This is a genomic window from Chitinophaga sp. SYP-B3965, from assembly GCF_009647655.1.
Lineage (GTDB): Bacteria > Bacteroidota > Bacteroidia > Chitinophagales > Chitinophagaceae > Chitinophaga.
On the sequence record NZ_WJFD01000002.1, the window covers coordinates 634,388 to 691,774 of the forward strand.

Genomic DNA, 57,387 nt, shown 5'->3' on the forward strand with positions numbered 1-57,387 from the left:
ATGATCTTTACCTGATCCAATACACGATGTTGCCTGGCTTCTGCTAAGATCTTATCACGATAGGCTTCGTTGATATTACCGGCAATGATCAATTCCATGTTCTGGTCTTTTACAAGACAGGGCAATACATGAAAGTTCTTTTTCGGTAACACGGTGCCCATAGCAAAAAGGAATGGCCTGGAAGGTCTTTCCCGGGGTGCGTCAAAACCAGGAAATTCCTGTACGGTGGCGCCATTATAGATCACATGGAAAGGTTTGTTTTTTGTATTCACATATCGCAGTGTTTCTGCCATGGCAAACTGAGAGATGGCCACTAACTGATCTGCTTCATCCACACTGCGTTGTACGGCCGCGAGGTATTTCTTTTCTTTCTCTTTGGACTTCTGTTCATGTAAGAAATTGAGATCGTGGATCGTTAATATACGAGGGGTACCTTTTTTACCAGGTTTGTAGGGAGAAGACTGGTAAGTAGTATGCCATACGTCTATCTTTTCTTTCTGACGGAAGTAAAATTTATGTAAAGATCTTTGCCAGATATATCCTGCATTTGCGCCGAAATGTTTACCCAGTTTTGGTGGCATGTAATAAACGAACCGTTCATCGGCCTGTGCCTGTTGTAATAGGGCTGCTCCCAGTTCATGGCAAAAAGCGTATAGGCCCGTGTGCGGGTATTTCATTCTTTCGCAATCGAAGAGGATGTTTGGCATTGCGGACAAAGATAACAGCCGTAAAGGATTTTAACCAAAAAATGTATTTTAGCAGTATGACCAACTTTATTCCCATATTTCCATTAGGCATTGTGGTGTACCCGGAAGAACAGCTGAACCTGCACATATTTGAACCCCGCTATAAGCAACTGATCTCGGAATGTATAGCGGAGAAAAAACCCTTTGGTATTCCGGCGGTGATAGATAAGAAAGTGAGTGAATTTGGGACCCTGGTGGAAGTGATCAATGTGGAGAAGAAATATGATAATGGCGAATTAGATATTCAGACCCGGGGGATCCGTGTTTTCCGGATACTGGAAGTGGTCAGGGAATTACCGAATAAGTTATATGCCGGGGCTATTGTGAATTACCCTGATAATGAGGAACGTAGTAATGTATTGCTGCGCAAGCAGGTATTGCTGGCGGTAAGGGAATTACATCAGCTCTTACAGGTAAATAAATCTTTTGCCCGTTCAGACGAAACCCTGCGGGCTTATGACCTGGCACATCATGCGGGACTTTCTTTGCAGGAGGAATATGAAGTGCTGCATCTTTTCAAGGAACTGCAACGGCTGGAATACCTCAAACGTCATCTTCTGAAGGTGATCCCGCTGATGACGGAGATGGAAAGACTGAAGGACCGGGTGAAACTGAACGGCCACTTCCGGGATTTATCCGTAGATAATTTCTAACTTGGCGCCATGAACGGATGTGTTTTTTGTCTGGACCTGGGTAATTCCCGCCTGAAATGTGGTGTGATGCTAAATGGGGAATTACAGCAGGAACTGTTTTTTTCTGAATCCAACCTTGTGCAGGATGTTCGTGATGCACTGGATCAATATCATCCCCAAGCGGCCATACTTTCTTCCGTGGTAGATCATCCGGAGGAGCTGGAAACGCTGCTTTCGGAACAAACTTCCTTCCTTAAACTGGATCATTCCACCCCATTGCCCATCAAACTGGTCTATGAAAAGCCGGAAACGCTGGGAGTGGACAGGATTGCGCTGGCCTGTGGTGCATGGGCCATTTTCCCCGGCAAACACAACCTTATTATTGGTGCAGGGTCCGCCATTACCTATAATTTCCTGAACAGGTCCGGGGAGTTCCTGGGTGGTGGAATAAGCCCTGGAATAGACATGCGGTTCCGCGCCCTGCATACGTTTACGGACAAATTGCCCCTTATCAAAGCCAGTACGCAATATGCTTTTGTGGGTTTTAATACCCGGCAAAGTATTTTAAGTGGTGTTCAGGAGGGTGCATTGGCGGAAATGGCCGGTATGATTGCATCTTACGGGACAAGGTACCGGAACTTTAACGTGCTTTTAACAGGGGGTAATTTGGATTTTTTTGCTTCCCGCCTTAAAAAGAAGATATTTGCAAGCCCGTATTTAATGTATAAAGGTTTAAATTCAATCGTAGAACTCAATGTATTGGACAAAAGCTAGCTTCTTTTGCCTGTTTGGCGTTTGTGTACTTTCCGCAAGGAATGCTGCCGCTCAGGATAATTCACCTTACTCGCGCTTCGGTTTAGGCGAGCTTTCCCGTTCGGAAAATGCCGTCAATCTTGGTATGGGAGGTGTTGCGCAGGCTTATGCCGATGCCCAGTCAGTAAACTTTCTCAATCCGGCCAGTTATGCTCATCTTCAGCTCGTTACGTTCGATATCGGACTGAATGGTGGTGTGCGCCGCCTCGCTAATAAGGATAATAACTCCCGCGCTGGTTTTGGTACGCTGAGTTACCTGCAGCTGGGTTTACCCTTAGGTAAAAAATGGGGCATGAACATCGGTTTGCGTCCTATGAGCCGGGTGAATTACAATATTGCAGAAGGAGAACAGAAGATCTTTTTCCCGGATGCCAACCCGGATACAGTGAACGTGATCCATCAATATGAAGGAAGTGGCGGTGTGTACCAGGTTTATGTTGGTACCGGTATTGGTTTTGGTGGTTTCAGCGTAGGGGTGAACGTGGGTTATCTTTTTGGGAACGTGAATAACAGCACCAAAGAATTATATCCGGTTACTTCTACGATCCTTCCTTCCAGGCACAATCGCCGTACCAGTTATGGCAGCTTCTTTTACAGCCTGGGTCTGCAACAGACCATTGATCTGAGCAAAGATGTGGAATTGTCTATCGGGGCAAGCGGAAGCTTTGAGCAAAAGCTCACGGCCCGCAGGGAAACCATGCGCGAAACCTTGTTCTACGATGCAGCCTCTGATGAATATGATACACAGGATACCGTTGAATATAAACGAGGCGTGAATGGTCAGATCGTTTACCCGCAGCAACTGGGTGGTGGTATCATGATCACAAAGGTTGACAAATTCGCCTTTGGTGTTGACTTTAATACTTCCCAATGGAGCAAGTATCGTAACTACGATGCGCCGGATTCCACACAGAATAGCTGGAAAGTGAATGTAGGTGGTCAGTTTGTTCCTAATGCCCAATCTTTTACCGGCTATTGGAATAAGGTAACTTACCGCCTCGGTGGATTTTATGGCAAGGATTATATCAAACTGGCTAATAAGAGCATGAACCAAATGGGCTTCTCTATTGGTGCAGGTTTCCCGATCAGAAGGATCATGCCGGCCTTTAACCAGTTCTCCATGATCAATGCTGCTTTTGAAGTGGGCACCCGCGGAGATGCGAACGTAGCATTGAAAGAAACATACTATAAACTTACGCTGGGCTTCACATTGAGCGATCGTTGGTTTATTAAGACGAAATACGACTAAGCCACATGAAGCTGCTCCTTTCCATCCTGGCCATTGTACTGGTATTCTGTAGTTGTGAAAACGACATGAATGCAGTGAGGGCATTTGACAAGAGCAAAGTGGGTGTGGAGCAGGCTTATGATATTGAAACCATTATGAGCCAAACGGCCCATGTGAAAGGAGTACTTACTTCCGCTTACATGGAAAGGCACATGGCCACGCCGCCTTACACAGAGTTTCCGCAGGGCCTGAAAGTTGTTTTCTACAGTGATTCGCTTACGATTACGAGTGTGCTTACTGCCAAATACGGCAAACTGATAGACGGGGAAAATGAAATGTATCTCCGGGACAGTGTGGTGTTCCTTGACCTGAAAACGTTGCAGCGCCTGGATTGCAAAGACCTGAGATGGGATCCCAAGAAAGCCCTTTTTGTGACGGATAGGTTTTGCCGGGTGGCCAGACCGGGGGATACTATCTATAGCATTGGGATGAATGCGAACCAGGACTTTTCCGCGGTCAACTTCTTTGATGTGGATGGCGTGGTTTCTCCCCAGGATAGCATGATGAACCTTGAATAATTGGCTAACAGAACTTACTATAACAAAAGAACCCGGTCATTTGACCGGGTTCTTTTGCTTTAACCTATTTTTTAACCTAAAATTTCCTGCCCTAAACTTTCAACAACCATGCCAAAGTATTATTTTTCAGGGCTTCCAAATAGGCTAATGAATATTTATTTTTGATACCTACAAAAACACATCATGGAATATAGAAGACTTGGTAAATCCGGATTACAACTCAGCGTACTGTCCTTTGGCAGCTGGGTAACCTTTCACGGACAGGTAGACGATTCATTGTCTGACCGGCTGATGGGAGTTGCTTATGACAATGGGATCAACTTTTTTGACAATGCAGAGATCTATGCCCTGGGAGAGTCTGAGAAGATGATGGGCAGGGTGTTGCAGAAAAAGAACTGGGACCGTAGTTCTTATACCGTTTCCAGCAAAGCTTATTTTGGCTGGAGAGGGGAAAACAATAAACCGAATCAGACAGGCCTGAGCCGCAAGCACTTAACAGAGGCATGCCATGAAGCGCTGGAGCGTTTACAGCTGAGTTACCTGGATATTTTCTATTGCCACCGTCCGGACAGGAATGTTCCGGTAGAAGAAGTGGTGTGGACGATGAACATCCTGATCCAGCAGGGAAAGATCCTTTATTGGGGTACTTCGGAGTGGGCGGCATCAGAGATCATGGAGGCACACATGATTGCGAAGCAAAATAACCTCATTGGGCCGGTTGTGGAACAACCTGAGTACAATTTGTTCAGAAGGGAGAAAGTAGAGCTGGAATACGCCCGTATTTATGAAACGGTGGGATTAGGCAATACGATCTTCAGTCCACTGGCTTCCGGTATCTTAACCGGCAAGTATAATAATGGTATCCCTGAAGGTTCCCGTTTAGGGTTGCAAGGGTATGAGTGGTTGAAAAACAGGAACTTACTGGATGCTAACCTGGCGAGGGTGGCGAAATTGCAGACGGTATCAGATAAACTGGGTACCAGTCTGGCTACGCTTTCAATAGCCTGGGTGATCAAAAACCCGCATGTGACTTCCGCTATTTTGGGAGCTACCAAAGAGACACAGCTGACGGAGAACCTGAAAGCGCTGGAGATCTATCCGCAATTGACGCCAGAGTTGATGAAGGAGATCGATGCTATTATGGGTACCGCACCTAATGCACCAACTCACTAGGATTTAAAGGGTGAAATCGGTTGGTTAAATCGATGTTAACAGCACTTTTTTTAAGACGTTTACGAGATAAAACCTGTCTTTTACGGAAAGCCGGAACCGGATATGGAACCGCTGCCTATCTTTGTTAAGGTTTTTCATAGGATATGGTTAAAAATATTGAGGGCGGTTTTCTAACTGCCCTATTTTTTTGCCCCTAAGCCCCGGATTTCTCCCCCTAAAGTGTTATTTTCCCTCTATTAAATATTTATTGCATGGAAACAATTACATGGAATGATTTTGAGAAGGTGCATATGCATGTGGGCACAGTACTCACAGCACAGGTTTTTGAAAAAGCGCGTAATCCTGCTTACCAATTGGAGGTGGATTTCGGCCCTGGGATTGGGGTTAAGCGTTCTTCGGCACAAATTACAAAGTTATATCAGCCGGAAGAACTGATTGGCCGGCAGGTGGTGGCGGTGGTTAATTTTCCGGTGAAACAGATCGCTAATTTTTTCTCAGAGTGCCTGGTATTGGGCGTGGTAGGGGATGAGAAGGAAATTGTGCTCCTGCAACCAGATAGACCGGTTAAAAACGGCCATAGGATTGCGTAGGGAAGAATAATTTAATTTAAAAATAATAATAATGTATCTGCAAAAAGCCCTTTTTCTATGCTTCACGAACAATTATGCTACGTTCACGGAAACAGGGTTGCAAGGCATTAAAACCACCCTATCTTTGGTTCAGGTTTTTCATAGGATATGGTTAAAATTATTACAACGGCGGTACTCTTACCGCCGTTATTCATTTCTACAAGTCTCTGATCCCTCTATATAAACTTATCTTGCGGCCTGATTTAGGGCAAATAATCACTTCTTACCGAATCGTTTAAGGGGGTTTTCTAAACGTTTACCAGAAATAATATAGCGTTCGCTAGTTTGCAGATTAGTGTTATCTCTAAATTATGGAAATTCGTAACAGGTTTTTCAATAAAGATATGGTTAAAATTTTTCGGGGCTGTATTCTTGCAGCCCTGTTTTTTTGCCCCTATATCATTGAATAAACGACAAAGGCCACCGATCATTCGGTGGCCTTTGTCGTTTTATAAGCTTTTGATCAGTTCGTTCCTTTGAAAAGGGCAGGTAATGGTTTGCCTAACAGGTTCTCATACACGAAACGGTAAGATTCATTCCGGGAATGGGTGCCTTTTGCTCCTCCCCATCCATGACGTTCACCGGGATAAACCATCATTTCGAAGTGTTTTCCGAGGTCTTCCAGTTTATTTACCAGCTGGATGGTGTTTTGGAGGTGTACGTTATCATCCATGGTGCCATGCACGATCCGCAGCAGCCCTTTGTATTTGGCGGCATGGGTCATCACATTGGTGATCTTGTAACCCTCGGGATTGTCTGCCGGGGTATCCATGAAACGTTCTGTATAATGACTGTCGTACAGTGCCCAGTCGGTTACAGAGAAGTTGGCCATGCCATGGGTGAAGACTTCAGCGCCATAAGTGAGTGCCATGCAGGTCATATAACCACCATAACTTCCTCCCGTGATGCAAACTTTGGAAGCATCTACCCCAGGCTGGCTGATGAGCCATTTGGTGGCATCCATATAATCTTCGGTTTCATATTTACCCAGCTGGCGGTGGATGTAGTTCATCCCAACTTTGCCCAAATGCCCTGCTGCGCGGTTATCTATGGCCACCTGGATGAGTCCTTCTTTTGCATACCATTGTGCTGCGAGCCCTGCTTTCCAGGTATCATATACGGTTCCGGCATCCGGACCACCATAGATACTGATCAGAACGGGGTATTTTTTACCGGGTTCCATGTTCAGCGGCCACATGATGGTTAATGGTAATTCAAGGCCATCACGGGTTTTGTAGGTTTTTAGTTCAGTTTTAGCCAGTTTGTAAGTATCGTAAGCAGCGCCATGTGCATTTCCCAGTTCACGTACCACTTTGCCTTTATCGTTTAATAAAGTCATTTTAGGTGGGGTGGTGAGGTTGCTGTAAGTGGTAATGAAATAGTCTCCGCCATCTGGTGACAGCCTTACATCGTGGGAGAATTCACCAAAAGTGAGGCGTTGTGGTTCTCCTCCGTTGATACCTACTTTATAGAGATCAAAACGGGTGGTGGCTTCTTTGCGGGCAGTGAAGTAAACGGTTTGTTTCTTTTCGTCTACCTGCAAAACGTCTTTTACCCGCCAGTTGCCATTGGTGAGCTGCTTTTTAAAGCTGCCGTCCATATTATGGAGATAGAGATGATCCCAGCCGGATTTATCACTTTTCACAATGAAACCTTTGTTGTTGGCCAGGAAATAGATATCCGTGAACCAGTCCACCCAGGTCTTTTGTTTTTCTTCGTAGACTATTTTCTTACTGCCGTTTTCTGTGTTGATGGCATAAACGATCAGGTCGTTTTGCTCTCTTGGCATCCATTGTGCCCAAAGTGCGCTGCCATCAGGAGACCAGAATGGGGTGCCGAAATACTGATCGTCCTTTGAGTTGAAGTCAGCCCAGGTGATGTTGCCGCCGGTTACAGGAACGATGGCCAGTTTCACTTCCGGATTAGTATCTCCGGCTTTTGGATAACGGGTGTTTTCCAGGAAGCCATGCTGACCTACTTCACTATAGATAGGGAATACGGGTACTTTGGAATCATCAAAACGCATGAAGGCTAGTCTGCGGCTGTCCGGGCTCCACCAGAATGCACGATAACGGGAGGCGCGGCCTAAGATCTCTTCATAATAAACCCAGGATGCCCAACCGTTGTAGATCACATCGGAGCCATCTGTTGTGTATTGGATCTCTTTTTTGGTGGCTACTTCTATGGCAAAGAGATTGTTCTTGCGGGTGAAGGCCACATATTTTTCATCGGGGGAAAGGGTTGGGTTCTTTTCAATGTCATCATTGCTGGTGAGCCTGATCTCTTCTCCGCCGTTGGGTCTTTGTATATAGATATCATTGTTCTTTATGCTCACAGTGTTGCCGGTTGCGGGTGGTTGCACATAAGGAGCCGTTTTGCCGGTTTTGGCATCTACGGAAAGCATTTGCCCTGCGCGGGATTCAATGTAATGCTCTTTGTCTGCCCAGCCACGAACAACGGGCAGGTTTTCTGTAATGCTCACCGGACGGGTAAAGATCTGGTCGAAAGTGAGTTCTTTTTTTTCCTGTGCCAGCGCGGGTTGTGCGGTAACTGCCAGTAAAGAAAGGCCGGTAAGCCATACCGGCAGCGATTTGTACATGCTTCTCATAATTTAAACAGGTTGAGGTACGGGGGATTTCGCCCCGGGGTGACGAAAATAAAGATCAAATATCAAATTGAACAATGAAATGTACCAGCGGTAGGGTTTTCTCTGCTGAAACTGCCGGCTATGGCGGTAAAACCTCCAACTATGCACCCAAAGAAGGCAACTACAAAATGTGGCAAACAAGGCCCCGCAAATCAAAGTACATTCGATTTGGTTTTTCATAGGATATGGTCCGAAAATAAATAGGGCAGTGATTTTATCTACTGCCCTATTTGTTTAATATGATTGATGACGTTTCCAATTACGATGGCTGCTGCCATAAGCCCGATATCCTTTAACAGGTTGGCGGGGGCCATGGGGCTGTTCTTCATCAGGCCGGGTACATGGATGGCGAAGATGAAGATCAGGAGCATGAGGGCCAGCAGGTAACAGGCGAGTTTTGCTTTCTTATTCAGAATGATGGCGATGCAGGCCAGTAACATTCCAACACCGGTGATAAAAACCCAGAAAGCGCCGCCTGGTATTGGTACCATGGGGGCTATGTCTTTTGCGTGGACCATGTGGTTGACGCCGAAATAGGCCCAGATTAGTGCGTAGAGGACAGTAGCCGCGCGGGTACGAATGTGAATTTTCATACTGGAGGTTGTTTTGGTTAGAAACTCGATATACTAATATAAGCATTTGGGTTGGGAGGGCGGCTTTAGTAAAAAAAGAAAATCTACCAGAAGCTTTGCTGCAGGGCTTTCAGTGTGGCGAAGGAGTTTGCCGCGCAGCAAAGGGCGGTGTTTTTTTGTTTTTGGGGTGGAAGGTGTGTTTTTAAATTTGGTTTTGGGCGAAGGTTTTTTGAGTGTGGTGTTTTTTGGAGATGAAGGAGATTTGAGTTTTGAGTGAAGGGAGCTTTTTTATGTAAGATATGGCCACTACGTGGGGAGGCTTTTCGCTGAGATGGAGTGAAGGCTTTCCTGCGGAAGGCCTTTTTTTATTTAAAAAAGACCCCTTTTTCATTGTCGCAATACGCCCGTGAGGGGGAATTGGGTTTTTGGCTGAAATGGGCTATGGTAGCTTCATCCTTGCTTAATCCTTGCTTCGTGTTGCACGCCAGAGCGGGTTTAAGCTACTTTGAAGCTAGGATGAAGCAAGGATTAAGCAATAAAAAAAGGCCGTCTCTTTTTATGGAGACAGCCCTTCTTTGTATGAAGTAGATTTAAAATTAACCGTTATTCTCAGGGCGCATTTGTGGGAAGAAGAGTACATCCTGGATGGAGGGCTGATTGGTCATCAGCATGGTGAGCCGGTCTATTCCGATGCCTATACCGGAAGTTGGTGGCATGCCGTATTCCAGGGCGCGAAGGAAATCGTAGTCGATGTACATCGCTTCGTCGTCTCCTCTTTCCATTAGTTGTACCTGCTCTTCAAAACGCTGGCGCTGATCGATGGGATCATTCAACTCTGAGTATGCGTTTGCGATCTCTTTTCCGTTGCAGATCAGTTCAAAACGCTCTACTACGCCAGCTTTGCTGCGGTGTTTCTTGGTGAGCGGGCTCATTTCTACCGGGTAGTCTATGATGAAAGTGGGTTGCACATAATGATGCTCGCACTTTTCGCCGAAGATCTCATCAATGAGTTTTCCTTTGCCTGAACTGGCTTCTACAGGGATGTGCAGTTGCTTGCAGACATCTCTGAGTTGCGCTTCGTCCATGCCGGTAATATCTATGCCGGTATGTTCTTTAATAGCATCGAACATGGTTACACGGCGGTAGGGAGCTTTGAAATCTATCTCCTTATCTCCTACTGTTACTTTGGAGCTGCCATTCACATTCACGGCTACTTTTTCAAGCAGGGTTTCTGTGGTGCGCATCATCCATTCGTAATCTTTATAGGCGGCGTACATTTCCATCACGGTGAATTCCGGATTGTGGGTACGGTCCATTCCTTCATTACGGAAGTCTTTCGCAAACTCGTATACGCCTTCAAATCCTCCTACGATCAGTCTTTTCAGATACAGCTCGTTTGCTACGCGGAGATATAATGGAATATCGAGTGCGTTATGATGTGTAATAAATGGACGGGCAGTAGCACCACCAGGGATCGCTTGCAGGATAGGTGTTTCCACTTCCAGGTAGCCCATTTCATTGTAAAAGTCGCGCATGGTTTGTACCAGGCGGGTACGTTTAATGAAGGCTTCCTTGATCTGGGGATTGATCACCAGGTCTGCATACCGTTGGCGGTATTTGAATTCAGGATCTGTTACGCTGTCGAAAGATTCTCCTTCTTTCTCTTTTACTACCGGCAGTGGGCGCAGTGCTTTTGCCAGGATAGTAAGTTCTCTTACGTGAACAGAGGTTTCGCCGGTTTTGGTGATAAAGGCATATCCTTTTACGCCAATGAAATCTCCCAGGTCTGTGAGTTTCTTCCAAACCTGATCGTAGAGGGATTTATCTTCACCGGGGCAGATATCGTCCCGCTTTATATATAATTGAATACGGCCTTTGCTATCCTGCAATACGGCAAAATTAGCCTTTCCCATGTCCCGGGTACTCATGATGCGGCCTGCGAGGCATACATCCTGGTATTGCTCTTTTGTTTCTTCTGAATAACCGGCTTTGATATCCACGGAATATGCATTCACGGGATATTCCGGGGCCGGATATGGGTCGATGCCCAGGTTTACAAGTTCGTTCAGCTTTTCGCGACGAATAATCTCCTGTTCTGAAAGCTGTTGTTGTGTAATTACGCTCATTTTCGTGTGTAATACTGGTTTTAACGGGATGTTGACAACACCCCGCTCCGAAACGGAGAGCAAAAATAATTGATTTCAGTGGTTTTGTACGTATAAGCTTATAGTCTCCCCTTCGGTCTTCCATATTTTAACAATTTTCTTTCATATATAACTATGTTGATTGGTGCGGTTATTGCTAACTTTATGTAAAACCACCCGGCATGAAAACGATTATTGTACCGACGGATTTTTCCGAAACAGCTTACAACGCTGCGCGTTATGCGATTGGAGTTGCCCAGCAGCTTGGGGTTTCTAAGATCATCCTCTATCACGCATATGAACTGATCGTTCCTATTCCAGACCTGCCCACAGCGGTTCCCATGGTTAATATGGAAGATCTCAGGGATGCCAGTGTACAGGGGCTTGAAAAGATGAAAAAAGAACTGTCGGCGGAATTGCCGGCTTCCATTTCTCTGCTTATACGGGCTGACAATCATTTACTGGCAGCTAATATCGACCAGGTTTGTAAAGAAGAAGCGGCGGACCTTATTATTATGGGGATCACCGGCGGCAGTCAGCTGGAAGAAATACTGGTGGGGTCCAATACGGTGGATGTAGTGAAGAATTCCAGCTATCCTGTTATTGTAGTACCTACCTCGGCCTCCTTTTCACCAATTAAAAAGATCGTATTTGCCTGTGATCTGCGGAAAGTGGTGAAAACCACCCGCAAAGAACCTTTGCATAAATTACTGGATGCCTTTACGCCGGAACTGCTGGTGTTGAATATCCAGAAGGAAGGCAAAGAAAATATGCATCCGGAAGAGAACCAGGAATTAGATAACATGCTGCATAACTATCATCCGCAATATCATTTTGTAGATCATCCGAATGTTGCAGAAGGGATCACGGAGTTTGCTGATAAACAAGGGGCTGATCTGTTACTCATCATTCCTAAAAAACATGGGCTGTTTGACAGTATCTTTAAACGCAGTCATACTTCCCGTATTGCATTTCACACGCATGTCCCTTTACTATCCATACATGAATAATTTAAAATCTATGCTAAGAAAAACACTCTTATTACTGGCAGGCGTATTAGTCCTGCACACGGGAACACAGGCGCAGTTACTGAAGAAAGCTTCCGGCCTATTGAAATCAGGTACCGCCGCTACAGGTACAGGCTCTGTTACAGAGAATGAAGCGGGAATGGGTATTAAAGAAGCTTTGGAGAAAGGTGTGCAAGCTGGGATTGCTGCACTGAATAAACAAAATGGTTTCTTTGGAAATGACGTGTATAAAGTTTTGCTTCCGCCGGATGCATTGAAAGCGGAGAAAACATTGCGTGGTATTGGTCTTGGTGGTGAAGTGGATAAAGCTATCCTGCAGATCAACCGGGCGGCTGAACAGGCTGTTGGTTTTGCTTCTCCTATCTTTGTGAATGCTATTAAATCCATGACCATCACGGATGCGTTGAACCTGCTGAAAGGTGGTCAGCGTTCTGCTACTGATTTCTTCCAGAATAAGACTACGGAGTCTTTGAAGTCTGCGTTCTCTCCTGTTATTGACAGTGCGCTGAATAATACCAGTGCTACTAAATATTACAGTACGCTTGTAACGAAGTACAATGGGTTACCTACTACTTTCAACAAGATCAATCCTGATCTGAAGGGGTATGTGACGGAGAAGGCTGTGAAGGCTTTGTTTGATCAGATTGCGAAGGAGGAATTGGCGATCCGTCAGAATCCTGCAGCGAGGTCTACGGAGTTGTTGAAGAAGGTTTTTGGAAGTAAGATCTAAGGAATTTTTTTTTATAAAGGACGGGCGTTTCAGTTTTTGCTGGAACGCCCGTTTTTTTTATTTTTATCAGAAAAAAAACAACACTCCTCAGGCCCCAGCCAACAATACTTGCCAGGCTTCATTGACCTTCCCTTCCGCCAGTAATTGCTTCGCATAAGTGTGCAATTCCTTTTCCATTTCATCAGGGCTGATGCTATAATATTGAATGATGTTCTTCAAATGATCATCGTGAAAAGTTGCATCTATTATAGGGTATTCATGCACGTTCCCTAACTGCCCAAGGTTATTTCCTGTAAGGATAACACTGTTCCTGATACCCCAGGGCAAAGCATCCACGCCAATGCCCAATTTCAAATTCGGCTTGACTACTTCAAACACTGCGTTGCCTGAGGCGCGGCAATAATAGTCTGCGCCCATTCTTGCAACGAGGTCTATTAGTTGTGGATCTATTTTTCCGTTGGCATCGAGTACGTCGTCATTGATATGTATCATTACCGGTTCGCAGATGACGAGGTTAGCGGCCCCGCCATGGGTACCGGTTTCGATCACCTGTTTTACAACGCACTCTAATTGTACAGGACTTTCTTTTACACGGAAAGGTCTCACGATGTCTGATGCGAGCGGGGTGAGTCCTGCTTTTTCAAATTCGCTGGTGCCTTTGGGAAATTCACAACTGGATAGTGAGACTTGTTGCACCATGGCATAGTTCACTACGTTGATCACTACTTCTTTTGTAGCATAGATGTTTTCCAGCGTGTGTTTGATGGTGTTATCACGCACACGGCGGGAAGGGGAAAATACCAGCGTAGGGGGATTGGAACCGAATACATTGAAGAAACTAAAGGGGGAAAGATTCGGTTGTCCCTCTTCATCAACAGTACTCGCAAAACAAATTGGCCGCGGAGCTATAGCGCTGGACAAGTGAGCATGCAGCTCACTTGTTTTTATTTCGCCGGGTATTATTTTCATACATTCTTTTTCTGAGAGAGGATAGAGAAGTCGGTATCTTCTGCTACGATCGTATTTATAAGACGGCCTAATCCTTCAATTTCCATTTCCACTACATCGCCGGCCTGGAGCCATTGTTCTTTGTAATTGGGATCATTCAGTTTGCCGGTGCCGTTGAGTTCTAAGAAACAACCGGTGCCAACGGTACCACTGCCGATGATATCTCCCGGGAGGATGTCTGCGCCATAGGCACAACGTTCCACGATCTCTGCGAAGGTCCAGTCCATATCTCCCATATTCCCTTCACTTACCTGTATGCCGTTTACCCAGCATTTCATTTTTAAATTATAAGCATTGCCGGTGTGGCCTTCTTTGGCAGGGATCAGGAAAGGTTCTAATTCATCTGGTGTAACCAGCATGGGGCCTATGACGGTGGAGAAATCTTTGCCTTTGGCAGGGCCGAGGTTCAGTTTCATTTCTTCCATTTGGAGGAGGCGAGCGCTCATGTCGTTCATGATCATGTATCCGCCGATGTATTCATCAGCTTCAGCAGCTGTGATATTACGACCGCGTTTGCAGATCACGATGGCCGCTTCCAGTTCGAAATCCAGGTTGCGAAAATGGTCCGGCATGCAGAGGATATCGCCGGGGCCCTGGATGGCATTATGATTGGTGAAATAGAAGATCGGGTATTGATCGAACTCGGGGATCATATCCACTTTACGGTTACGGCGTGCCGCAGCTACGTGTTGACGGAAAGCATAACCATCTCTGCAGGAGGATGGAAAAGGCACGGGGGCCAGCAATTGCGCGGTTTCGTAAGGAACGCCCCAGCTGGTAGCTCTGGGCATTTTACCTGCTTTCAGTTGTGCATCCAGCTGAATGGCAAGGTCTATCACTTCTTCCCACATCTGCAGGAACATGTGCATGGTGGTGGGCAGATCGGGATGCAGCTCCTGCACATTGTATAACTGACCGTTCACCAGCATAGCCAGCTGGTCTACTTCTTCCCGTAAATAGGTAACGAGTTTCATGCGTTGGTTTTGGTGTTTTAGGGTTCAAATATATAACTTTAAGGTATGCCTCGTTTACTATTCACGGTTATCCTGTTTTTATGCGGCGGCCTTGCAGTTGCTCAATCCCGCACATCCCGCACAGATAAGTTCCTGGAAGAACTCTTGTTAAAGAATGCATCCCCTGCTTTGCAGCATATCCTGCAGTATCCGGATTCTTTCCAGGTGCAGCTGATCTATACACAGATCAACCGGGATGCACAAAACCGCCCCACGTTTAAGCATTACTATTACCATGTGGATGGCAACACCTATTTCAACCCGGCTTCTACGGTTAAAATGCCACTGGCTTTTTTAGCACTGGAAAAGCTGCGCCGGCTGGGGATTGACCGTAATACGCCTATGTTTACGGATAGTGCTTATGGGGGACAATCGGCTGTAGCAAGTGATACTTCTGCTGCGAATGGCTTGCCTTCTATTGCACACTATATAAAGAAAGTGTTCCTGGTGAGTGATAATGATGCTTACAATCGCTTGTATGAATTCATTGGCCAACAGGCCATCAATGAAGGGTTGTGGGCGAAAGGGTATCCCCGCATGCGTATCACAAGAAGGTTTGTGCCGATGACGGAAGAAGAGAACAGGCATACGAATCCTGTGCATTTTATCAGGGACGGGGTGCACATTTATGACCAGCCGGCAGCGGTAAGCACGATACAGTTCGACTTCTCCAAACCTTTACTGGTGGGGAATGCACATTATAATAAGGATGAAGAACTGATTAAAAGCCCGATGGATTTTACCCGGCATAATAATGCTCCGCTGGAAGACCTGCAACAGATCATGCAATCGGTGTTATTCCCAACATCGGTGCCTCCTTCCAAAAGATTTGACCTCTCTGCAGATGACTATCGTTTCCTTTACCAGTACATGGCTACCCTGCCTTTTGAGTCGAAATTCCCCAACTACGATACAACGGAATTCTTTGACAGCTATACGAAGTTCTTCCGCTTCAAAGCCGGTCAGGGCAAGATTCCCCCTTATATCCGGGTGTTCAATAAAACGGGCTGGTCTTATGGTTTTTTAACGGATATCGCTTATTTCGCGGACTTTAAGCATAAGACGGAATTTATGCTCAGCGGGAACATTTATGTAAACAGAGACGGTACACTGAACGATGATAAGTACGAATACAAAGAAATGGGATACCCCTTCTTCAAAGAAGTGGGGGATATTATTTACAATTATGAACTGCAACGCAAACGTGCCTACGCCCCTGATCTTCAATTGTTTGAGGATGCCACGGCGGGTGTCGGGAAGCCAGCAGTGGCCATTACAAGGGGGGATACTACCAAACGGCGTATTGCATTGGTTTTCACAGGACATGAATTTGCAGACGGTGGTAAACACATCGCGGATGTGTTAAAACAACACAATGTGAAGGCGTCTTTCTTCCTGACCGGCACGTTCTATGAGACCCCTGCTTTCAGTCCACTCATTTTCCGGTTAAAGAAGGAGGGGCATTATTTAGGGCCTCATTCAGGGCACCATCTTTTATATTGCGACTGGACCAAACGGGACAGTTTGCTTGTAACCCGCCGCCAGTTTGAGGATGACCTGGCACTGAACTACCGGGCCATGGAGAAATATGGCCTTCCGGCACCCCATTATTTTCTGCCGCCATATGAGTGGTACAATGATTCCATTGTGCAGTGGACGGGTAATTTAGGCCTTCAATTGGTGAATTTTACCCCCGGTACACGTAGTACCGCAGATTATACTTATCCAGAAATGGGGAAAAGTTACCGGGATAGCAAGACCATCCTTCAATCTGTGTTAGATTATGCGGATCAGCGCCCTGCAGGGCTTAACGGGTTTATTTTATTACTCCATACTGGTACAGACCCACGCCGTATAGATAAATTTTATTTTCAATTGACCAAATTGATACGATATTTGCAGGGAAATGAGTACGAGATAGTTACCTTACCCCGGTTACTCTCGGGCCAATAAAAAAATACCAACATTTTGTTCCCTACTCCTGTTACTAATTAGATGCAATGGTTTAATTTAAAAATTGGGAGTCATGAAATTTGACAAGATTAAAAACAAAGGACAGGCAAGATTATTTGAGAGCCAATATCTGGAGATACTCACCAAAACACATCCTCTTTTTATCTGGGGCATGTACTTGCCTGTTATCGGCTACATGTTGTATTATAGCAACAACACATTAGGTTATGGGATCGGAAAAGTAGCATTGATATTTTTAGGCGCTGTGTTTACCTGGTCTTTATTTGAGTATGCCATCCACCGTTATCTCTTTCATTTTATTACGGAGGACCCCAGGTGGAAAAGGATCGTGTATGTATTGCATGGTAATCACCATGAGTACCCCAGGGATAAGCAGCGGTTGTTTATGCCACCGGTGCCGAGCCTTATTATCGCTTCTATTCTGTTTTCTGTTTTTTATATGACGATGGGGCAAACGGCGTTTATGTTCTTCCCGGGGTTTTTGATAGGATACCTGATTTATGGTAGCATGCATTATGCCATTCATGCGTGGCATCCGCCGTTTAAGTTTCTGAAGCCTTTATGGCGTAACCATCATCTGCATCATTATAAGAGTGATGATAAAGGGTTTGGAGTGAGTTCTTCTTTCTGGGACAGGGTGTTTGGGACTTTCTTTGATATGGATGAGAAGGAAGATAAAGAGAAAGCGAAGGCGTTGATGTTTGATAAGTAGATCCATTCATTATATAGAAAAGAGGCTGTTTCTGATTTTCAGGGCGGCCTCTTTTTGTTTGGTGTCCTTTCTAAAATAAAAAACTCACCTTTTCATCCGCCGGACTCTCTGGGGATTGCCGGGTTTATTGTGCTCTAATAGGAATCCCTTCGGGATTTTTTTATTTTAAGGAGGGAGGTCTTTTTGTTTGATGTCTTTTTTAAAATAAAAAAGATCATCACTTCTTCGGGGATTGCTGCCTTTTCTAAGATAAAAAAAACATCTCCCTCTTCGTTTATTAGACTCTTCGGGGCCTTGATGTCTTTTTAGAATAAAAAAACCTCACCTCACCTCTTAGGTTCTAAGGCTCTTTGGGGATTGCCTGGCTTATTAGGCTCTAATAGGAATCCCTTCGGGATTTTTTATTTTACGGGGAGGTCTTCTTTATTTGATGGCTTTAAAAAAAAGCATCTCTTTACCTTTTCTAAATTAAAAAAATCACCACTTCTCCTCTTCGTCCGTGAGGCTCTCTGGGGGCTGTTTGTAGATCTCTCTGCTTTTGATCTTTTCCATCTGGCGGTCTATGATGAGGCGGGCTACTGAGTGATATACATCAGGGTAGCCTTCGGAGGCGAGGATGGCTTTGATCTTATTTTCTGATACATCTACCTGGTAGAGGAGGAGTACGAATTGCTGGAAGTCTCTTTCTACCAGTACTTCCAGTCTTTCTGAAAGTAATTGTTCCAGTTCTTCCATACTAACGGAATCCGGTACACGGATACCGGTGTTTTCACGGATCCATATGCCGGTTTCCTGTAAATAACGGTCTTCCATTATTTTACCTGCTTGATCTTGTATGATGCGTTAGTGATGATCCTTACGGGTACCTTCAGGTCTTTCTTCAATTGCTTCTTGCGGTTGGCCATGTAGATGTATTCTCCTTTCATTTCTGTGTTCTGTACACAGATACTTGGGAGGCCGCTTTCACGGTTGATGAGGTAGTTGCTGGTTTGAGTGCCTTCGATGGCAGCAGTGGCCTGAATCCCTTCTTCCACCATAAAACTTTCCAGTTTATCGGTTTTGATGTTGCCGGTGCCATTGATCTTGGCGGTTTGGCTATCAAAGTGCTGGAGGTTCCAGTAGAGGTCTATACGGCCTTTGAGGCCTGTGCGTAAGGGCACGCTTTCTTCCCATTGAGTACCATTCTTGATACCATGAACCGGATATACTACGAACAATTGTTCCAGCCAGGAGCGGAAAGCGTCTGTGCCGAATTGATCTTTCAGCAGTTTTTTATAGGCGGCCTGTTCATCTTCCTTGAGTTTGGAGAAAGCGGCAGAGGCTTTATCCAGGGCGGCGTCCAGGTCTTCTACTTTATTGATAATGCCAGTGGATTGCATTTCTACGGTGAATGGCTGGTTGAGCATGAGTTTCAGGGCGCCCTGGAGGGGCTCTGCGTCATTGGCTACTTTAGCATCCACAAAAATATTCTGGTTCTTGGCGTTGAAGTTGAACTTGATATCTGTGTAAGTGAAGGTGAGGGTGTACAGCCCGGGGGTAGCATCTTTGACTACAAACTCCATCTTGTTATTGTAATCACGGGTAGTACGCCCCATGACCTCATTTACCGTGATATAGGTTTCGCTGCGGCTTTGTTGCTCAAACGCAAAAGCATCTCCTTTCTTAAATTTGTAATTCAGTTCCACATAATCCTGCGCGGAGAGTGAAAATGCGTAGCATAGCAGTGCTACCAGTCCGGTAAGTTTCTTCATTTCCAGTTAAATTGATCAAACATATTTTTCAATCACCCCTAAGCCGAACAGTGCAAAATCATACTTAACAGGATCTTCCGGGTCCAGCTCTCTAAGCCTTTCCGTTAGCTCGATAGCAGTGCTCCAGGTAGGATCTGCATTTCTGATCAACCCCAGTCGGGTGGCCACTCTGCTCACATGTACATCCATAGGGCATACCAGTTGAGAAGGTGATATATGGTGCCACATCCCAAAATCAACACCGCTTGTATCTTTCCTTACCATCCAGCGTAAATACATATTCAGCCTTTTGCAGGCGGAATTGCGGGAGGGGGTGGAAACATGTTTGCGGGTGCGTTCAGGATGTTCCAGTGCAAAAAAGATCTTATGAAAACCCGTGATGGCTTTTTCAACGTCCGTGTCCTCTTTGTCCAGATGACCGCTGAAAGCGAATTCCAGGGAGGTTACGTTGTTGTAATAATGCTGCAGGAACTCTACAAAATACAGGAGGTCTAATCCATTGAAGGTCCGGTGTTTGAAGTTCATCAGCGCCATACGATCCCGCGCCTGGTGGTTGCGGATGTAATCATAAGGTGAATTATCAAAGAGCTCCATGAGTTCCGTGCACTTATTAATAATAGTGGTACGGTTCCCCCATGCTAGTATGGCGGCAAATAATCCGGCGATCTCTATGTCCTGCAGCTGGCTGTATCGGTGAGGGATACTGATAGGATCCTCTCCTATAAATGCCGGCTGATTGTAATAAGCCGCCTTGGCGTCTAAATAATCTTTCAGTTGTTGGGACTTCATGGCTATGGTTATGGTATATGGACCCTCTCTTACCCAAATGGCGAGAGGCGTAGGTGTAATGTGCTAAAAATAAGTAGTTTATCCCAACTTTTAAAATATCGGCGATAATCAGCCGATGGCTTGTTTCAGATCTTCTATCAGATCCTCCACATCTTCAATGCCTACGCTGAGGCGGATCAGGGAGTCTACCAACCCATTTTTCACTCTTTCTTCTCTTGGAATAGATGCGTGCGTCATGCTGGCAGGATGGCCTATCAGCGATTCCACACCTCCCAGGGATTCCGCCAGGGAGAACAGTTTGGTGCCACTGAGTACTTTCAGGGCAGCATCCATACTGTCGTCTTTCAGGGTGAAGGAGATCATTCCTCCGAAACCACGCATTTGCTTTTTAGCCACTGCATGGTTGGGATGATCTTCAAACCCGCACCAGTACACTTTCCCGACTTTAGGGTGCTGGCGTAAATATTTCGCCACCACTTCCCCATTTTCACAATGCCTTTGCATACGGATATGCAATGTTTTTAGTCCCCGCAGCACCAGGAAGCAATCCTGTGGCCCGGGTACGGCTCCGCAGCTGTTCTGGAAGAAAGCGAGTTGTGCTGCCAGTGTATCGTCTTTCACGATCACGGCCCCATGTACCACATCACTATGGCCGCCCAGGTATTTAGTTGCAGAGTGTACTACAATATCCGCACCAAGGTCTAACGGGTTCTGTAAATAAGGAGAGGCGAAGGTGTTATCTACCGCTAAAAGGATCTTTCTTTCTTTGGCAATGACCGCACAGGCTGCAATATCTATAATATTTAATAAAGGATTGGTAGGTGTTTCAATCCAGATCATCTTCGTTTGGCTGTTCACGATAGGGAGGATGTTCGCAGCGTCCTGCATATCAATGAAATGGAACTTAATTCCATAGCGTGCAAAAACTTTTGTAAAAATGCGGTAGGTACCTCCATACAGGTCGTTGGAAGCAATTACTTCATCCCCCGGGGTTAGTAGCTTCAAAACGGCATCTGTGGCTGCGAGGCCGCTGCCGAAAGAGAGTCCGTGTTTACCATTCTCTATGGCAGCCAATGCGTTCTGTAATGCATTGCGGGTTGGATTTTGTGTACGGGCATATTCGTATCCTTTATGATCACCCGGTGCGGCCTGCACGTAAGTGGAGGTTTGATAGATGGGTGTCATAATGGCCCCGGTGGAGGGATCGGGTTCAACTCCTGCATGTATAAGTTTGGTGCCTAACTTCATGGTTTGCTATATTTTATGAGCGTATCAAAGATAATGAATTTGGAAATGGGGGCATTTTATGTAAATACGTAGTTATACTATAACACTTACGTAGTATTACTACGAGGGCTGTAACCCAAATTCTACGCGGGTTTCGGCCGATACAGCTGATATCTGTTCATTCACGAGGAAATTCGATGCGTTCACCAGAAACGCATATTACCTTATGGTTAATTCCCCTAATTTTACCGTAGGTTTTTCATAGGATATGGTTAAAAATTACTGAAGGCGGTATTCTTACCGCTTTTTTTATTTGTAAAAGCAAAAGGGCAACGATCACTCGTTGCCCTTTTGCTTTTATATAAGTCAGCTTATTTCTTAGCTACCGGTTTCTTTACTGGTACTGATGCGGTTTCCGTCCAGCGGATAGGAACGCTTACCTGTGTTTTATCCCAACCCATTAAAAGGTTAGCGCCATAAGGTGCTTTTTCAAACACCATGCTGAATGCTTCCAGTTCTTCTTCTGCAGGGGCAACAGGTACGTCTGTACGAACAATATCCATACTGGATTCATATTTATAAGAGCCCCAGATGTCTGTTTGCTTATTTAATATAACGGTCCACTTTGTTTCTGTGGGAATGGCGTAAAGGGTGTAACGGCCTTTAGGGATGGATTTACCACCAATGGTAACAGGGCGGTAGAATTCAATCTCTGTGGCTTCGTTTGCTCCGAGGCGCCATACTTTACCATATTCTACCAGGTTGCCGAAAATAGGACGGCCTTTTTTCTGCGGGCGGCTGAATACGGTGCGGGCTACCAGGGTGCCGGGCTCTCCTTTTACTTTACATACATAAGGAAACATAACGGGGTAGTAAGCCATATCCATGGGGCTGGGGTCTACCGGGGGCATTTTTTTCTCCTGCGCAAAGCCTAATTGGCTGACAGCCAGGCATGCCACTACAACAACTGCTTTTAACTTATTCATAAACTGCGGTTCTTTAATAGTTACTGTGATTGATCTGAATCTACCCGCAAACCTACGCGATTTTGGGAAAATCCTCAAAAGCGGGCTTGCTTACAAAGGGGACGTTTGACAGGGAATTGTCCCCTATGGGCTATTGAATTCCAAGGCGTTCCTTCATAAAGACCAGGGCATCGGGGAAAAAGGCCTGGTAACATTCTTCCAGTAGATCATAATTATCCTCAAAAACCCCAAAAGGCACTTCTACCGGGGGCTCAAAATATTTGGCCCTGCGGATGATCCCTGAAAAGCTTTGATAGATCCCGTCCTTATTATGATAATTATATAACCAGTTGTGCTGGCGCATATGCGTAAATACCTGTTGGAAATAAGGGGGCAGCAGGTGATGATGGGCCTGGAGGATCTGGTAAGTGGATTCCGCGAAGTCGCTGAGGCTCACTGTCAGAAAGTGCTGAGGATCATTGGCCAGGTAGTGATCATAGACCACATCCATGAAAACTGCACCGTAGGGACCACAGCTGGGTTGAAAAATGGCTTTGGCCCGGCGGGTGGCTTCATGTTTATCTGTAAACTCGTCCAGTTCCCGGTGGGCACGGATGCCATTTTGGATGGTGGCGGAGAAAGTGAGGAGCTGTTTGCCCTTTACGAAGTCCGCAATCATCTGACCAACAGTTATTGCCGGGTCATGAAAAGATAAATATGCGTGGGCGAGATAATTCATGGGCTGTTGAACGGTATTGAAAACGAATGAATGGCAAGAACCAGATAAACAGGCGCTTGTGGCTCATCGAAGATAGGATAAATTGCCATGGTGTTCACTATTGGGATAAGGTGTCCGCTTTTGAAAAAGTGTTTTTTGGTACTACCGGTTGTCACCAGTATTCCGTTTTAACATACTCTTAACGGCTCTTCGTGCAACATTTGCCTTTTCCGCTCAACAGCAATCTGGGATTGAATTCCAGACGAATGAAAATATGCATTTTGCGTATGCGTTATAACATGCATAACATTGGGTTAATCTAGTGCTGCCACTCTTACCAATCCCCTTGACCGCCTATCCAATGCGTACTACTTTTACATCGTAATCAATTATTACAATCACAATTAATCAAACCCAGATAAAAATTTTTCCGCCATGAAAAAAATTATCGCCATTCTAACCTTAGCCCTGGTAGTAGTTACCAGCGCCACCTTTGCCAGAGATGGCAGAACCATCGACAACAAAAAAGTGATGGAGTCTTTTAACAACCAATTTGCAGGAGCTGCAGATGTATCCTGGTATAGCACAGCTGACAAGTATGTAGCTAAGTTTACCATGAAGGCATCAAAAGTTACCGCGCATTTTGACAGAGAAGGAAACCTTTTGGCTACTTCCCGTTACATTACAGACACTGAATTGCCACTTAAAGTAATCAGCCGCCTGATGAAGAAGTTCCCTGATCAAAAGATCCAGAACATTGTGGAGTATGATGCAGACGGAAGCACTACTTATGTGATCACGCTGGAAAGCGAAACACATTGGACTGTGTTGAAAGCTGAACAATCAGGTAGTCTCACAACACTTAAGAAACTCATCAAAGCATAGCGATAAATCGCAGCCCATCTAGTTTTAGTTTTAGTGTTAATCAGTATGAACCGTTCCGTTTCCCACGGAACGGTTTTTTTATGTGTAGAACCGCAGGCAGAGCAAATCCCGGGTCTTTATCTTACATTTGCGGCTTGAACAAAGCAAAAACAAGATATAGTTATGAATAAAGGACCGATTTCTCAATTTATCCAGCATCATTACCGCCACTTTAATGCGGCAGCTTTGGTAGATGCGGCTAAGGGATACGAAACGCATTTGCTGGAAGGCGGCAAGATGATGGTTACCCTCGCAGGTGCTATGAGTACTGCTGAATTGGGCATTTCTTTCGCAGAAATGATCCGTGCCGGCAAGGTTGATATTATCTCCTGCACAGGCGCTAACCTGGAAGAAGATATCATGAATCTGGTAGCACATTCTCACTACAAACGTGTGCCCAATTATCGTGACCTCAGTCCACAGGATGAATGGGAACTGCTGGAAGGCGGGTTTAACCGTGTTACGGATACCTGCATTCCTGAAGAAGAGGCTTTCCGCCGTATCCAGAAACACATTGTGAAGCTCTGGAAAGATGCTGAAGAGAAAGGCGAACGTTATTTCCCGCATGAATACATGTACAAGCTGTTGCTGAGCGGGGTAATGAAAGAGCATTACGAGATAGATACCAAACACAGCTGGATGATCGCAGCTGCTGAAATGAATATTCCTATTGTTGTTCCGGGTTGGGAAGACAGCACCATGGGTAACATCTTTGCTTCCTATTGCATTAAAGGGGAACTGAAGGCTTCTACCATGAAAAGTGGTATTGAATACATGGTGGAATTGAGCGACTGGTACCGTAAGAATTCTTCCGGTAAGGGTGTTGGTTTCTTCCAGATAGGTGGTGGTATTGCGGGCGATTTCCCAATCTGTGTGGTGCCTATGATGTACCAGGATCTGGAGTGGCATGATGTACCTTTCTGGGGTTATTTCTGCCAGATCTCTGACTCTACTACCTCTTATGGTTCTTATTCAGGAGCGGTGCCTAATGAGAAGATCACCTGGGGTAAACTGGATATCAATACACCTAAATTCATCGTGGAATCAGATGCGACTATCGTGGCGCCGCTGATCTTTGCATATATCCTGGGCTGGTAAGCTTTTACGGGATGATATATCATTGGCCGCTCCGGGTTTTCCGGGGCGGCTTTTTTGTGGGGTGGAGGTGTGCTGTAAAGATGACAAATATGTAATTTGTTTACAAATTTGTCATCTTTATTTCGTATTTTTATTGTAAATACTGGCATGAATGGGGGTAATAGATAAAGCAACCGGAGAGAAGCTCGAAGTGGTAATAGAGCGGCTCAAGCCTAAAGATTTTAAAATTATTAAGAAGGACAAAGAACGGTTCGATAAATTTGATTGGAACCAATATAAGGGCCGGGAGGTATATAAATTGAGACGCAAGGATGACGAGACCATCCTGGGGTTAATGTGTTTAACAGATCATGCGGATGTTGACACGAATGCAATAGAGATAGAATTATTGGAAGTAAGTGACGATAATATCGGGGAATCAAAAAAGATTGATGGGATTGGTGGTTGTCTGATTGCATTTGCTTGCAGAGAATCCTTCAAACGAGGGCATGATGGTTGTGTTTTTCTTGTTCCCAAGACTTATTTGGTTGACCATTATCCCGAAAAATATGGATTTACGCATGTTCCTGTTAAATCCCCGAGCAGGCCTGAGGGTTTTATGGTACTCTATGATGAAACGGCTCAAAATCTTATCCAGAAGTACTTGTAATAAGAATTAAATCGTATAACATGAGATCGCAGAAAGAAATACAAAAAAAATATACCCCTAAAGAGATTGCGGCATCTATCGTTTTCTCTGGAAGTGAGAATCAAGCAGAACGAGATGAAGTGCTCAAAGCCTTTCGTAAGTTCAGGAAGAAGATTACTGAGGAGCAAACTGAAATTGAAAAGCTGATCTCTCAATTGTTACAATTGAAGTATCAGTTGGAAGATTATCTGGCATCCGTGTCTTTTAACAGGGAATATAATTTTGGGTATTTTCTGAAGGAATATATAGAACGTCAGGAAAAGAAAAAGAAAGAATTTGCAGAGGAGATAAATGTAGATCCAACAGAATTAAGCCAGGTAATCAATAAACATAGGAAACCAACGGAGAAACTTATTTACAGGTTAGATATTCATTCAAATAGAAGTTTCCCTGCCTTATTATGGTTCAAGCTACTGGAAAAAGACAGGGCTTATGAATTATCTCAGAATAGCGACATCATTGATAACGAGGAGAAATTTGTAACGAAAAGATTGAAGATCGCTATTTAATCTTATTGTTTTAAGGACTTATGAACGTATATATCATGGAGCTTTGGTAGTATATATCTGACCCTATCTTGAGCCTATGTCAAGCCTTTCCGTATCCTATGTGGAGCATTTGCATCTTATGGCGATATCCTCATCGAACTACCTTCTTTTAGGTACATTCTGCAAGAAAAATGCCCTTTTTTTCTGCCTTGGAAACATTAAATCAACGTTAATTCTTTGAAAAACGGCTGCTATGGACGTTTTAATAATTCTTTATACCATTACATATATAATTATTAATTATTTCTTTATATTTGCATTACCATTAACTTATGCATAACAATTAATACAGTTCTTTCAAATCCGGGCTTAAATTCTTTTGGCCATATCAAAAAACGATGTACATTTGACCCGCGAAGTCAAAAAGTCAAAGGCTTCTTTTGAAATTCAGAAATGGGCGAACAGGATCAGAAAAGGGAAGTGATACTGGAAGCTGCACTGAAGCGATTTAAACGCTTTGGACTGGCTAAGACCACCATGGAAGAAATTGCAAAAGACCTGGAGATTTCCAAAGGTTCTTTATATTATTATTTTCCTGACAAAGATAGGATCTATGTGGGAGTGGTGGAAAGAATTGTTTCACAATGTTTTACAGACGTAAGCAGTTTTTTATTAACAGCTGTTTCGGTGCAGGAGGTGATGGAACGATATCTTTCGGTGAAGGAAAGAATATTACTGGATTACCATTTTCTGTTTGGCATTCATGAGTGGGTGAGCGATAAACCCAGTAGCCTGATGAGGCAGGTGGGGGAATTGGTTCATCAATCGGAGATGCGGTTTTTATCGGCCTGGATCCGAAAGGGGATAGCGGATGGGGAGATAGCAGAAAAACATGATCCGGAAAGAACGGCTGACCTGTTAGTGCATGTGTTGTTTGGTTTGTGGGTTGTTTGGTGCAAGTGGCAGGCCGCAGGATTCGAACTACAAAGTACTGATAATATAAAAGAGTTTATGAGCCGTGAAGGTATGGTGCTGACCATCTTCTTTAACGGTTTAAAGTAACCCATATATCGCTTAAATCTTCTTCCCCCAATTGCTTAACGCATGTATGTAGAAACATGAATTAGCTTTTATCAATTATTGACATATTTTATTAAAAACTAAAAATTGTACGACAGATGAAAAAAATGATCGTTGTGGCTGTATTGGGCCTAATCGGAACTCAGTTTGCGAATGCACAGGTTAAAAAAGGTAACATTCTTTTAGGTGGTACTGTAGGTGTTCACACCGAGTCTGATAAGACAGACGGTGTTGATGGTAAGAGGACTTTTACAAGTTTTGGCATCAGCCCTAAAATTGGCTATGCAGTGAGCGACAAATGGGTAGTGGGTGTTTTTGCCAATACCTCATTTAATAGCAATAAAGATTTAGCTGGTGTGAAGGGTAATACTAATACCATCGCTCCTGGTATCTTTGTACGTAACTACCATAACATCGGTGAATCTAAATTTGCTTTCTTCGGTGAAGCGAATGTTTCTTACGGTTTCGGTTCTTCAGAAACTGCTGATGTTAAAACACAAAAAACAACAGAAATTGATGCAAACATATTGCCAGGTATCGCTTACTTCGTGACTAAACGTTTCAATGTAGAAGGTGTATTTGGTGGTATCAACTTCAACAGCAGAAAAGTTAAACCACAACCAACCGGTGCTGAAACTACTGAGACTGAATTTGGTCTGCAGTTCACGCAGCAATTTAACTTAGGTGTTAACTGGTTGTTCTAATTCAAAGCAACAAATAACTTCTTCAATAGGGGGCTGACCGTAAAGGTTGGCCCCTTTTTTTTGTTTAAAAACGGCCATGCTATTACTAATACTATCTAATGCTGTTGGCTTTTTGGCAAAGTTTTAGCATACTTAGGGTGAATAAAATTGTGTTTTATGAAACAAGCATGGAAAATGAGTGGTGTTGTTGGAGCCATATTAATTGTGGCTGCCAGTTGCGTGGCACCTCGTATGCCGCCGCATCCTCCAAGACCACCAAAGCCTCCGAGGCCTCCGCATGGGCCTGCGGCAATGCAGCAGCAGGATATTACTGATCTGAGTATAGCTTATCCTCAAAAATAGCATCCTGACCATAGCATAGATAAAGTGAAAATGAAAAAGGGCAGTTACACCATCGCGTAACTGCCCTTTTGTATGCCATACGGCATACAAAAGGGGGGCATGTTTAATAAAAAGAAAAGGGCAATTGTACCATAGTACAACTGCCCTTTTGTATTCAAGTCGTGGTATAATTACCTACTCATGGAGATCAGGAACTCTTCGTTGTTCCTGGTGCCTCTCATGTGTTGCAGCATAAAGTTCATTGTTTCTTCCGTATTCATATCTGCCAGGTGATTGCGGAGGATGTAAATGCGTGACAGCATTTCTTTTTCCAGCAACAGATCATCACGGCGGGTAGAAGATGCGGTAACGTCGATGGCCGGGAAGATACGGCGGTTAGCCAATCTGCGGTCCAGCGCCAATTCCATGTTACCAGTACCTTTAAACTCTTCAAAGATCACCTCATCCATTTTGGATCCGGTATCGATCAATGCAGTTGCCAGGATGGTAAGGGAACCACCGTTCTCAATTTTACGGGCAGCACCAAAAAATTGTTTTGGTTTCTGCATAGCGTTTGCTTCCACACCACCACTCAACACTTTACCGGAAGCAGGTGCTACGGTATTGTGCGCACGTGCCAGACGGGTGATAGAATCCAGCAGAATTACAACATCGTGGCCGCATTCTACCAGTCGTTTTGCTTTTTGCAAAGCGATGGCGGATACTTTAACGTGTTTTTCTGCAGGTTCATCGAAAGTAGAAGCGATCACTTCTGCTTTCACGCTCCGTTCCATATCTGTTACCTCTTCCGGGCGCTCATCGATGAGCACTACCATCAGGTAAATATCAGGATGGTTAGTGGCAATTGCGTTGGCTACTTCTTTCAGCAACATGGTTTTACCTACCTTGGGTTGCGCTACGATAAGACCACGCTGGCCTTTACCGATGGGCGTAAACATATCCATGATACGGGTAGAATAGTTGTTGGAAGTAGTGGTCAGCGTCAGCTTTTCGAAAGGGAACAGCGGTGTGAGGTAATCGAAAGGAACGCGGTCGCGCACTTCTTCCGGAGATTTACCATTGATGCTTTCCACTTTCAGCAGTGCGAAATACTTCTCTCCTTCTTTTGGCGGGCGAACTGCTCCACGAACGGTGTCGCCGGTTTTGAGACCAAATAATTTGATCTGTGAAGGAGAAACATAAATATCATCGGGTGAGCTGAGATAGTTGTAATCTGAAGAGCGAAGGAAACCATAACCATCGGGCATCATTTCCAGAACACCTTCACTGATGATGATACCGTCGAATTCAATATTGAATACTTCTTGTTTCTTCGGGTATTTGTGACCGCCGTCTCTTGCTGGTTGTTGTTTTGGCGCGGGCATTGTTGTTTCCTGCACCGTTACAAAATCATCATCATTATCTTCTTCCGGCAGCACGATGTCGTCCTCTTCTACTTCATCGGATAATGCTGGCAATACGATATCGTCATCATCATCAAATGTGAGTGAAGGTATATCCAAATCAAGGTCGAGCTTACGCTTTGGTGGAGTTGTGGGCTGTTCTTCTTGTTTGGAAACTTTCTTGGGGGCGGCTGCTGCTGGTGCTGGTTCTGCGGTTTTGCGTCCTCTTTTTGCTGCGGGTTTTTCTTCTGAGGCTGCTGGTTCTGCGGGAGCTGGGGTTGGTGCGGATTCTTCCTTTTTCGATGACACCACTTTTCGCTTTCGTGATTTCTTTTCGTCTCCGTTTTCCTTATCCTCTGATGCTATCACCGCTTGCTTATCAAGAATTTTATAAATTAATGACTGCTTGTCCAGTTTCTTCGAGTTCGGAATGTCCAGTTTTTCTGCAATATCAAGCAGCTCAGGAACGAGCATGTCGTTCAGTTGTAAGATGTCGTACATCATCTGCGTTTGTCAAATTTTAGAAGTGTCGAAAGGCGGGTACCACTGCATACCAACATACACCAATTAACAAATAATTGTTTTGAGTCAATAATAAAGTCTTGATCATTAAATTGATAGGGATCACTTGAGTTAAGGACTGCTGATGAAGATGGCAAAAACAGAACTTAATCAGACAGATTGTAAGTACAAGATTAAAACAAGTTTTACTATTATCCAAATAAATATTGATGACCGTGTGTTAATGTATATCAATTTTCAAAATACTTGTATCGCTGTACCAATAACTGTTTACTCCGATTATACTGCAAAACTCCGGCCACGTATCGGGGGCATTTTTACCCCAAAACGCCCGGATTTGCCCCTCTTGCGATCAGAATAAAACACTATTTTTGCAACTCATTTTAAAATTTATTATTTATATGAGCCAACGCGAAAAGATCAAGCAGATCCTGCTTAGCGACAAAACAAACTATGAAGTAACGGTTAAAGGATGGGTACGTACCTTCCGTAATAACCAATTTATAGCGTTGAATGATGGCTCTACTAATAATAATCTCCAAATCGTTATCAGCCTGGATACGGATCCTGCTTTACAGAGAAGACTCACTACCGGTGCGGCTATCAGCGTGACGGGTGAAATCGTGGAATCGCTGGGTAAAGGTCAGAAAGTGGAACTGAAAGCCCGTGAACTGGAGATCCTGGGGGATTGTGATGGTGAAAAGTATCCTTTACAATTGAAGAACAAACCTAGTTTGGAGTACTTACGGGAGATTGCACACCTTCGTTTCCGGACGAATACTTTTGGGGCTATTTTCCGTTTGCGCCATTCCCTGGCTTTTGCGGTGCATAAATTCTTTAATGAAAAAGGGTTTGTTTATCTGCATACGCCTATCATCACTGCGTCTGATGCTGAAGGGGCTGGTGAGATGTTCCGGGTGACTACTCTGGATATGAAAAAGCCTCCTCTTACTGTCGATGGTGACATTGATTATAAAGAAGACTTCTTTGGTAAATCTACTAACCTCACGGTATCGGGACAATTAGAAGGTGAACTGGGGGCTATGGCTTTTGGTGATATTTATACTTTCGGACCTACTTTCCGTGCGGAGAATTCTAATACTGCGCGGCATCTTGCGGAGTTCTGGATGATTGAGCCGGAGATGGCTTTCTATGATCTTAAAGATAACATGGACCTCGCGGAAGAGTTCATCAAATACGTGATCCGTTATGCTTTGGATAATAACAGGGAGGACCTTGATTTCCTGGCTACGCGTTTGATTGAAGAAGAGAAATCTAAACCACAGGCGGAGCGTAGTGAAATGGGGCTTGTTGAGAAGCTGGAATTTGTGCTGAATAATGAGTTCATGCGGATCACTTATACGGAGGCTATTGATATTCTGAAGAACAGCAAACCCAATAAGAACAAGAAGTTTAACTACCTCGTGGAAGAATGGGGAACTGATCTGCAGAGTGAACATGAACGTTTCCTTGTTGAGAAACATTTTAAGAAACCTGTTATCCTTACTGATTATCCTGCGGCTATTAAATCTTTCTACATGAAGCAGAATGAGGATGGGAAGACTGTGCGGGCGATGGATATTCTGTTCCCTGGGATTGGTGAGATAGTGGGTGGTTCTCAGCGGGAAGAGAATTATGAGAAGTTGGTGAAACGGATGGAGGAGTTGCATATTCCTGTAGAAGAATTGAGTTGGTATTTGGATACGCGTCGTTTTGGTACTGCACCGCATGCTGGGTTTGGGCTTGGGTTTGAGCGGTTGGTGTTGTTTGTGAGCGGGATGACGAATATCAGGGATGTGATTCCTTTTCCACGTACGCCGAAGAATGCGGAGTTTTAGTTTATTGATTTTATATTTTGAAGAGGCTGTCTTTTTAAGGCGGCCTCTTTTTTTTGTGGGATGGGGCTGAGGGTTTGCCGCGCAGCAAAGGGCGGAGGTTTCTTCTTTTTGGAAGGATGTATTTTTAGATGGACGTTTTTTCTCTGGCGGGGATCGGGTTGTTTAGTTTTGAAAAGAACCCCCAAATAGTTCAATAAAGAACCAACCGTGCAAGGGAGTGACAACGGGGGGAAGAATCTAGCTACATAATTTCTGCATTGGGGAAATAGTTACGTTTTCTTTGGTTATTGTTTTGTTGTCTTTAGTAATATGGTAGTGGGTTTCATTTGTTCATAGTATGGGTTCTTTTGCCTTTATTCAACTTTTCCTTGCCACTCGTTTGTTACGAAAATAAAAACCGAGAATTCTTCCTGTTACGCTTCGTCGGTGGGTGAAAGAGGGGAATTTCGAGCGGCAAAGCAGGAAGAAGCGGCAAAATGTTGGATGAAGTGATTCAATGAAAGGATGATTCTAGTGATTACTGGAAAATTTGTACCTTGAATAAAAAAAATGCTTAATAATCTTGATGCAGAACAGCTTAAGAAAGTGACTTCCAACCCTTTTTATTGTTTGCCACAAATTGATGAAATATTTGTACAGGAGCATGAACCATTGATTACAGAAGATGAGTGGATAGCTGCAAATGTAAATTTGATTAATGAAGTAGGTGCAAAACAATGGCTCATACTTTTACTTGAAAACTTAAAAGGCAATTATGTTTGACTGAACTTATATTTAAGCTTTAGCGCTTCCTTTAAGATTTCCGTTTCTTACCGCTGTAAACATCGATTTTTCGGTTGAAATTATTTTCTGGATGTATCAGCAGAAAGAGGTGAAAATCGAAAATTCGCATTATGCAAAGGTGAATTTTAAAGGAAAGGTAGATAGGGGAGTGTTTTCGCTGACTTCTTTAAGCAGTTGCAGTAATCCCTTTTAGACCACGAACTATATACTCTACACGATTACGTTCATGGTATTCAAGGTTGGCCATGATCCATTCTTCTAGATAGGGGTTTTGTAGTAAACCGGCAAAGCTTTTAGTAAAATAATGCCGCAATTCTTCTTCCGCCTGCTGAATCTCATCCCAGATTGTTGTCCGGTTGTTAAGTACGTGGATAATATCCTCAAAATCGCTACTGGTACGTCCATCATTTTTCCCTCTTCCTTTAAAAGCCTCTAGCTTTGTAGCGATAAAGTAGTCTGGGCGTAAGATCCGAAAGCTATAGTCGCCATCTATTAAAATGTCGATTGAAGTGGCAAACGCTGCTTTGTACCATCTATTCGAGAAGCCTAGGATGGTTTGGTCGGTTGGCATGACATCGACAGTGATGCCTCTTACCTGGTAGCGGCAGATCACCCGAGAAGTTTGATCATTAGTAAACCCCTTGCTGCGGAGTTTTTCTTCTATTTGCGCATACTCGCTATATCCGACCACCTCGACCATGATGTCGATGTCGTCAGTAGGTCTTGTTTCTACGGCTGGTCGGTCTGCATACAGCGATACAGTAGCGCCGCCGACGAATACTACTTCTTTTGCGATTTCTTCTAAAGCATTATAGACCGCTTTAATCCTTGTGATGTTTTGTTGATGGCCCATTAAAGTAAAATGTGTTTTTTTAGTTCTTCAATGGCTAAGCCAACTTCACGGTTACGTCCAACCCTGAGTATATCAATACTAGCTAACAGTTTGTAAAGTATTGGGTCTTGGGCGACGGCTTTTGTGACTCCCGAATGCAAGGGTTGAATAGCAAATCCTCTGATCGGGCCCGCATTATCTGGCCAGACATAATCAATTTCGGATAATATTTGTGACTTGTAAAAAGGATGAGAATGTGCGGTTGGAACTCCTATTACCATACTGCCAGGTATTTGCGGAAAGACATACCGAAGGCCATACTGAATAAACAACAAGAAAGCTTGCCGGGATACCTTTTTTTTGCTTGCATCAAGTAATCCTGCAGCATGGCTTCTACTCAGTGATACAGATACCTCTGATGCAGATATTGAGAGTGAAAAGGCCAAATCCTTGATATGCCAAGGTTGGTCATTTAGACTAATAACCTTCAGTAAGATAATGACATCTTGCGGGCGCATGCCATGATGTTCTTTCATGCTGTAAAGATAAAGAAATCAGCCCATAAAATTCGATTCGCGATTCGCGATTCGAGAATATTTATATATACAATTGGTTTAATTAATTAAATATGAGTTGGAAAAATATAATTTAAAAACACTATTAATGTGGTAAAATGTTCCTCTGTTTAGAAGGCATGCCTCTAAACAGAGAAGCGGTTAAATAATCTAATTAATTGAAAAGTAAGCTTTTTAATTAATTCAGGTGAGGTTGTAGACTATGTGAAGTTCCGAAAGTTTAACATATACAATACGACGATAATCGACCAACTACTGATAGAACTCAAGGAAAAAGACTAGCCGGTCAGCGTACCTCAGATTCAGAACTTTCTGACCTAATCATAGATAAACTTTCATCGCAAATAAATTTTTTTTTCAATCCAAGGGTAAAGTCAAATTCATACGTTGTCACAACGGCAAGGTCAATGAAATGCAGATAATCGATTCTTTATACTAAAATCATCTAAGTATTGATAAACGCACAGAAATAATTCCCTTTATGGAAAGCCCTTCCTCCCGCATCTCTAGTTTGAGCAAAACACAAGTGTGTGTTTTTTACCGAACCTGGGCGGCGGGTTTCGTTCCCGTTGCTGTTTTATCCTATCACCTTTAAATTTATTTTATGGCTGAAATTACTACTGGTAAACGATCTACGAGGGTGGATATGACGCCTATGGTTGATCTCGGGTTTTTGTTGATCACCTTTTTTATGCTGACTACCACCATGTCTAAGCCTAAAGTTTTGAACCTTATTATGCCGGCAGATGGAGAAGGGATCCCTGTGGGAGAAAGTAAGGCGCTTACTTTGCTGATCCAGAACAACAATGTTATTTCCTGGTATGATGGGCAGGGAGATGATCCGGAACATCCGCCTGTGATCCATCATAGTAGCTTTTCTCCGGCTAATGGGATCGGGGATGTGATCCGCGCCAAGCAGAAAAAGGTGGCGGCTGCTTTTGGGGATGCGGATGACCTGGTGATCCTGATCAAAGCCACCAAAGAATCCAGCTACCGCAATATGGTGGATGCTTTGGATGAAATGAAGATCAACAGGGTGGCCCGTTATGCCATGGTAGATATAACCCCGCAGGAAGTTAATATGCTGGGTGAAAAGCATCCCTGATTTCCCTTATCTTTATTGTTCCAAAACAATAAGATATGGCTACTGTTAATTCCATTCCTTCTGTTGATCTGTCTGATTTCACTTCAGGCGATCCTGTACGCAAAGCTGCATTTGTAGAGAAACTGGGAAAAGCATATGAAGAGGTAGGCTTTGTGGCGGTAAAAAACCATGGCATTCCTGATGCACTCATCGCAGACCTGTATAAGTATGTACAGGAGTTCTTTAAACTTCCTTCTGACACGAAACACAGTTATGAGATCCCTCAACTGGCCGGCCAGCGTGGATACACGTCTTTCGGGAAGGAACATGCGAAAGGGTTTGATGCGCCTGATCTGAAAGAGTTCTTTCAGTTTGGACAATCGGTGGAAGATAATGATCCCATTGCTAAGGAGTATCCTGATAATGTGCAGGTGAAAGAAGTGCCGGCTTTTACGCCTACTTTTTTTGAAGCTTACCGTGGGTTTGAGGGTTCGGGTAAAGCGTTGTTACAGGCCATTGCACTGTATCTTGGACTGGATGAACATTACTTTGATAACAAGATCCATAACGGGAATTCTATCCTGCGCGCTATACATTACCCTCCTATCACACAGGAACCTAAATCTGCGATCCGTGCAGAACAACACGAAGACATTAACCTGATCACCTTGCTGGTAGGGGCTTCTGCAGATGGTTTGCAGATCCTCGATAAACAAGGGAACTGGGTACCGGTGACTTCTTTACCAGAACAGATCGTGGTGAATGTGGGAGATATGCTGCAAAGATTAACGAACAATCGTCTTAAATCTACTACGCATCGTGTGGTGAACCCACCACGTGAAATGTGGAATACCTCACGCTTTTCTATCCCCTTCTTCCTGCATCCAAAATCCAATATGGACCTCAGCTGCCTGAGCAGTTGTGTGGATGCTCAGCATCCGCTGGAATATGAACCGATCACTGCCGGGGCGTATCTTGACGAGCGTTTGCGGGAGATTGGTTTGAAGAAGTAAATAAACTCACTGCCTCATGTGATGAAATACCCTGGCCATTAAACAGGCGGGAGAAGTAATCGGACATAGCAGGTGTGAGCTTAAACTTAACATTATAGGGAAAGTTCATGAAGTAGCTGTGCTGCCAGCCTACCATGTCGTGGAAATTAACGTACACGGCATTATCAGCGCGGCGGTTGCGGCTTACTTTTTCTCCTAATTGTTTTTTGAAGGTGAGCAGGTGTGCGCCTTTGAGCTGCAGATCGAACTTATTGTAATGTACATATACCTGTTTGGCGAAATGGATCTGCTCTACCCATTTTGCATGTTGCCGCTGCGGTACACATGCAGCGTTGATCACTAAATTATCTATAAAGGGCATGGCGTTAATACTGCTGATGTCATGATGCTGTACCATTTGTTCGAGGATAATATTTCCCATACTGTGGTAGAAGGTAGTCAGCTTAACGCCGCTTATCCAGGGTTGATCTTCCTGCCGGGCCTTTTGGAATTCCTGCAGCATCAGCAAGTACTGGCCAGCTGATAAACGGGCATTCATGCGGGCTACCCTGAAGTTCTTGGAGGGCTTGTAAGTAGTATTGATACTGGAATAATCGAACATCACCACATTCACATCATACTGCCGGCTCATTAACTGTGCCCTGTACACGTTGCTGGTAAAGATCTTCCCCATGCCTTCCGCATATACTACAATGTCCTTTTTATGAGGTAACAGTTCCATGGCTTCTGTAAGGGAGGGGGCCTGGTAGACCTTCCATTTACCGTCCAGTTTTTCCAGGAAGAAATATTTGAGGGAGGTGGTATCTATGTATTCATCTGCAAACCGGAGGCTGTCCGGATGAATGAACCGGTTGCTGACGAAGACCAGGCAGGAGTCTCCTGTTACCTGTGGCTTCATGGCAGTGCGTTCAAAAACAAACTGCGACCAGTATTCATTCGTATTGTAATTGGCTAACTGCGCCTGGGTGGTTGCGGTAGTAAAGAGCAGCAGGATGGCTGTGAAAAACCGTTTCATAAGCTCAGATTATCTATTATCATTAACGCCTAAACGAAGGGCTTTGTTCTTCGTTTTTCTGGTTCCCTCTTGTACATATGCAAGTTCTGTGCCCCAATAATTGTACAAATGCCCTGTAAATCAATTGAGTTATCGATAACAGCAGAAAATTCCTTTATTTTACTTTATATTCATTAGTCCAATCATTTTCCTATAGTGTTTTTACGCCACATTTCGTTTTTGAAGGCTGTCCTGTTGCACAGCATCACTGCTTTTGGGGGACCACAGGGCCACCTGGCTATGATGATGAAAACCTTTGTGCAGCAGCGGAAGGATGTAACGGAAAAGGAACTGATGGAATATAATGCTTTCTGCCAGCTGCTGCCGGGGGCATCTTCTTCCCAAACGCTTACGCTCATTGGTTATAAAAGAGGGGGTGTGCCATTGGCGGTGCTCACTTTGCTGATCTGGATCACACCGGCCTGTTTGATCATGGGGTCCCTCAGTTTCCTGATCCAGTACATGGATAAGCGGGCGCTGAACGTTGATATCTTTAAATACGTACAACCCATGGCGGTTGGATTTCTGGCGTACGGGGGGCTTAAAGCTTACCAGATCAGTATCCGCAGTACGGCTACGATTGTGATCATGGTGGTGGCTATGCTGGTGAGTTATTTCATTAAATCTCCCTGGACCTTCCCTGCCCTGATCATTTTGGGCGGGATCATTTCCAACTTTAGTAATAAACGGATCCCGGATATACCGGAGAAACCCAAAAAGATCCAGTGGATGAACCTCTGGCTTTTTGCGCTGATCTTCCTGCTGGCGGGGTTCTTTTCAGAACTGGCGCGTACGGAGAACTGGATCACAAGAAGACCTTTCAACGTTTTTGAGAACTTTTACCGTTTCGGCAGCCTGGTGTTTGGTGGTGGGGACATCCTCATTGCGATGATGCTGGAACAATATGTAACACGTGCGAAGTCCCAATTCATGTCTGCAGAGGAATTGCTGACGGGGGCTGGAATTATGCGTGCCATGCCGGGGCCTACTTTTTCTGTGTCTGCTTATGTGGGTGGAATGGTGATGAGGAGCCAGGGGCCGTTTGCGCAATTCCTGGGCGCTACATTAGCACCTATTGCGATCTTTTTGCCGAGTATGCTGCTGGTGCTTTTCTTTTTTCCTATCTGGAATAACCTGAAGAAACATGTGATGATCTACCGTGCGCTGGAAGGGATCAATGCTGTGGTGGTAGGAATTATGTGGGCGGCTACTTTTATACTTTTCTTTGCGGTGAACTTTACCTGGTATAATATCCTGATCATGCTGGGCACGCTGAGCCTGCTTTATCTTACAAGGTTCCCGGCGCCTATCATTGTACTGGTGTGTATATTGATGGGATGGCTTTTTTCTTAGCGGGCCTTCCAGATGGTGATCAATTCTTTCTTGCGGCGGTCTGTTACGTCCAGCACTACTTTGTTCCTTAATACTATTTTACTTTCGTCCGGCTCAATCTTTTGTACATGGGATACCTGTACCATCTGGTGATTGTTGATCTGGTAAAAGCGCATATTGGTGAAGAGCTCTGTGTAATACCGGAAAGAACGGGGGGAGTGAAGTACGCGGCCATCTTCCAGGTAAAAGATAGTTTTCTCGGAGATGCCTTCAAAGTAACTTACCTCATCTACAGACAATGTTACTTCTTTTCCTTCCGTGGAGGGTATCACCATCTGGCGAATTTCACCGGCGGATTTATGGAAGTTGGATAGTAACACTTCGTAACGGGGATGTAACTGCTGGTTTTCGATCCGTTTGATAACGGTGCCTACTGCCTGCAATAAACTTTCTTTATCGATGGGTTTTAAGATGAGTTCTACTTCACTTAAACGGATGGTATGGAGGAAACGTTTTTCAAATGCGGTTACGAAGATGGCTTCGAAGGAAGCGTCGTATGCTCCGGCGAGTACGTCGAACCCTGTGCCGTCGGGCATTTCCAGGTCAAGGAAAACCAGTTGTGGTTTGTAGAGTTTGATCTGTTCTATACCTTCTCGGCAATTGGCGGCTGTGCCCACCGCTTCTATCTGCGGGCAATATTTACCCAGCATCAGAGAAATAATATCCCTGCTATTCCTTTCGTCGTCTATTATTACAGCGCGGATCATATACTACTAAGTTGGCGCGGAGAACTATAATTGAGGAATCAATATCCTGATGATGGTTCCGCTGTCGTTGGCCTGTTTAAGTGATTTATCGATGATCTCTATCTGGATGCCGGTGTTGTACATTTTATTGAGTAACTCGGCCCTGTTGAGACTGATCTCCATACCGGAGGATTGATGATGAGAAGGTAGTGAACGTAAAGCTCTGGAGCGTTCTATTCCTATGCCATTATCTTCTATTACACATTCCAGCATGTCTGATGCTACCTGGTTGAAATGAATGGCGAGTAAACCGGAGGCATGATCTTCATTGGTCATACCGTGTTTCACGGCATTTTCCACATAAGGTTGTAACAGCATGGCGGGTACTTCCAATTCTGCTGTAGCAATTACGGGGTCTACCACTATTTCATAGCTCATCTTATTTTCAAATCGCATCTTCTCGAGACCAAGATAGGTATTTAAATAAGTTATTTCGTCTGCCAGTGTGATAAAATTACGCCGGGAGAAGTCCAGTGTTTTGCGGATCAGGTAAGAGAAATCTGAGAGGTATTTCTGGGCGTGTTCATAATCCCGCTGCATCACAAAAAGCTGGATGGAGTTGAGGCAGTTGAAAATGAAGTGAGGATTGATCTGTGCGCGGATGGCTTTCAGTTCTATCTCTGCCAGTTTCTTGCTGTATTCTACTTCCAGTTGCAGTTTGCGTTGTTCTTCCAGTTCCAGTTTCTTCCTTAATATTTCTGTGGTCTGTTCTTTTACGAGTTCTTCCAGTTGCTCATTCAGTTTGCGTTGCAGCTCTTTATTCTTGTTGAGCTGCTTGATGAGCATTTCCTGTGTTTTCGTTTTTTCCTGGTGCACTAATTTGTTGCGGTAGCTAAGGCCGGCGGCAAAGAAGAGTGCTTGCAATAATACGCCCAGCACCATGATGTTGTAAGGCGATACTAATTCAGGGATGGGTGTAAAACCTACTGGCTGTGTGTTATTGGCATATGCCCAGATCGATAACACCAGCAGGCTGATGGAACCGAAGAGGAAAAAACGGATGAGGGGATGATGACGTGTTCTGCGTGCCAGTGCTACAAAAGAAATGGTAATGGGGATGATGGTGATGAAATACATCCATGTATAAATGGTAGCAGAGGTCTGGTAATCTCCCATCGCAATCAGTGTGATGCAAACAAGGATCAGGACGCCTGTGGCGATGGCACCGTAACGATAGAACTTTTCCATCAGCGGGAAACGTTCCCGCAGGCTGAGGAATATATTGCCGAAGAGCATGTACATGAAATAGAAACAGAACAGCATGGCCGGAATGTCCCAGTAATACTTGAACATAGGGCAGAAATAGAAGAAGGACAGCTGGTAAGGTTTCGATTCCAGGCGTAATGCAAAGAAAACGATGAGGCCGAGTATATAACCTGCAAAGTACAGGGAAGAGCGGTCTGGCAGTTGTGTGTAATTGATCACGGTGATGCAGAGGAAAACCAGGAGCATACCCAGTAAAACCTGGATCACCAATACTTCTCCTTTGTAATGATCTGCTTCCACATGCCGGAAACCTGCATAATGAATGGGGTCATATATCACGGGCATGAAAGCATTTTCCCGGTAAAAGCGATTGATGATATGGAAGTAATATGTTTTGGTTTCGCCGGCGCCTACTTTGAGCGGGAAGGAATAGTGTCCCCATCTGTCTACATTCGCGCGGTCGATCATCATACCGGTATGCATGGCAGATTGAAGGTGGCCTTCGTTATCGGGTGCGAACCATTCTATGTCGTCATGAAAACCGGTGAAGAAGTAAATGAGGGAATCAATTTCGCTGGTATTCCTGACAGTGAGCCTTAGCCAGACGTTATTTACTTTATGCAGTACTTTTTTATAGGGATGAAAGAGGGAAGTATCTTTTTTGAACGCCACGTTCTGCAGGTCTTTTACTTTAAACTTTCCGGCGGGATCATTAAAGACGAAGACATGCGAACGAATATCCTGTCCGTTGACAGGAACGTTAAAATCAATGGCGAGTGTATCTTGTGCGGCCGCGGGCTGATTAAGGTGCAGGGAGCAACAAAACAACAGGAATGTTAATAGGATCCGATTCACAAAACTGTTGGTTAGGGTTTATATAAGGTGTCAATGATCCGGGCCAGTTCACGGTCTTTATCCGTTACAACATCTCCTGCACTGTGAGTAGACAGAAATATGTCTACTTTATTGTAATCATTTATCCAATGTGGATGATGATCTAATTTCTCTGCAACAAGCGCTACTTTGGTCATGAAGGCGAAGGCCTCTTTGAAATCAGGGAACTGAAATGAGCGATTGAGCCGGTTTTCTTTTTCCTGCCACATCATAGTTTTCATTTAAATGGATCATAACAGGGCTTGCGTGTGTTCAGGGTTACGTCCACATGATTAAAAATATCTAAAAGATCAGGTTGATCTTATTTTTTATGTCCTTCATCTCCAGGAGCGTTACCATCTGCACGAGTTCCACTTTTCTGCATTCTTCAATAAGGTTCTTTACGTCAGCTGCCTGGTAATAGTTTCCTTTGATGAGCCAGATATAATCCACGTGTTTCAGTTCCGGCAACAGGAATTCCGCTTTGCAGTGATTATTATAAAAATAATGCGCTGCTGATTTGGTGGGTTCTTCGTACTCCAGCACGGTAAAGTAATAAGAACGTTGTTGTTTGTTGAGTTTGATCTCCAGAGAATTGTTAACACGAAAATCGTACCCGAGCTGCTGATTGATCTGCCAGCAAAGCTGATAGTCCCTTGCGGGAGACATGATTCCGGCTAGCCAGGTGTCCTCAAAAAAGTCCTCCACCAACTGTTCCTGGTCTAGTTTGAGTTTTAATACAGACATTCTTGTAAAGATATTTAAGTTTACCCTGTATCAGGGTTTTTTCTTTTTCCTTTTCGGTTCACCCGCCGGGTCCCAAAAAATCGTCTTAAAGTCCTGTATCTGGTTGTTTACCACCTTTATACCTTCATTTTCGAGTAATTCCTGCATGAGGGTGGGGGTGGCAAAATGGTGTGCACCGGTTAGGAGTCCTTTACTATTCACCACACGATGTGCGGGAATGGGAGGATCGGCTCTGTCTGCTGCATTCATGGCCCAGCCGACCATTCTGGCGGAAAGCCTTATTCCCGCTGATTCTGCTATGGCGCCGTAACTGGTGGCGCGGCCGCGGGGGATCTTACGCACGATGGCGTAAACGTTATCCATGAAATTGGGCGCTTCTTTTGCCTTTTTAGGCTTCGCCGTTTTTTTGACGGCGGGCGGCAAGGAGACGCTCTTTTTTATCGTCGGGGACTTTTTCATAATCAAAAGGGCAATGCAGGCAGCCATTTCCGCAACAGTAACCACGCTCCCGGTGATATTTTTCCGTTAGCACCATGTATCCCTGCTCGTTATAGTAAAAATCAATGTTCTCCTCCAGCTGCTTCATCTTCGTCCTCCAGTTTTACCGCTTTCCAGTCGATGGGGGCTGCGGGCAGTACAAATTTAAGGAACCGGATAATTCTACCATCGGCCAGGTGCATTCCTTCGTAGAAAGTCTGGATACGCAACAGTGGCTGTACTTCTTCCTGTGCATATACATTTGGAATATCTTCCAGCAGGGTGCAGCCGGTGGCTTTGATCACCATTTGCGTAAAATGATATAACTGCGGTGAATCTGTTTTTAAGTTGATGGTACCGCCGGGTTTGAGGATCTTCTGGAAATGGCCCAGGAACCTTGGATGCGTTAAGCGGTGGCGGGCCCGGGATTTACGGAGGAAGGGGTCCGGGAAAGTGATCCAGATCTCTTCTACTTCTCCGGGGAGGAAGTAACTCTCTATTTTATCTATTTGCGTGCGGAGGAAGGCTACATTGGTCAATTTCTCTTCCAGCGCGGTTTTGGCGCCTCGCCAGATGCGGTTCCCTTTGAGATCTACCCCTATGAAATTCCTTTCGGGGAATAAACGGGCCAGGCCCAGTGTGTAATCTCCTTTGCCACAAGCCAGTTCTAAAGTAAGGGGCTGGCTGTTCCCGTAATGCTGGCTCCATTTGCCGGGCATTCCTTCCGGATAGATGAGTACGTTCGGAAAAGTTTCTATCTCTGCGAATCGTTGAAGTTTCTTTTGTCCCATAGAAGGGGCAAAATTCGCTCATTTTTTCGCGTGATTCTAAAAAAAAGGCCTTTTTTTAAAGTTTTTGCATAAAAAAAGCTCATAAGTGCTTAACTTATGAGCTTTTAATGGCTGTAGGGGTAGGAGTTGAACCTACACGAGGCGGTTAGCCATAGCACAAATAAGATTAGTGGTCAACCCATTACGCTACGTTTATCCCGTTATCCCCACCCTCGAGACGAGAGGGCATGTCTGCCAGTTCCATCACCCCACAAAGTTGGATCCTTTTTTAAGCGCTTTCAGCTTATAAGGAACGGAGGTTTGTTACTAATTATGATGCAAATCTAAAGAGAAGGGGTATTTTTTGCAAATATTTTAAATAAAATTTTGGAAATTTCGAGATTTTTTAAATATTTGCATGTAAGTTAAAAACATTCAAAAACAATTTGTCAAAATGAGCCACAATTTGAATATTGACAAACTGGATCTCCAGATCATCAGCGAGATGATGTCCAATGCTGAAATCTCCTACGCGGACCTGGGGAAGAAACTCTTCGTTTCAGGGGGTACTATCCACGTTAGGATGAAGAAATTACAAGAGCTGGGTATAGTTAAAGGTACAAGATTACATGTAGATCTAAAAATGATCGGGTATGATGTGATCGCTTTCATCGGGATCTTCCTGGAAAAGAGTTCGCTTTATGACACGGTTGCCAAGGAACTCCGGAAGATGCCGGAAATTGTTCGCCTCAATTACACTACCGGCAGTTACAGCATGTTTGCTGAGATCATTTGTAAAGACATTACCCAGCTTCGCCGTGTATTGCATGACGAACTCCAAAAGATCAAAGGGATTGAACGCACCGAAACATTTATCTCATTAGAAGAGAGTTTTACACGGACCATCAATGTGGTGGAGTAAACAATTTACGGTTTTCGCATAAGATAAGCGTGATGGCGGTATGCCGCCATCACGCTTGTTTTTTATTTGAACCCCAGTCTCTTTTCCATCTCAGTGCTCAACACGGGCAACTTCCTTCTTTCAATTAAAAAGCTGGTGAGCCGCGCGATATCTGCAAAGATGTAATGTTTATCCAGCGCACCTTTCAGGTAATCTCTGCCAGTGCTGCCACCCGTACCAATCCGCGAACCGATCATGCGGTGTACCATACTCATGTGCCGGTATCTCCAGGTGCTGAGTTGTTCATCTATTTCCAGCAAATTGTTCAGCAGCTGAAACGGTAACTGCAGGATGGGATATCCTCTGTATAACATGATGAACAAGGCAGCCCTGCAGGCTTTCGGGGAAAGCTGGCGGATGGCTTCCGGCGTATCTTTTGTGAAGACGGTGTTAAAATAATCGCGGTTGCTTTGTTCTGCGGCTGCGAGACTGTTGATATAGATGTGCTGATAATCTTCCCAGAAAATGTGTTCTGTTGGATCGGTGATATCGCTTACAGGCTTGTAGTTGGTCCAGTTGCTTTCTTCTTCAAAGAAGGGCATTCTTTCCAGCCATTGGTTCAGCAGATCTATAATGGACTGTTGATTTTCTGCCTGTTTGATCAGGTCTATCTGTGCCTGTTTTAATTGCGAGATGTAATATTCCTGGCCAAAGCGATGCTGGTATTTCAGGCCCAGCCTGGCTTCCAGGGCTTTGAACTGCCAGCTTTGAAAACCGGAAGCAGGGCGCAGCATGTCCCGGAAATCCAGGAAGTCCATGGGCGTCATCGTTTCCATGATATCGATCTGATGTACGAGCAGTTTGAGGATGGTGACCATCCTTGAAGTTCTGTGTACGACAGTTTGCAGTTCCGGTGAGTTATCGTTCACTGGTTTTTGCATGATAGCAGCTACAGAATCTACTTCAAAAAGCAACTGTTTAAACCATAGTTCGTAAGCCTGATGGATGATGATGAACAACATCTCATCGTGCGCGTGGAGCTGGTTCTTATCGCTTTCCAGTTCCTGGGCATTCAATATTTTTTCTAATTGCAAATAATCGCCGTAATGCACATCCGTTGTTGACATGTGAAAATAAGTTGGGTGAAAAATAAGTTGGTTTGCGTCTGTAAAAAACGGTGCGGATCAGGTTGGACTTTTGATGATATTCTTCCAGATATTCATTGAGCAGGGTATTTTATAAGCTGGGAATTCTACCGCCATCTACGGGTAAATTAATGCCTGTGATATAAGCAGCTGCGGGAGAAGCGAGGAAAGCAACGGCTGCACCAAATTCTGCAGGATCACCAAATCGCTGCATGGGGATCTCCGATTTCCATTCCTGGGAAATGGTTTCCACGGGTACTCCTCTGGAATCTGCGGTTGCTTTAAAAAGACTTTTCAACCGGTCTGTGGTCATGGCGCCGGGTAACACATTGTTGACAGTGATACCGGAAGGGGCCAGTTCGTTTGCGAGGGATTTGGCCCAATTGGCTACCGCCGCGCGGATGGTATTGGAAACACCCAGGTTTTTGATGGGTGCTTTAACTGAAGTAGAGATGATCTGGATAATGCGTCCGTAACCGCTGGCTTTCATTCCGGGCACTACAGCCTGGGCCAGGATCTGGTTGCAGACCACATGCATTTCGAAGGCTTTCATAAAAGCGCCACCTTCTGCTGCCAGGATGGGTCCTCCGGAAGGGCCGCCACTGTTGTTGACGAGGATATTGACGATCTGGGCATCTGTGATGGCCTGGATGGTAGCCTGTACGTTTTCCGGTTTGGTGAAGTCCACCACATAATAGTTGTGTTGCTGGCCCTGGCTTACATCCAATGAAGCCACGGCTGCTTCCAGAGAAGTTTCATTCCTTGCCAGGAGGATGCAGGAAGCCCCAAGTAAAGCTAATTCCTTTGCTGACGCAAGTCCCAGACCCTGGGACCCACCACTGACCACTGCAATTTTTCCGGCTAATGAAAGTTTCATGGGATAAAGGTAAGGAATCACCTGCTGACAGGGAGAAGGGGGAAAGGTTTTGTAAATATTTTTCATTAGGTTTGCAAGAAGCTTGAAGCACACGCGGGCCATTCGCACTAAGGCATTGACATGTATTCTTCGCGTATAAATGGCTGGTAATCAAACACTTTACTGATTTTTATTCAAACTACAGCAATGGAATATAATACCGCACGTAACCATCTGATCATGCGCGAGTATGGAAGGAATATCCAGCGGATGATCGAATATATCCTTACGATCCCGGATCGTGATGTTCGCCAGCAGCAAGTGTCTGCTGTGATAGAACTGATGGGAACGCTGCAACCCCACTTACGTAACGTGGAAGATTTCAGGCATAAGCTCTGGGATCACCTTTTCCTCGTTTCCGACTTTAAGCTGGATGTTGACTCCCCCTATCCGATCCCAACAAGGGAAACCCTGCACCGTAAACCGGACAGACTGCCTTATCCTAAAAAGTATCCCCGTAACCGCCACTTCGGCAAAAACCTGGAGCTGGTGATGGATAAAGCGTTGAAAGAAACAGATCCTGAACTGAAAGAAGGATTTACGCAGGTGATCGGCAATTACATGAAACTCGCTTATAGCAACTGGCATAAAGAGAGTGTACATGATGATGCTATCAAAACAGAACTCAACAATATCTCCGGCGGCGCTTTGCAATATCATCCCGGTGGCGCACAAAGTGGCAGTGGAAGCAATCTTGCAGGTGGTGGCGCCAATTACAACACGCAGGCAGGAGAATATCGTGCAAGCGGACCGAGCAACAGCGGTAAACGCAAACAGTTCCAGCAGAATAAATTCAAGCGGAATGATGGTGGCGGTTCTTCTGGTGGTGGTGGAGGAAAAAGCAATAAGCATAACAACAAATACAACAAAAACAGGAACAAGTGAGTAGCGTGTTCGAAGTACGAGGCGGCAACCGCCTGAAAGGAGATATTATACCGCAGGGAGCAAAGAACGAGGCATTACAGATCATTAGCGCGGTGTTGTTAACAGCCGAAAAAGTAACCATCAATAACATTCCGGACATCCTGGATGTAAATTTACTGATAGAACTTTTAGGAGATATTGGTGTGAAGGTAAATCGCATTACCCGCGCCAGCTGCGAATTCCAGGCAGATGATATTGATTTTGATTTCCTGGAAAGTGCAGAATTCAAAAAGAAATCCGGCCGCTTGCGCGGTTCCGTGATGATGGCCGGCCCGCTGCTGGCAAGATTTGGCAAAGCTTACATTCCCAAACCGGGAGGTGATAAGATCGGCCGCCGCCGCCTGGACACTCACGTGATAGGTTTCGAAAAACTGGGCGCCAATTTCCATTACGATACGGACGACAATTACTTCCGCCTGGAAACTTCCGGTGGATTGAAAGGTACTTATATGCTGCTGGATGAGCCGTCTGTTACAGGAACGGCCAACATTGTGATGGCAGCGGTATTAGCACATGGCACTACTACTATTTACAATGCGGCATGTGAACCTTACTTACAGCAACTTTGCAAAATGCTGAACAGCATGGGTGCAAAGATCAGCGGTGTTGGTTCTAATATGCTGGTGATAGAAGGTGTGACCATTTTGAAAGGATGCACGCATGCGATGCTGCCGGATATGATCGAGATCGGCTCTTTCATTGGACTGGCTGCGATGACGCAAAGTGAGATCACGATCAAAAATGCAGGTGTGCAGCATTTGGGTATCATCCCTGAAAAGTTCCGCTCACTGGGCATCCAGATGGAGATCAAAGGAGATGATATTTACATTCCCCAACAAGACAGCTACGAAATTCAAACTTTTATAGACGGTTCTATTTTAACGATCTCTGATCATCCATGGCCTGGTTTTACGCCGGACCTGCTGAGCATTGTGCTGGTTGTGGCCACACAGGCAAAGGGCAGTGTGATGATCCACCAGAAGATGTTTGAGAGCCGTTTGTTCTTTGTAGACAAACTCATTGACATGGGTGCGCAGATCATTCTCTGTGATCCGCATCGTGCAGCAGTGATCGGTTTGGGCAGGCAGCATAAATTGAGGGGCATCACGATGAGTAGTCCTGATATCCGTGCTGGTGTTGCATTGCTGATTGCCGCGCTGAGTGCAGAAGGAAAAAGTACCATCCATAATATTGATCAGATAGATCGCGGATACCAGTACATTGATGAACGTCTGCGCAATTTGGGAGCAGATATCAAGCGCGTGTAAATAATGGGATCACACAAAATTATCATAGTTACAGCACCGTCAGGAGCTGGTAAAACAACTATTGTGAAAAAGCTACTCAGCGAAATGCCTGAGCTGGCTTTTTCTATTTCTGCTGCTACCCGCGTTCCGCGTGGTGATGAAACCCATGGAAAGGATTATTACTTTTTAACGCAGGAAGATTTTCATCAGCGAATTGCCGATCATGCTTTTGCGGAGTACGAAATGGTGTACGCCGGTAAGTATTACGGTACGCTGAAAAGTGAGCTGGAAAGGATCTGGGGCAATGGAAAATATCCGCTGGTGGATATTGATGTAAAGGGGGCGCTTTCTATCCAGGAAAAATACCAGGGCACGGCCCTTACCATATTCATTCAACCTCCTTCCCTGGATGCACTGCGCGTTCGTCTCAGTGAAAGAGGAACGGAAACTCAGGCGTCTTTAGAAGAACGGCTGGGGAAAGCCCGGTACGAATTGTCCTTTGCGCATGAATTTGACCATATTGTGGTAAATGAGCAGCTGGATAAGGCCTACAGTGAGGTAAAGACCCTGGTAGAGAACTTTTTAGCCGATTAGCCCGTTATATTCAAATGGTGTTGCGCGGCTCACCGAATTTCATATCTTTGATAAGATGGATATTTATACGATTGCTTTACTGGTTTTAGTGATCCTTGTAGCCGGGTTTTTTGCCGGTATGGAAACTGCTTTTGCCAATGTAAACAGGCTGAGTATAGAACTCAAAAGAAAACAGGGCCGTTCTACCGGGAAGATCCTTTCCGGGTTTAATGAGCATCCTGCCCGGATTCTGGCTTCCAGCCTCATTGGGCTCACTATTGCTATTGTTATTTATAGCATGCTGGTGGCCGGTTGGCTGGATTCTTTGTGGGCAATGACTTTGACTCAAATGCAAATGGCCAGTTTTGTGCCCTTTATGCTGTTTACGGAGATTGTGGTGGCTACACTGCTGGTGCTCTTTTTCGGCTTTTTCATTCCCCGCAGTATTTTCCGCTCCAGGCCGGAAGCTTTACTGGGCTTTTTCGCCCATCCTATTTCTGTATTTTCCAAACCGCTGTATATCATCGGGAACATGCTGGAGTCCATTTCAGAATGGATACTGAAATACCTTTTCAATGTGCGCATTACGGAAGGTAAGAGCTCTTTTGCCCGGGTAGATGTGGAATATTTCCTTCGCCAGAGCCAGCAACATGCCGGTGGCGATAACCAGGAGTTGAATACGGAACTTTTTGAAAACGCGCTGGGACTTGTGCACATTAAGATCCGTGGTTGCCTGATCCCCCGGAAAGAGATAGAAGCGTTGGACATTACCAGTACCATTGAGCAAGCCAGGCGCAAGTTTATGGATACGAAACTTTCCAAAGTGATCATCTACGAAAATAATATTGACAATATTCTCGGATATGTGCACCAGTTGGATATGTTTAAAAGTCCATCAGACATCCGCTCAGTGATCCATCCGATCCTGGCGGTGCCTGAAACGATGAGTGCAATTGACCTGCTAGGCAAGTTTAACAAGGAACGGCGGAGTATTGCCTGGGTGGTAGATGAATTTGGCGGAACTGCAGGTATTGTTACGATAGAAGATGTGCTGGAAGAGATCTTTGGGGACATCAAGGATGAACATGATGTGGAAGAATTTGTAGAGAAACAGATTGCTGAAAAGGAATACATTTTCTCCGGAAGGCTGGAACTGGACTACTTGAATGAGCAGTATGGCTTTGAGTTTCCGGAGGATGAAAGTGAAACGTTATCTGGTTACATCATCTCTCACTACGAAACTATTCCAAGGCTGAAAGAGCGCATCATCATTGATGATTATGAGTTTGACATTCTGAATGTGACGGATACGCGGATTGAAATGGTGAAGATGAAAATACTGAACTAGGTTATTCCGGCGCGAAAATTGCTGTATTATTGATACGTGAGCTGCTGTATCCCCCAAAGGGGTGAAAAAGCAGCCAGGAACGTGAAAAAACGGGTTTCTTCCTTTAACGGCTGGTAAACAACTCTTTAAAAATGGACCCCGGTAAGAATTACTTTTTGCGTTAATATATCGGTGCTAAATCGTTTTTTATATGAGGTAGTACTAATTTGACACGAATTGAATTCTTTTACTACCTGATACGTAACACAATAATTTGATTTTTGTTAAAAGGTTGTAAAAAACTTTGTTGTAACATTGATAATACGATATTTCTTTCTATTTTTGTTTTAGAAATTTAAAAGCTCTGTATCGGTTATAACTTATATCTAATAGCTTGCCATTATGGATGAAGTTATTACTTAAGCAGTAGCGAAAAAAGACATTCTCGAATTCAACTTTTTTGGGGTTAACAAACAATGGATGAAAGGCCGGCTCTTGATTCTTCTCGGGCTGGCTCTTTTTTTTCTCCGAACCTTCTCCTTCTTTCCTTCCCTCATTATTTTCTTTTACCTTACAGCGTTTTTACTAAGTACTATTCACTTGGCACATGTTATATTTGTGCTCCTGATTCATAATAGTGTATGTTAAAGAAGTTATTCTCGAGTAATGAGGACAAGGCAGAGATGTCGTTTTTTGATCACCTGGAAGAATTGCGCTGGCACCTTGTACGTTCTGCATTCGCCATCGTGTTCGTTAGTATCCTGGGATTTGTTTTTACAGACTGGATCCTCACACATGTGATCTTTGGTCCTACACAACCTGATTTTCCCACTTACAGCTGGATGTGCAAGTTGAGTCATGCTTTAGGCATGGGAGATAAGCTGTGTCTTATACCGCCGGAAATAAAATTCCAGAACACCAAGATGGCCGGGCAGATCACCCTTCAATTCAAACTGGCATTTATGCTGGGGCTGATAGGTGCCTTCCCTTACATCGTTTATGAGTTCTGGCGTTTCATACGTCCTGCGCTGAAAGACCAGGAAGCAAAAGGTTCCAAGGGTATTATCTTCTGGATCACGCTGCAGTTCCTCTTAGGAGTTCTCTTCAGTTATTTCCTGATCGCTCCTTTCATGATCAACTTCCTGGCCAGCTATACTGTTTCTTCTGTGATCAAGAATGACTTCTTCATTGATGATTACTTTGGACTGATGAGCCAGATCATATTAGGGATGGGTTGTTTATTTGAAATGCCTATCCTGGTATTCTTCCTCACTAAACTTGGATTGCTCACACCTGATTTCATGCGTACTTACCGTCGTCATGCGATTGTGGTGATCCTCATCCTGGCAGCTATTATTACGCCGCCGGATGTATTAGACCAATTGCTGGTTTTCATACCTTTGTATCTGCTGTATGAGATCAGTATTTTGATTTCAGCGAGAGCATACAAAGCGAAAGAGAAGAAAGAAAAAGAAGAGTGGTCTTAATTCATTTATCATAAACTGATTGTTATGGAACCAAATTTCAATCTTGCATTACCGGTGGCCATTGGCGGAGATCATGCAGGCTATGCATATAAGGAAGAGGTGATCTCCTATCTGGAAGGGAAAGGTGTGCAGGTAAAAGATTTCGGCACCAGTTCTCCTGATTCCGTGGATTATCCTGATTTTGCCCATCCGGTTGCGAGTGCGGTGGAAAGTGGTGCGTTTGCTTATGGTATCCTCATCTGCGGCAGTGCCAACGGTGTGGCCATTACTGCGAACAAACATCAGGGCATCCGTGCAGCTATTTGCTGGGGAGATGAACTGGCGCGCCTGGCCCGCAGTCATAATAACGCAAATATCCTCTGCATTCCCGCAAAGTTTGTAGATAAAGCTACCGCAGAAGAAATGGTGGACATTTTCGCAGAGACTGCTTTTGAAGGCGGCCGTCACGAAAACAGGGTGAACAAGATCGCCTGCGCGTAAAACATAAATTTTTTAGGTATAAAGGGTAATAGTCACCACTATTACCCTTTTTTTTAGATGAGTGGTAAGGGCCAGACCAACCGCAAACCTTAATTTTAAGGGGCAAACCCCTTTTTTCGAAATTAAATATCAACCGATGAAGAAGTTTACATTCATAGCCTGCTTAGTTGCTTCCGGAACAGTAGCCTGCGCACAAATGGCCAAACCTCCTGTGAAGCCTGTTGCTGCTACTCCTTTTGCAAAAGGGATCACAGCAGCTGATCTTAAAAAACACCTCTATATTGTTGCAGGCAATGATATGGAAGGCCGCGAAACGGGTAAACCGGGTCAGCATAAAGCTGCGAAATATATCAGCGAACAATTCAAACGTGTTGGATTACAGCCAGCCGGTATTGATGGTTCATGGGAACAGCCTTTCAGTCTTTTCACGGATACGCTTATTACAGGGAAGATCGTAACCAATGGCAGAACGCTTGAATTCGGGCAGGATTTTTATAATGGGCTGCGGGAAAATAAGAACCAGACGCTGGGTGCAACAGGTGTTGTATTTGCAGGTTATGGTATCAGCAATGAAAAGATGAATAGTTATGATGGTCTTGATGTGACGGATAAGATCGTGCTGCTGGCAGAAGGTGAACCCATGGATGCAGAAGGCAAACCGCTGTTCCCCAAAACAGCTTCCACGCTGAAAGATAAACTCCGCGCAGCTGGCGGGAAAGGTGCAAAAGCGGTATTCCTTGTTTCTTCCAATGTTTCACAGATCAGCCGCGCAGGTTCCCGGCTCCGTAAAACAGGTCTTTATTTCAATGATGAAATAACGACGATGGAATACATCCCCAACTCCTACTATATCTCTCCTGATATGGCCACTACCATCCTCAGCACACCTTTTAAGGAGCTGCAGGAAAGTTTAAAGAAACCAACGCCCACTAAGGCCAGTGGCCAGATCACGGAACTGGTATATGAGAAAGGATTACTGGAAACAAAATCCAGCAATGTACTGGGTATGCTGCCTGGTACGGATAAAAAAGATGAGTACCTGTTCATCACGGCACACTATGACCACATTGGTGTGATCAATGGAAAGATCCATAATGGCGCAGATGATGATGGTTCCGGAACAGTGTCTGTAATTGCCATGGCAGAAGCTTTTATGAAGGCTAAAAAAGCCGGTAAAGGGCCACGCCGCACGATTGTGTTCATGACGGTAGCAGGGGAAGAAAAAGGATTGCTGGGCTCCCGTTATTATACGGAACATCCTATTTATCCTTTGGGAAATACGGTGGCTGATCTGAACATTGATATGATCGGCCGGATAGATCCGGAGCATGCAAAGGATACCAATTACGTGTACATTATCGGAGATGATAAGCTAAGTTCAGACCTCCGCCCTATCAATGAAGCGGCCAATATGCAAACAGGACTTAAACTGGATTACAAATACAATGATCCAAATGATCCGAACCGTTTCTATTACCGTTCAGACCATTACATGTTTGCACAGAAAAAGATCCCGATCATTTTCTACTTCAATGGTGTGCATCCGGATTATCATGGCGCAGGAGATACACCAGATAAGATACATTACCCCATGCTGGCCAAACGGGCACAGCTGGTATTCTATACTGCCTGGGAAGTAGCGAATCGTGCTGACAGGATCAAGGTAGACAGGAACGAAAAATAATCTTAGGGCGCCGCTGATGAAGCGGCGCCTTTTTTTATGCTGTTTATGGAAAACAGCCGTAAATTGAATCCTTTGCAGGAAATCAATATATATGCTTAAAAAAATCCTCTCCCTATGCATTATGGTAACCACCACGTTAGTTACCACGGCACAAACCACAGGCCGCGAACAGGCCCAGGCCAAAAAAGACAAGGCCATCCAATTGATGGACGAGGGGAAGATAGAACCCTCCATCGCTTTACTGGAAGAGGCCATTAAGCTGGATCCGGATGACCTCACGTATCCTTACGAGATCGGGTATGCAAAGTACCTCGCCAAAGACTATGCGGCTACTATTGAGATCATGAAGAAACTGGTTAAAAAGAAATATGCATTTCCCGGGGTGTATCAGCTGTTGGGGAATTGTTATGATATGACGGGTGATGCAGATAAGGCCATTGATACTTATGAAAAGGGATTGAAGGAATTCCCGGATGCCGGTAATCTTTACCTGGAAATGGGGGTGATGCAGATGGCGAAAAAGGATTATGCCAAAGCGATCGGGTATTTTGAAGGCGGGGTGAAGGCTGCGCCTAAACATTCTTCCAATTATTACTGGCTGGGCAAACTGTTCTGCAATTCCGATACCCAGGTTTGGGGCATGCTGTACGGGGAAATATTCATGAACATAGAGCGGGGCAGCAAACGCACGGCGGAAATGAGCAAACTGCTGTACCTCACTTATAAAAACAGCATCCAGTTCAAGGATACGGTGAAAACAGTGGCCTTCAATAAGCTGAACATTGTGGTGACCGACCTCAAGGACCTGAAAGGCGCTGCCGAATTAATGAAATCCTATGGCACCTTTGTGTATGAATTCCTGATCCTGGAAGCCATCACACCGGAAAATCATATAGACCTGGCTTCGCTGAGCCGGATCCGGGAAAGTTTTTTACAGGGATATTACCAGAAAGGCCATGCGGAGAAATATCCGAACCTGTTGTTTGAGTATCAGCAAAAGGTGAAACAGAACGGCTACCTGGAAGCGTATAATTATTGGCTGTTAAGCCAGGGGAATGCAGAGGAGTTTGAGATCTGGAAAGGGGCCAATAAAACCAAATGGGAGGATTTTATCCGCTGGTTCCAGCAAAATCCGCTGGAAATAACCCCGGAAAATAAGTTCTACCGGGCACAGTATTTATAAGTTTCGCGATCCGCCCCTCAAATCGTATTTTTACGGCCGGCAAATTAATTTTTGATTTTGATGAAGGCAAACTATTTAGACGATTTGAATGTACCCCAGCGGGAAGCGGTAACCACCATTAAAGGACCTTTAATGATCATCGCGGGCGCAGGTTCAGGCAAAACAAAAGTACTGACAACGAGGATCGCACACCTGATGAACAATGGGGTGGATTCTTTTAATATATTGGCGCTCACCTTTACAAACAAGGCGGCGAAGGAAATGAAGGAACGCGTGGAAAGGATCCTGGGCGGCAGTGAAGCCCGTAATCTTTACATCGGTACTTTCCACTCTGTTTTCGCCCGCCTGTTGCGCAGCGATGCGCCTAAACTGGGATACCCCAGTGACTTTACCATTTACGATTCTGATGATGCAAAGAGCGTGGTGAAAACCATCGTGAATGAACTGAACCTGGACGACAAACATTATAAACCGAATATGGTGTACAACCGGATCTCTGCTGCCAAGAACAGTTTGATGAGCCCGGAAGAATACCAGCATGATTATGCGGTACAGCAGGAAGATCAACGTTCCAGTCGTCCTATGATCGGCAAGATCTATGAGATGTATGCCAAGCGTTGTTTCAAGAACGGCGCGATGGACTTTGATGATCTATTGTATAAAATGTACGTGTTGCTGAAGGGCTTCCCGGAAGTACTCGCCAAATACCAGCACAAGTTCAAATACATCATGATCGATGAGTACCAGGATACGAACCCGGCGCAGTATGAGATCGTGAAGTTACTGGGTGCAGTGCATGAGAATATTTGCGTAGTAGGTGATGATGCGCAAAGTATCTATTCCTTCCGTGGTGCTACCATTCAGAATATCCTGCAATTTGAAAAGGATTATGATGATGTGAAAGTGGTGAAACTGGAACAGAATTACCGCAGTACAAAATCTATCCTCAACGTAGCGAACGAAGTTATCTCCAGGAATAAAGGACAGATCGAAAAGAACCTCTGGACGGATAACCTGGAAGGAGAAAAGATCAAACTGATCCGCACGAATACAGATAATGATGAAGGGAAAGTTGTAGCAGATACTATCTCTGAACAGAAACTCCGCAATCATTACGACAACAAAGATTTCTGCATCCTTTACCGTACTAATGCACAGAGCCGTTCCTTCGAGGAAAACCTCCGTCGCAGTGCCATCCCTTACAGGATCTATGGTGGGCTCTCTTTCTATCAAAGAAAAGAGATCAAGGATTTCATCGCTTACCTGCGGGTGATCATGAACAGCAGAGATGAAGAAGCGATCAAACGGATCATCAATTACCCGGTGCGTGGCATTGGTAAAACTACCATAGAGAAAGTAACGGTTATTGCGAATGATCAGAACATCACTTTCTGGGATGTGCTGGAACGTGCGAGGGAATTTGGTTTCAAAGCAGGTACGCTGGAAGCGATAGAAGGGTTTGTGACGATGATCCAGAGCTTCCGTGTGGCACTGGAAAAACATAATGCTTACGAAGTAGCGGTACAGGTTGGTAAATCCACCAGTATCGTAAAAGAACTCTTCAACGATAAAACAACAGAAGGACTTGCCCGTTACGAGAACGTGCAGGAGTTATTGAACTCTATCAAGGAATTCACGGAAACGCCTACAGAAGATGGTGAATTGCTGGACGATAAAACACTGGGCATTTACCTGCAGCAGATCACGCTCTTAACGGATGCAGATAATGGCAAGGATGAAGACAGTAACGTGGTGAAACTGATGACGATCCACGCGGCGAAAGGACTGGAATTCCCGGTGGTATTCACGGTGGGATTGGAGGAAA

57 protein-coding genes (2 of these 57 only partly in view) are annotated in these 57,387 nt (G+C 44.7%); 32 read left to right on the forward strand and 25 right to left on the reverse strand.

Annotated elements, in window-relative coordinates; translation table 11 throughout:
- Positions 1-707, reverse strand: partial view of a glycosyltransferase family 1 protein gene (locus GFS24_RS16770; RefSeq protein WP_153661231.1) — the 5' portion only. Its footprint begins 340 nt before the window's first position; 707 of the gene's 1,047 nt are visible here — the first part of the coding sequence; the start codon lies at positions 705-707; its stop codon lies off the left edge, out of view.
- Between the two features lie 56 nt (positions 708-763).
- Here GFS24_RS16770 and GFS24_RS16775 point away from each other — a divergent pair, with 56 nt between their 5' ends.
- The 6 genes from GFS24_RS16775 to GFS24_RS16800 all read left to right on the forward strand — a co-directional run bounded on the left by GFS24_RS16775 (position 764) and on the right by GFS24_RS16800 (position 5,760).
- Entirely contained in the window at positions 764-1,399 is a 636-nt protein-coding gene (locus GFS24_RS16775; RefSeq protein WP_153661233.1) for an LON peptidase substrate-binding domain-containing protein, read from the forward strand.
- A 9-nt stretch (positions 1,400-1,408) separates the two neighbouring features.
- Positions 1,409-2,152, forward strand: coding sequence for a type III pantothenate kinase (locus GFS24_RS16780; protein ID WP_153661234.1), 744 nt, complete (start codon positions 1,409-1,411; stop codon positions 2,150-2,152).
- Entirely contained in the window at positions 2,133-3,440 is a 1,308-nt protein-coding gene (locus GFS24_RS16785) for a hypothetical protein (RefSeq protein ID WP_153661236.1), read from the forward strand. Before GFS24_RS16780 ends, GFS24_RS16785 begins: the two co-directional genes overlap by 20 nt.
- 5 nt (positions 3,441-3,445) lie before the next feature.
- Positions 3,446-3,997: an LPS export ABC transporter periplasmic protein LptC gene (gene lptC / locus GFS24_RS16790; protein ID WP_153661238.1), complete on the forward strand. Its 552-nt coding sequence runs from the start codon at positions 3,446-3,448 to the stop codon at positions 3,995-3,997.
- A gap of 183 nt (positions 3,998-4,180) precedes the next feature.
- A complete protein-coding gene (locus tag GFS24_RS16795; protein WP_153661240.1) occupies positions 4,181-5,170 on the forward strand; it encodes an aldo/keto reductase in 990 nt (329 codons plus the stop codon).
- Positions 5,171-5,421: 251 nt separating this feature from the next.
- Positions 5,422-5,760 (forward strand): tRNA-binding protein, encoded by a 339-nt coding sequence (locus GFS24_RS16800; protein WP_153661242.1) that lies wholly within the window; start codon positions 5,422-5,424, stop codon positions 5,758-5,760.
- A gap of 502 nt (positions 5,761-6,262) precedes the next feature.
- On the opposite strand, the gene GFS24_RS16805 is transcribed toward GFS24_RS16800, so the two are convergent.
- From GFS24_RS16805 to lysS, 3 genes are all read right to left on the reverse strand, one after another.
- Positions 6,263-8,398, reverse strand: coding sequence for a S9 family peptidase (locus tag GFS24_RS16805; protein WP_153661244.1), 2,136 nt, complete (start codon positions 8,396-8,398; stop codon positions 6,263-6,265).
- A gap of 266 nt (positions 8,399-8,664) precedes the next feature.
- Positions 8,665-9,039, reverse strand: a complete 375-nt coding sequence (locus GFS24_RS16810; protein WP_153661246.1) for a DoxX family protein — start codon at positions 9,037-9,039, stop codon at positions 8,665-8,667.
- A gap of 575 nt (positions 9,040-9,614) precedes the next feature.
- Positions 9,615-11,144 (reverse strand): lysine--tRNA ligase, encoded by a 1,530-nt coding sequence (gene lysS, locus GFS24_RS16815; RefSeq protein WP_153661248.1) that lies wholly within the window; start codon positions 11,142-11,144, stop codon positions 9,615-9,617.
- Positions 11,145-11,344: 200 nt separating this feature from the next.
- Here lysS and GFS24_RS16820 point away from each other — a divergent pair, with 200 nt between their 5' ends.
- Positions 11,345-12,172, forward strand: coding sequence for a universal stress protein (locus GFS24_RS16820; RefSeq protein ID WP_153661250.1), 828 nt, complete (start codon positions 11,345-11,347; stop codon positions 12,170-12,172).
- Between the two features lie 10 nt (positions 12,173-12,182).
- Positions 12,183-12,920, forward strand: coding sequence for a DUF4197 domain-containing protein (locus GFS24_RS16825; RefSeq protein ID WP_153661252.1), 738 nt, complete (start codon positions 12,183-12,185; stop codon positions 12,918-12,920).
- 87 nt (positions 12,921-13,007) lie between these two features.
- Here GFS24_RS16825 and GFS24_RS16830 read toward each other — a convergent pair whose 3' ends face one another.
- Both GFS24_RS16830 and GFS24_RS16835 read right to left on the reverse strand, forming a co-directional pair.
- Positions 13,008-13,889 carry a flavin reductase family protein gene (locus GFS24_RS16830; RefSeq protein WP_153661254.1) on the reverse strand — a complete coding sequence of 294 codons (882 nt, stop codon included), beginning with the start codon at positions 13,887-13,889 and terminating at the stop codon, positions 13,008-13,010.
- On the reverse strand, positions 13,886-14,902 hold the full coding sequence (locus GFS24_RS16835; RefSeq protein WP_153661255.1) for a fumarylacetoacetate hydrolase family protein: 1,017 nt from the start codon (positions 14,900-14,902) through the stop codon (positions 13,886-13,888). Before GFS24_RS16835 ends, GFS24_RS16830 begins: the two co-directional genes overlap by 4 nt.
- A 45-nt stretch (positions 14,903-14,947) precedes the next feature.
- On the opposite strand from GFS24_RS16835, the gene GFS24_RS29105 reads away from it, so the two are divergent.
- Together GFS24_RS29105 and GFS24_RS16845 are read left to right on the forward strand one after the other, a co-directional pair.
- On the forward strand, positions 14,948-16,894 hold the full coding sequence (locus GFS24_RS29105) for a serine hydrolase (RefSeq protein ID WP_216647440.1): 1,947 nt from the start codon (positions 14,948-14,950) through the stop codon (positions 16,892-16,894).
- Between the two features lie 73 nt (positions 16,895-16,967).
- The gene (locus tag GFS24_RS16845) at positions 16,968-17,627 is read left to right on the forward strand and encodes a sterol desaturase family protein (RefSeq protein ID WP_153661257.1); all 660 of its coding nucleotides are present in this window, start codon (positions 16,968-16,970) and stop codon (positions 17,625-17,627) included.
- Between the two features lie 477 nt (positions 17,628-18,104).
- Here the strand turns inward: GFS24_RS16845 and GFS24_RS16850 are convergent, their stop codons facing one another.
- The 6 genes from GFS24_RS16850 to GFS24_RS16875 form a co-directional block, all read right to left on the reverse strand.
- Complete coding sequence (locus GFS24_RS16850) at positions 18,105-18,440, reverse strand: hypothetical protein (RefSeq protein WP_153661259.1); 336 nt, start codon at positions 18,438-18,440, stop codon at positions 18,105-18,107.
- The gene (locus GFS24_RS16855; RefSeq protein WP_153661261.1) at positions 18,440-19,378 is read right to left on the reverse strand and encodes a DUF6263 family protein; all 939 of its coding nucleotides are present in this window, start codon (positions 19,376-19,378) and stop codon (positions 18,440-18,442) included. Before GFS24_RS16855 ends, GFS24_RS16850 begins: the two co-directional genes overlap by 1 nt.
- Positions 19,379-19,393: 15 nt before the next feature.
- On the reverse strand, positions 19,394-20,167 hold the full coding sequence (locus GFS24_RS16860; protein WP_153661263.1) for a TIGR02757 family protein: 774 nt from the start codon (positions 20,165-20,167) through the stop codon (positions 19,394-19,396).
- Positions 20,168-20,275: 108 nt separating this feature from the next.
- Entirely contained in the window at positions 20,276-21,415 is a 1,140-nt protein-coding gene (locus GFS24_RS16865; RefSeq protein WP_153661265.1) for a cystathionine gamma-synthase, read from the reverse strand.
- A 350-nt stretch (positions 21,416-21,765) separates the two neighbouring features.
- Positions 21,766-22,380, reverse strand: coding sequence for a DUF2911 domain-containing protein (locus GFS24_RS16870; RefSeq protein ID WP_153661267.1), 615 nt, complete (start codon positions 22,378-22,380; stop codon positions 21,766-21,768).
- Between the two features lie 130 nt (positions 22,381-22,510).
- Positions 22,511-23,038 carry an ACP phosphodiesterase gene (locus GFS24_RS16875; RefSeq protein WP_173003105.1) on the reverse strand — a complete coding sequence of 176 codons (528 nt, stop codon included), beginning with the start codon at positions 23,036-23,038 and terminating at the stop codon, positions 22,511-22,513.
- Between the two features lie 474 nt (positions 23,039-23,512).
- On the opposite strand from GFS24_RS16875, the gene GFS24_RS16880 reads away from it, so the two are divergent.
- From GFS24_RS16880 to GFS24_RS16910, 7 genes are all read left to right on the forward strand, one after another.
- Positions 23,513-23,962 (forward strand): PepSY-like domain-containing protein, encoded by a 450-nt coding sequence (locus GFS24_RS16880; protein WP_153661271.1) that lies wholly within the window; start codon positions 23,513-23,515, stop codon positions 23,960-23,962.
- A 162-nt stretch (positions 23,963-24,124) separates the two neighbouring features.
- Entirely contained in the window at positions 24,125-25,099 is a 975-nt protein-coding gene (locus GFS24_RS16885; RefSeq protein WP_153661273.1) for a deoxyhypusine synthase family protein, read from the forward strand.
- Positions 25,100-25,250: 151 nt separating this feature from the next.
- A complete protein-coding gene (locus tag GFS24_RS16890; protein ID WP_153661275.1) occupies positions 25,251-25,748 on the forward strand; it encodes a hypothetical protein in 498 nt (165 codons plus the stop codon).
- A 20-nt stretch (positions 25,749-25,768) separates the two neighbouring features.
- On the forward strand, positions 25,769-26,296 hold the full coding sequence (locus GFS24_RS16895) for a helix-turn-helix domain-containing protein (RefSeq protein ID WP_153661277.1): 528 nt from the start codon (positions 25,769-25,771) through the stop codon (positions 26,294-26,296).
- Between the two features lie 432 nt (positions 26,297-26,728).
- Positions 26,729-27,337, forward strand: a complete 609-nt coding sequence (locus tag GFS24_RS16900) for a TetR/AcrR family transcriptional regulator (RefSeq protein ID WP_153661279.1) — start codon at positions 26,729-26,731, stop codon at positions 27,335-27,337.
- 116 nt (positions 27,338-27,453) lie between these two features.
- Positions 27,454-28,059: an outer membrane beta-barrel protein gene (locus GFS24_RS16905; protein WP_153661281.1), complete on the forward strand. Its 606-nt coding sequence runs from the start codon at positions 27,454-27,456 to the stop codon at positions 28,057-28,059.
- Positions 28,060-28,215: 156 nt separating this feature from the next.
- Positions 28,216-28,401, forward strand: a complete 186-nt coding sequence (locus GFS24_RS16910; RefSeq protein ID WP_153661283.1) for a hypothetical protein — start codon at positions 28,216-28,218, stop codon at positions 28,399-28,401.
- A 170-nt stretch (positions 28,402-28,571) separates the two neighbouring features.
- On the opposite strand, the gene rho is transcribed toward GFS24_RS16910, so the two are convergent.
- Positions 28,572-30,284 (reverse strand): transcription termination factor Rho, encoded by a 1,713-nt coding sequence (gene rho, locus GFS24_RS16915; protein ID WP_153661640.1) that lies wholly within the window; start codon positions 30,282-30,284, stop codon positions 28,572-28,574.
- Positions 30,285-30,706: 422 nt separating this feature from the next.
- Here rho and asnS point away from each other — a divergent pair, with 422 nt between their 5' ends.
- A complete protein-coding gene (gene asnS, locus GFS24_RS16920; RefSeq protein WP_153661285.1) occupies positions 30,707-32,143 on the forward strand; it encodes an asparagine--tRNA ligase in 1,437 nt (478 codons plus the stop codon).
- 549 nt (positions 32,144-32,692) lie between these two features.
- Positions 32,693-32,905, forward strand: a complete 213-nt coding sequence (locus GFS24_RS16925; RefSeq protein WP_153661287.1) for a hypothetical protein — start codon at positions 32,693-32,695, stop codon at positions 32,903-32,905.
- 187 nt (positions 32,906-33,092) lie between these two features.
- On the opposite strand, the gene GFS24_RS16930 is transcribed toward GFS24_RS16925, so the two are convergent.
- Both GFS24_RS16930 and GFS24_RS16935 read right to left on the reverse strand, forming a co-directional pair.
- Positions 33,093-33,779, reverse strand: coding sequence for a hypothetical protein (locus GFS24_RS16930; RefSeq protein WP_153661289.1), 687 nt, complete (start codon positions 33,777-33,779; stop codon positions 33,093-33,095).
- Positions 33,779-34,294 (reverse strand): hypothetical protein, encoded by a 516-nt coding sequence (locus GFS24_RS16935; protein WP_216647441.1) that lies wholly within the window; start codon positions 34,292-34,294, stop codon positions 33,779-33,781. The genes GFS24_RS16930 and GFS24_RS16935 overlap by 1 nt, the downstream gene beginning before the upstream one ends.
- 643 nt (positions 34,295-34,937) lie before the next feature.
- Between GFS24_RS16935 and GFS24_RS16940 the strand changes: the two genes are divergently transcribed.
- Both GFS24_RS16940 and GFS24_RS16945 read left to right on the forward strand, forming a co-directional pair.
- On the forward strand, positions 34,938-35,438 hold the full coding sequence (locus GFS24_RS16940; protein WP_153661291.1) for a biopolymer transporter ExbD: 501 nt from the start codon (positions 34,938-34,940) through the stop codon (positions 35,436-35,438).
- 35 nt (positions 35,439-35,473) lie between these two features.
- Positions 35,474-36,430, forward strand: coding sequence for an isopenicillin N synthase family oxygenase (locus GFS24_RS16945; protein WP_153661293.1), 957 nt, complete (start codon positions 35,474-35,476; stop codon positions 36,428-36,430).
- Here GFS24_RS16945 and GFS24_RS16950 read toward each other — a convergent pair.
- Complete coding sequence (locus GFS24_RS16950) at positions 36,375-37,445, reverse strand: alpha/beta hydrolase (RefSeq protein ID WP_153661295.1); 1,071 nt, start codon at positions 37,443-37,445, stop codon at positions 36,375-36,377. The two genes, GFS24_RS16945 and GFS24_RS16950, sit on opposite strands and share 56 nt — an antisense overlap.
- 219 nt (positions 37,446-37,664) lie before the next feature.
- Between GFS24_RS16950 and chrA the strand changes: the two genes are divergently transcribed.
- Positions 37,665-38,837, forward strand: coding sequence for a chromate efflux transporter (gene chrA / locus GFS24_RS16955; RefSeq protein WP_153661297.1), 1,173 nt, complete (start codon positions 37,665-37,667; stop codon positions 38,835-38,837).
- Here chrA and GFS24_RS16960 read toward each other — a convergent pair.
- The 7 genes from GFS24_RS16960 to trmB form a co-directional block, all read right to left on the reverse strand.
- Positions 38,834-39,583 (reverse strand): LytTR family DNA-binding domain-containing protein, encoded by a 750-nt coding sequence (locus GFS24_RS16960; RefSeq protein ID WP_153661299.1) that lies wholly within the window; start codon positions 39,581-39,583, stop codon positions 38,834-38,836. The two genes, chrA and GFS24_RS16960, sit on opposite strands and share 4 nt — an antisense overlap.
- Before the next feature lie 24 nt (positions 39,584-39,607).
- A complete protein-coding gene (locus GFS24_RS16965) occupies positions 39,608-41,683 on the reverse strand; it encodes a histidine kinase (protein WP_153661301.1) in 2,076 nt (691 codons plus the stop codon).
- A gap of 11 nt (positions 41,684-41,694) precedes the next feature.
- Complete coding sequence (locus GFS24_RS16970; protein WP_253906501.1) at positions 41,695-41,934, reverse strand: 4a-hydroxytetrahydrobiopterin dehydratase; 240 nt, start codon at positions 41,932-41,934, stop codon at positions 41,695-41,697.
- Positions 41,935-42,004: 70 nt separating this feature from the next.
- Positions 42,005-42,448: an IPExxxVDY family protein gene (locus GFS24_RS16975; RefSeq protein WP_153661303.1), complete on the reverse strand. Its 444-nt coding sequence runs from the start codon at positions 42,446-42,448 to the stop codon at positions 42,005-42,007.
- A 30-nt stretch (positions 42,449-42,478) separates the two neighbouring features.
- Positions 42,479-42,811, reverse strand: coding sequence for an MGMT family protein (locus GFS24_RS16980; protein WP_253906502.1), 333 nt, complete (start codon positions 42,809-42,811; stop codon positions 42,479-42,481).
- A 25-nt stretch (positions 42,812-42,836) separates the two neighbouring features.
- On the reverse strand, positions 42,837-43,034 hold the full coding sequence (locus tag GFS24_RS16985; RefSeq protein WP_153661307.1) for a DUF5522 domain-containing protein: 198 nt from the start codon (positions 43,032-43,034) through the stop codon (positions 42,837-42,839).
- A complete protein-coding gene (trmB, locus tag GFS24_RS16990) occupies positions 43,009-43,716 on the reverse strand; it encodes a tRNA (guanosine(46)-N7)-methyltransferase TrmB (RefSeq protein ID WP_153661309.1) in 708 nt (235 codons plus the stop codon). The genes GFS24_RS16985 and trmB overlap by 26 nt, the downstream gene beginning before the upstream one ends.
- A gap of 433 nt (positions 43,717-44,149) precedes the next feature.
- Here trmB and GFS24_RS16995 point away from each other — a divergent pair, with 433 nt between their 5' ends.
- A complete protein-coding gene (locus GFS24_RS16995; RefSeq protein ID WP_153661311.1) occupies positions 44,150-44,617 on the forward strand; it encodes an Lrp/AsnC ligand binding domain-containing protein in 468 nt (155 codons plus the stop codon).
- Between the two features lie 62 nt (positions 44,618-44,679).
- Here the strand turns inward: GFS24_RS16995 and GFS24_RS17000 are convergent, their stop codons facing one another.
- Positions 44,680-45,723 (reverse strand): tryptophan 2,3-dioxygenase, encoded by a 1,044-nt coding sequence (locus tag GFS24_RS17000; protein ID WP_153661314.1) that lies wholly within the window; start codon positions 45,721-45,723, stop codon positions 44,680-44,682.
- A gap of 109 nt (positions 45,724-45,832) precedes the next feature.
- Positions 45,833-46,618 (reverse strand): SDR family oxidoreductase, encoded by a 786-nt coding sequence (locus GFS24_RS17005; protein ID WP_153661316.1) that lies wholly within the window; start codon positions 46,616-46,618, stop codon positions 45,833-45,835.
- Between the two features lie 186 nt (positions 46,619-46,804).
- Between GFS24_RS17005 and GFS24_RS17010 the strand changes: the two genes are divergently transcribed.
- The 9 genes from GFS24_RS17010 to GFS24_RS17050 form a co-directional block, all read left to right on the forward strand.
- Complete coding sequence (locus GFS24_RS17010) at positions 46,805-47,542, forward strand: DUF4290 domain-containing protein (protein ID WP_153661318.1); 738 nt, start codon at positions 46,805-46,807, stop codon at positions 47,540-47,542.
- Complete coding sequence (gene murA / locus GFS24_RS17015; protein WP_371730975.1) at positions 47,539-48,849, forward strand: UDP-N-acetylglucosamine 1-carboxyvinyltransferase; 1,311 nt, start codon at positions 47,539-47,541, stop codon at positions 48,847-48,849. Before GFS24_RS17010 ends, murA begins: the two co-directional genes overlap by 4 nt.
- Positions 48,850-48,852: 3 nt before the next feature.
- Positions 48,853-49,422, forward strand: a complete 570-nt coding sequence (gmk, locus tag GFS24_RS17020) for a guanylate kinase (protein WP_153661320.1) — start codon at positions 48,853-48,855, stop codon at positions 49,420-49,422.
- A 55-nt stretch (positions 49,423-49,477) separates the two neighbouring features.
- On the forward strand, positions 49,478-50,749 hold the full coding sequence (locus tag GFS24_RS17025) for a hemolysin family protein (protein ID WP_153661322.1): 1,272 nt from the start codon (positions 49,478-49,480) through the stop codon (positions 50,747-50,749).
- A gap of 620 nt (positions 50,750-51,369) precedes the next feature.
- On the forward strand, positions 51,370-52,215 hold the full coding sequence (gene tatC / locus GFS24_RS17030) for a twin-arginine translocase subunit TatC (protein ID WP_153661324.1): 846 nt from the start codon (positions 51,370-51,372) through the stop codon (positions 52,213-52,215).
- 24 nt (positions 52,216-52,239) lie between these two features.
- Positions 52,240-52,695, forward strand: coding sequence for a ribose 5-phosphate isomerase B (gene rpiB, locus GFS24_RS17035; RefSeq protein ID WP_153661326.1), 456 nt, complete (start codon positions 52,240-52,242; stop codon positions 52,693-52,695).
- Positions 52,696-52,831: 136 nt separating this feature from the next.
- A complete protein-coding gene (locus tag GFS24_RS17040; RefSeq protein ID WP_153661328.1) occupies positions 52,832-54,379 on the forward strand; it encodes a M28 family peptidase in 1,548 nt (515 codons plus the stop codon).
- 91 nt (positions 54,380-54,470) lie between these two features.
- The gene (locus GFS24_RS17045) at positions 54,471-55,562 is read left to right on the forward strand and encodes a lipopolysaccharide assembly protein LapB (protein ID WP_153661330.1); all 1,092 of its coding nucleotides are present in this window, start codon (positions 54,471-54,473) and stop codon (positions 55,560-55,562) included.
- A gap of 60 nt (positions 55,563-55,622) precedes the next feature.
- Positions 55,623-57,387 carry the 5' portion of an ATP-dependent helicase gene (locus GFS24_RS17050; RefSeq protein WP_153661332.1) on the forward strand. Its footprint extends 566 nt past the window's final position, so 1,765 of the gene's 2,331 nt are visible here — the first part of the coding sequence; the start codon lies at positions 55,623-55,625; the stop codon falls past the right edge of the window.

What these genes read in the sequence shown, in the direction of transcription:
- rpiB (WP_153661326.1), top strand. Translation starts at nt 52,240, where the DNA reads ATGGAACCAAATTTCAATCTTGCATTACCGGTGGCCATTGGCGGAGAT.
- GFS24_RS16995 (WP_153661311.1), top strand. Translation starts at nt 44,150, where the DNA reads ATGAGCCACAATTTGAATATTGACAAACTGGATCTCCAGATCATCAGC.
- GFS24_RS16870 (WP_153661267.1), bottom strand. Translation starts at nt 22,380, where the DNA reads ATGAATAAGTTAAAAGCAGTTGTTGTAGTGGCATGCCTGGCTGTCAGC.
- GFS24_RS29105 (WP_216647440.1), top strand. Translation starts at nt 14,948, where the DNA reads ATGCCTCGTTTACTATTCACGGTTATCCTGTTTTTATGCGGCGGCCTT.
- GFS24_RS16980 (WP_253906502.1), bottom strand. Translation starts at nt 42,811, where the DNA reads ATGGATAACGTTTACGCCATCGTGCGTAAGATCCCCCGCGGCCGCGCC.
- GFS24_RS16930 (WP_153661289.1), bottom strand. Translation starts at nt 33,779, where the DNA reads ATGGGCCATCAACAAAACATCACAAGGATTAAAGCGGTCTATAATGCT.
- GFS24_RS16970 (WP_253906501.1), bottom strand. Translation starts at nt 41,934, where the DNA reads ATGATGTGGCAGGAAAAAGAAAACCGGCTCAATCGCTCATTTCAGTTC.
- GFS24_RS16805 (WP_153661244.1), bottom strand. Translation starts at nt 8,398, where the DNA reads ATGTACAAATCGCTGCCGGTATGGCTTACCGGCCTTTCTTTACTGGCA.
- GFS24_RS16875 (WP_173003105.1), bottom strand. Translation starts at nt 23,038, where the DNA reads ATGATTGCGGACTTCGTAAAGGGCAAACAGCTCCTCACTTTCTCCGCC.
- GFS24_RS16820 (WP_153661250.1), top strand. Translation starts at nt 11,345, where the DNA reads ATGAAAACGATTATTGTACCGACGGATTTTTCCGAAACAGCTTACAAC.
- GFS24_RS16985 (WP_153661307.1), bottom strand. Translation starts at nt 43,034, where the DNA reads ATGAAGCAGCTGGAGGAGAACATTGATTTTTACTATAACGAGCAGGGA.
- GFS24_RS16835 (WP_153661255.1), bottom strand. Translation starts at nt 14,902, where the DNA reads ATGAAACTCGTTACCTATTTACGGGAAGAAGTAGACCAGCTGGCTATG.
- GFS24_RS17000 (WP_153661314.1), bottom strand. Translation starts at nt 45,723, where the DNA reads ATGTCAACAACGGATGTGCATTACGGCGATTATTTGCAATTAGAAAAA.
- GFS24_RS16895 (WP_153661277.1), top strand. Translation starts at nt 25,769, where the DNA reads ATGAGATCGCAGAAAGAAATACAAAAAAAATATACCCCTAAAGAGATT.
- GFS24_RS16780 (WP_153661234.1), top strand. Translation starts at nt 1,409, where the DNA reads ATGAACGGATGTGTTTTTTGTCTGGACCTGGGTAATTCCCGCCTGAAA.
- trmB (WP_153661309.1), bottom strand. Translation starts at nt 43,716, where the DNA reads ATGGGACAAAAGAAACTTCAACGATTCGCAGAGATAGAAACTTTTCCG.
- GFS24_RS16935 (WP_216647441.1), bottom strand. Translation starts at nt 34,294, where the DNA reads ATGAAAGAACATCATGGCATGCGCCCGCAAGATGTCATTATCTTACTG.
- rho (WP_153661640.1), bottom strand. Translation starts at nt 30,284, where the DNA reads ATGTACGACATCTTACAACTGAACGACATGCTCGTTCCTGAGCTGCTT.
- GFS24_RS16775 (WP_153661233.1), top strand. Translation starts at nt 764, where the DNA reads ATGACCAACTTTATTCCCATATTTCCATTAGGCATTGTGGTGTACCCG.
- GFS24_RS17045 (WP_153661330.1), top strand. Translation starts at nt 54,471, where the DNA reads ATGCTTAAAAAAATCCTCTCCCTATGCATTATGGTAACCACCACGTTA.
- GFS24_RS16880 (WP_153661271.1), top strand. Translation starts at nt 23,513, where the DNA reads ATGAAAAAAATTATCGCCATTCTAACCTTAGCCCTGGTAGTAGTTACC.
- asnS (WP_153661285.1), top strand. Translation starts at nt 30,707, where the DNA reads ATGAGCCAACGCGAAAAGATCAAGCAGATCCTGCTTAGCGACAAAACA.
- GFS24_RS17005 (WP_153661316.1), bottom strand. Translation starts at nt 46,618, where the DNA reads ATGAAACTTTCATTAGCCGGAAAAATTGCAGTGGTCAGTGGTGGGTCC.
- GFS24_RS16865 (WP_153661265.1), bottom strand. Translation starts at nt 21,415, where the DNA reads ATGAAGTTAGGCACCAAACTTATACATGCAGGAGTTGAACCCGATCCC.
- GFS24_RS16950 (WP_153661295.1), bottom strand. Translation starts at nt 37,445, where the DNA reads ATGAAACGGTTTTTCACAGCCATCCTGCTGCTCTTTACTACCGCAACC.
- GFS24_RS16890 (WP_153661275.1), top strand. Translation starts at nt 25,251, where the DNA reads ATGGGGGTAATAGATAAAGCAACCGGAGAGAAGCTCGAAGTGGTAATA.
- GFS24_RS17040 (WP_153661328.1), top strand. Translation starts at nt 52,832, where the DNA reads ATGAAGAAGTTTACATTCATAGCCTGCTTAGTTGCTTCCGGAACAGTA.
- GFS24_RS16800 (WP_153661242.1), top strand. Translation starts at nt 5,422, where the DNA reads ATGGAAACAATTACATGGAATGATTTTGAGAAGGTGCATATGCATGTG.
- GFS24_RS17010 (WP_153661318.1), top strand. Translation starts at nt 46,805, where the DNA reads ATGGAATATAATACCGCACGTAACCATCTGATCATGCGCGAGTATGGA.
- GFS24_RS17025 (WP_153661322.1), top strand. Translation starts at nt 49,478, where the DNA reads ATGGATATTTATACGATTGCTTTACTGGTTTTAGTGATCCTTGTAGCC.
- lptC (WP_153661238.1), top strand. Translation starts at nt 3,446, where the DNA reads ATGAAGCTGCTCCTTTCCATCCTGGCCATTGTACTGGTATTCTGTAGT.
- GFS24_RS16960 (WP_153661299.1), bottom strand. Translation starts at nt 39,583, where the DNA reads ATGATCCGCGCTGTAATAATAGACGACGAAAGGAATAGCAGGGATATT.
- GFS24_RS16860 (WP_153661263.1), bottom strand. Translation starts at nt 20,167, where the DNA reads ATGAAGTCCCAACAACTGAAAGATTATTTAGACGCCAAGGCGGCTTAT.
- GFS24_RS16900 (WP_153661279.1), top strand. Translation starts at nt 26,729, where the DNA reads ATGGGCGAACAGGATCAGAAAAGGGAAGTGATACTGGAAGCTGCACTG.
- GFS24_RS16830 (WP_153661254.1), bottom strand. Translation starts at nt 13,889, where the DNA reads ATGAAAATAATACCCGGCGAAATAAAAACAAGTGAGCTGCATGCTCAC.
- GFS24_RS16810 (WP_153661246.1), bottom strand. Translation starts at nt 9,039, where the DNA reads ATGAAAATTCACATTCGTACCCGCGCGGCTACTGTCCTCTACGCACTA.
- GFS24_RS16825 (WP_153661252.1), top strand. Translation starts at nt 12,183, where the DNA reads ATGCTAAGAAAAACACTCTTATTACTGGCAGGCGTATTAGTCCTGCAC.
- GFS24_RS16940 (WP_153661291.1), top strand. Translation starts at nt 34,938, where the DNA reads ATGGCTGAAATTACTACTGGTAAACGATCTACGAGGGTGGATATGACG.
- GFS24_RS16855 (WP_153661261.1), bottom strand. Translation starts at nt 19,378, where the DNA reads ATGAAGAAACTTACCGGACTGGTAGCACTGCTATGCTACGCATTTTCA.
- GFS24_RS16845 (WP_153661257.1), top strand. Translation starts at nt 16,968, where the DNA reads ATGAAATTTGACAAGATTAAAAACAAAGGACAGGCAAGATTATTTGAG.
- GFS24_RS16795 (WP_153661240.1), top strand. Translation starts at nt 4,181, where the DNA reads ATGGAATATAGAAGACTTGGTAAATCCGGATTACAACTCAGCGTACTG.
- GFS24_RS16905 (WP_153661281.1), top strand. Translation starts at nt 27,454, where the DNA reads ATGAAAAAAATGATCGTTGTGGCTGTATTGGGCCTAATCGGAACTCAG.
- GFS24_RS16850 (WP_153661259.1), bottom strand. Translation starts at nt 18,440, where the DNA reads ATGGAAGACCGTTATTTACAGGAAACCGGCATATGGATCCGTGAAAAC.
- GFS24_RS16975 (WP_153661303.1), bottom strand. Translation starts at nt 42,448, where the DNA reads ATGTCTGTATTAAAACTCAAACTAGACCAGGAACAGTTGGTGGAGGAC.
- GFS24_RS16925 (WP_153661287.1), top strand. Translation starts at nt 32,693, where the DNA reads ATGCTTAATAATCTTGATGCAGAACAGCTTAAGAAAGTGACTTCCAAC.
- GFS24_RS16785 (WP_153661236.1), top strand. Translation starts at nt 2,133, where the DNA reads ATGTATTGGACAAAAGCTAGCTTCTTTTGCCTGTTTGGCGTTTGTGTA.
- GFS24_RS16885 (WP_153661273.1), top strand. Translation starts at nt 24,125, where the DNA reads ATGAATAAAGGACCGATTTCTCAATTTATCCAGCATCATTACCGCCAC.
- gmk (WP_153661320.1), top strand. Translation starts at nt 48,853, where the DNA reads ATGGGATCACACAAAATTATCATAGTTACAGCACCGTCAGGAGCTGGT.
- GFS24_RS16945 (WP_153661293.1), top strand. Translation starts at nt 35,474, where the DNA reads ATGGCTACTGTTAATTCCATTCCTTCTGTTGATCTGTCTGATTTCACT.
- tatC (WP_153661324.1), top strand. Translation starts at nt 51,370, where the DNA reads ATGTTAAAGAAGTTATTCTCGAGTAATGAGGACAAGGCAGAGATGTCG.
- lysS (WP_153661248.1), bottom strand. Translation starts at nt 11,144, where the DNA reads ATGAGCGTAATTACACAACAACAGCTTTCAGAACAGGAGATTATTCGT.
- GFS24_RS16910 (WP_153661283.1), top strand. Translation starts at nt 28,216, where the DNA reads ATGAAACAAGCATGGAAAATGAGTGGTGTTGTTGGAGCCATATTAATT.